This window comes from Oceanobacillus limi, assembly GCF_900111445.1.
Lineage (GTDB): Bacteria > Bacillota > Bacilli > Bacillales > Amphibacillaceae > Ornithinibacillus > Ornithinibacillus limi.
On the sequence record NZ_FOHE01000024.1, the window covers coordinates 1 to 49,205 of the forward strand.

Consider the following 49,205-nt stretch of genomic DNA (forward strand, 5'->3'; position numbering starts at 1 on the left):
GTCCGAAGACCCCGCACAGATGCGCCTACGTCTACTAGTAAATCTTCGAAGCTAATTCCTCGGCGCAAGGGAACAAAGAAGCATATTCAAGTAGTTCCCTGGCTGAGGCCATGCCCGCGGAAAGCGTAGCATTCTGCCGTAGTGGTATTCTAAAACTACATCCATTAGTAATGGGAAGTCAAAACAAAATGTTACGTCGCATTATATACGTAATACGCAATAAAGTAACATAACGCTTTACAATGAAAAATCCGAGCTAAATTAGCTCGGATCTTCTGCATGTAGAACGCTTTAGTCCCTATCTATTATCGTGAGGACTTTTTATAAAATTCGCTTGCCAATGTTGCAAATTCCTCCATTGATAAAGACTCTCCTCGTCTTATACCATCAATACCAATCGATTCTAATAGTTCCGATATTTCTTCTTTCGTATACTGTTCTTTAAAATGGCTCGACAAATTATTACGCAATGTCTTCCGACGTTGAGCAAAGCAAGCCTGTACGATTTGAAAGAAATAATCCTCATCTTCTACCTGAACAGGTGGTTCATCTCTTTTAGTTAATTTTAATATACTAGAATCAACATTAGGTTGTGGCATAAAAACGCTTTTCGGTACATTCATAACCACTTCTGCAAACGTATAATATTGAATGGCAATTGTTAAAGATCCGTAACTTTTACTATTTGGTTTGGCAGCCATACGATCAGCTACCTCTTTTTGGATCATGACCGTTATACTAGAAACTGGTAAATCTTCTCTCAATAGTTTCATCAAAATTGGTGTCGTAATATAATACGGTAAATTGGCGACAATATTTACTTCTTGCTCTCGCTGAAACTGTTCCTGAATCATTTTCTTTACATCCGCTTGTAATATATCCTCATGAATTATTTCAATATTATCGTATGTCTTCAATGTATCTTTAAGAATAGGTAGTAACCGTTGATCAATCTCGTAAGCGACAACTTTATTTGCATGAATAGCTAATTGCTCTGTGAGGGCACCAATACCTGGACCAATCTCAATAGCCCCAGAAGAGTCATTAATTCCAGCACGACGAATAATATTACGAAGTATATTCGAATCAATCAAAAAGTTTTGACCTAGACTCTTTTTAAAAGTAAAGCTATACTTGTTTAAAATTTCTTTTGTTCGGAATGGGGTTGCAATATACTTCATTGAATCCATCAGTTTTTATCCTCCTGTTGCAATGTTTCCATTGCCTCTTCAAACTGTCCTTTGGTTATTTGAAACATCGATAATCTTTTTAAAAGTTGTTTCCCATTAGTGTGCCCAATTTGAAGTAACTCACCAAGACGTTCCCTTCTAGCACTTGCACCTGTACCACCAATAAGCCTATACGTAATCAAGTCTTCCTTGGTTATTTCATTTTCTTCCAATTCAACTAACTCATGCACATCAGACAACGCTTTTTGGATCGACGCAATGGAGGCATGTTCAATTCCTAAACTTTTATTTTTAGGGTGCCTGGCACGTGCTTTCTCTTGCGTTAAAAAAGCGTGTTTGCATCCTGGAACAGCTTGGTCTACGATATGACGTATTCGTTCACCAGGATAATCTGGGTCTGTAAATATAATAACTCCACGTTTATCTTTTGCATGTTGTATTTGTTTTAGTATCCGTTGATTAATTGCTGACCCATTTGTTTCAATAGTATCCGCATTGACTGCTTGTTTAATTTTTGCTGTGTCATCTCTACCTTCTACAACAATTACTTCCTTAATCTTCAAGTTACTTTCCTCACTTTTTTTAATCACTGACTTATTTTATCTCATTTTATTTTTATATAATAGGTTGAACCGTCATATGACCTTCAATTAGTAATCTACCCAAAAAATAATGCTCTCCCCATTATACATGGGAAGAGCATACATTTCATATCTTAATCTAATATTTTCACTTTAACCTTGCGAACGCCCCATTTATAGGCTTCTGATTTGGTAGGGACATGAATATCAATTCGATTACCTTGAATATGACCACCAGTATCTCCAGCGATTGCTTCTCCGTAACCTTCGACCCATACCTTTGACCCAAGTGGAATCACATTTTTATCCACAGCAATAACCTTTTTATTAGGATTTGCTTTTAAGTTTATACCTGTAGAAGTATAGCCAGAGCAACCACTACAACTTGCTGTATAGGCACTTGCAGTCATTGTAAACTCTTTTCCATTACCTGATGGCTTAGAACCTGAGGATAATGTAGAAAGATTCTGCTTTGGCTCTTTTGTTCCTATTGCAACAATTCGGTTTTCACTTTCTTGTTTTACTTCCTCGTCTATTTGTTCACGTTCAACTTCTTCGCCATTTTCATACGTTACTTCATAGGTTTTTACAAGTTGACCGTCTTTTCCTTGTGCAAGCACTTCTTTTTTTCCTTTTTCAAGGCTCTTATCTTCTTTTGTTTCTGTTTTGAACGCAATAGACTCTTCAACTTTTTCTGTCTTGGTTTCTACACGTACAATTGTAACCGTTGTATCTTCTTTTACATCTTCCTTGATTTCGGGTTTCACTTTATCTTGATCTTCAAGCGTAATATCATTAGATGTTAATAATTCCTCTATCGTGCCGCCTGTAGACCAAATTTGTTTCTCTTCCCCGCCATCATTTACAGTTACTTGAAACGCCTGATTTACTTCTAATTGTAATCCTTCGACGATTTCTTCATCTTCGCTATGTGAAATTTCGTCACGATCTGAAAAAGAAAGATGATGATCTTTCAAGAATTCACCAATTGTATCAGCAACAGTATAAAATTCTTCTTCTTCCCCATCAATCGTAACTAGAACTTGTTTAGCAGATTTATATTCTATTTCCATACCGCTTTCGATTCCTGTGTCCATTGCGTGTGACAATGCATCATATTCTCCAACAGTAATATCTACTTCATCAAGCAGTTCTTCTACAGTATCAGCGTGTGTCTTAACTGATTCTTTTTCACCATCATTTAGTACCGTCACATTTGTCTTCGTAGCTTCATATAGTACTAATGAAGAGAATGCGACAAGAACCAGCAAACCGATACTTGAAATAACCAGCTTCATTTTCGAGGCCGGCAATAGCTTTGAAAAATTTCGCATGCTACATGCCTCCTTTAATCGAATTCGATTATATAAACAGTAATATGCAAAGTCAAAGTATATACGATTACGTTTGTTTTACAATTAGGTTACAAATGGACAATCCTATATCTCTAAGCATTGGTATGAAAGGGATTGTTCGTGTTAAAATTCCGCATAAAAAAAGACTAGCTTTTGAGCTAATCTTCTTTTTTGTATGAAATTCCCATGAAAAAATATCCAGTTTAATGTATTTATTTTGCTTGGATTCCAAATAAAGTAAATGCATTCTTTGTCGTGATTTCACTAATTTCATCGATTGGCATTTCCCTTATTTCTGCAATCTTTTCTGCTACTAATTTAACATAAGCTGGTTCATTTCTTTTTCCACGATTCGGGTGTGGTGCTAAAAACGGAGCATCCGTTTCAACTAATAAGCGATCTAAGGGAACTTGTGCAGCAACTTCCTTAGGTAATGGTGCATTTTTAAATGTAACTGGCCCACCAAGGGATATATAAAAGTTCATATCAAGACAAGCTTGCACGTAGCGAACAGAGTCATTATAACAATGCATTATTCCTCCAACTTCATTCGCATCTTCTTCCTGTAAAATTTCTATTATATCTTCTGTTGCTTCACGATTATGAATGATAATTGGCATCTTTACTTTTTTTGCTAACTGAATTTGTTTACGAAAAACTTCTTTTTGAATATCTTTTGGTGACTTATCCCAGTGATAATCAAGCCCCATTTCTCCAATTGCAACAACTTTTGGATGAGAAGATAATTCTTCAATCCACGTTAAATCCTCATCCGTCATATCAACTGCATCTACTGGGTGCCAACCAACCGCAGCATAGATTGTATCATATTTTTCTGCAATTTCTATTGCTAATGGAATGGTTTCTCGATCAAAGCCCACAACAACCATATAGTTAACGCCTGAATCAAAAGCACGTTGAATAACTTCATCTCTATCATCCATAAATTGCCTTGCATTAACATGTACATGTGTATCAATTAACATATTATTTAACCTCCAAAAGAAAAGGTCAGCCCCTACATTAGTAGAAAGCAGACCCTTTTCCGTTTTATTTTACGACAGAACCATTTGGTAGATCATTTTCAACGGATGCAAGAGAAAGTTTTCCATTTTCATCCTCGCCTGATAAGATCATACCTTCTGACATTTCACCACGTAATTTAACGGCTTTTAAATTCGTAACACAAATAACCTTCTTCCCTACTAATTCATCTGGTTGATAATGCTCTGCGATACCTGAAATTACTTGGCGTTTTTCAGATCCTAAATCCAGTTGAAGCTTTAAAAGCTTATCTGCTTTTTTCATTTTTTCTGCTTTAAGAATTTCCGCTACTCGTAAATCAAGCTTCATAAAATCATCATAAACGATCTGTTCTTTTTCCTTCGTTTCTTTAGAGGATGTATCCTTTTTTTCACTTGCTGGCTTTTGCATCATAGCTTTAATCGCTGCTACTTCTTCTTCTACGTCCAAACGAGGAAAAATAGGCTTTCCTTTTTCCACCTTTGTATCAGCTGGGATTAACCCATGCTTATAAATCGTATCCCACTCTTTTAACGACTCTTCTTTGATTCCAAGTTGTTTAAAGATTTCTGCAGGTGCGTTTGTAAGGAAAGGCTGAAGCATTACAGCTACAATGCGTAATGAGTCTGCTAAGTGAGCCATAACATTCCCTAAACGAGCTCTCTTCTGGTCATCTTTAGCAAGAATCCATGGTTCTGTTTCATCAATATATTTATTTGTTCGACTGATTAACTGCCATAAGGAAGATAATGCTACGGAAAATTGCATATCTTCTAATGCGTTCTCTACTTTTTCAATCGTTTTTGTAGCAAATGTTTCTAAAGAAGCGTCGACCTCTGTTTCGGAAGCTACATACGCTGGTATTTGACCATCAAAGTATTTCTCAATCATAGCAACTGTTCGATTTAATAAGTTACCAAGGTCATTAGCTAAATCAAAATTGGTGCGCTCCACAAAACCTTCTGGAGTAAATACACCATCCGAACCAAATGGTACTTCTCTTAATAAGTAATAACGTAATGCGTCCAATCCATATCGGTCTATTAAGCTTACAGGATCTACCACATTCCCTTTCGATTTTGACATTTTTCCGTCTTTCATTAGAATCCAACCATGTGCAAAAACTTTTTTTGGTAATGGTAAATCAAGTGCCATTAACATGATAGGCCAATAAATCGTATGAAACCGTACAATTTCTTTACTCATTAGATGTACATCTGCTGGCCAGTATTTCTGATACTTTTCTTCATTGTCTGTACCATAACCAAGTGCCGTAATATAGTTACTTAACGCATCAATCCAAACATAAATAACATGCTTCGGATCGCCTGGGACTTTAACTCCCCAGTCAAATGTAGTACGAGACACAGCTAAATCCTCTAATCCTGGTTTAATAAAGTTGCTAAGCATTTCGTTTTTTCGACTTTCTGGTTGAATAAACTCTGGATGTTCATCGTAATATTGGACAAGTCGATCAACATACTTACTCATTTTAAAGAAGTAGGATTCTTCTTTTACTTTCTCAACTGCTCCTCCACAATCAGGGCAATGTCCATACTCCAATTGACGCTCGGTAAAAAATGATTCATCAGAAGTACAATACCATCCCTCATATTCATCGAGGTATATATCTCCCTGTTTAACAAGTTGGTCAAAAATTTTAGCAACTACTTTTTTATGTCGTTCCTGTGTGGTACGGATAAAGTCATCATTAGTAATTTCAAGCTTTTTCCATAGATCTTGAATACCATCTACAATTTCATCAACGTAAGCCTGTGGAGTAACACCTTTTTCTTCTGCCTTTCGTTGAATTTTTTGACCATGTTCGTCTGTACCAGTTAAGTACATAACATCATAACCACGCATTCGCTTATAACGAGCAACAGCATCCCCAGCAACAGTGGAATAAGCATGGCCAATATGTAATTTACCACTAGGGTAATAAATAGGAGTTGTTATATAAAAAGTTTTCTTTTCCGTAGACATTATCTTTCCTCCTCAATCACCTTTCGAATTATTCATTCTTCTATTGTAGCGATTTTATCATAACATTTCCATTATGGAACAACAGAATTTCTTATCATTATAAACAAATAAATTCAAATTTATATTAAAAAAGTGGTTTAATATAAAAATAATAGGGTATATGTTAATCAATAAATAAAATTTTTCCATTATTTTTTGTTTTTTACAAAAATTTATTGACAGTAATGGGGAACGTTGGTATTATATTTGTTAGAAGTTGTCGGAAATTGACGAAAAATGTTATTCGGAAGAGGGGGAAGTAAGATGAAGTCTACTGGAATTGTAAGAAAAGTTGATGAGTTAGGTCGCGTAGTTATTCCAATTGAGTTACGCCGAACACTTGATATTAACATTAAAGATCCGTTAGAGATTTATGTTGATAATGATAGAGTAGTACTGAAAAAATACCAACCAAATATGTCTTGCCATATAACGGGAGAGACATCCGATGAAAATATCACTCTAGCAAATGGTAAACTAGTTCTTAGTCCTGAAGGTGCAAAAGCATTGGTTAAGGAAATAGAATCCAATTTCGAAGTGAAGTAGTAAAACAGCACCACTCGTTTAGAGAAGTATAAAACAGATACTTTCCTACTTCACGAAAAAGAGCTGACATTTTTTGTCAGCTCTTTTTCTATTCAATATGATACGCTTGATAAACTTCGCGCTTAGGTAGATGCCGTTCTTTTGCCACTTTCTTGATCGCATCTTTACTTGATATCGACTCTTCATTCATATAGTAATGAATATGGTCAACAATGGATATACTTTCCCACCAATTATTACTTTCTTCAGATTCAACATCAGTACTACCCTCTACAACAATAACGAATTCCCCTTTTAAATTTGTATCGTTTGCCCAGGATTCTACTTCTTCTGCCGTACCACGAATATATTCCTCAAATCTCTTTGTTAATTCTCTAGCAATACTGATCCTTCGGTTACCAAGTTGATCTTTTAATGCTTTTAGTGTTTCTTTTAATCGATATGGTGACTCATAAAAAAGTAGGGTTGCCTGCATCGATTTCAACCTGTTTAATTCCTTTTCTTTATCCTTTTTCTTTCTTGGAAGAAAACCATAAAAGTAAAATTCTGTAGATGGAAGTCCAGATCCTACTAATGCAGCTAAAGCAGCATTTGCCCCTGGTAAAACAATAACTGGAAGATCTGCTGCGATAATTGCTTGTACCAACTCATAACCTGGATCAGATATAGCCGGCATACCAGCATCACTTACAACGGCAATGGATTCCCCTCTTTTTATCTTTTCAAGAAGTTGGTTCTCTCGTTCCATTTTATTATGTTCATGATAGCTAATTAAAGGGGTGGTAATCTCAAAATGATTCAGTAGTTTCTTTGTGTTTCTCGTATCCTCCGCAGCAATTATAGATGCGGTCTTTAACACTGTTAACGCTCGATATGTAATATCCTCGAGATTTCCAATAGGGGTAGGTACTACATACAATGCACCATTTTCATCTTGATCAAAGCTCTTTTGAATGTTCATTTTTCATAACCTCTTTTAATGTATCGCGAATTAATTGGAATTTTCCCTTACGAGTAAGTTGTTTTATTTCATACTCCCGCTGCATGGCATTTTCTTTTGTTGGAAACTTTTCTACAAACACAACCTGAAAAGGCCCTCTTCCCCGCGTGTACTTAGCCCCTTTTCCACTGTCATGCATTTTAAGGCGATGTTCAAGGTCATTCGTATAGCCTGTATATAACGTATTATCGTTACATTTTAAAATATATACTGTATGTTCAAGCTCATCCATAAATAATCTCCTTTGCTTCCTTTGTATAGGTACCATCTTCTTGATAGATATAAAGTGGTGGTAATATTGTTAAATCCGCTTTTCCATCACGTATTCCTTCGATTAACAACATCGTAGCTTCTTTCCCCTCTTTCGAATAAACGAGCTGCATTCGTTTTGGTTCCAGATTATACTTTCGAAAAGTCGTTAAAATATCCACAAGCCTTCCTGGACGATGAACCATTGCCACCTTTCCTCCAGGCCGAACATGTAATTTACAAGCCCTTACGACATCATCTAATGTGCAATAAACTTCATGACGCGCTATTGTTAAATATTCATTCTTATTATATTCATTTTTGGACGGTGTTTTAAAGTATGGCGGGTTACAAGTGACTACATCAAAATTGCTATGCCCAAGCTCGGATTGCATTTCTTTTAAGTCTCCTTGAATCATTTTAATTTGATTTTCTAGGTGGTTTAATCCGACACTACGGCGAGCCATATCAATAATCCGTTCTTGGATTTCTACTCCTGTAATCAAGGCGTTCGTTCTTCTAGAAAGCAGTAATGGAATCGCACCATTTCCAGAGCATAAATCTAAAATATTTCCCTTTCTTATTGGAACATAAGTAAAATTGGATAATAAAACGGCATCCATCGAAAAGGAAAAAGCAGTAGGGCTTTGAATAATTTGTAAGCTCTCATCTGCAACTAAATAATCCAATCGTTCATCATCAAATAATTCTACCATGATAAGATCCTTTCATTACTATATAAGAAAAGCTGCCTCGTATCTTATGATACGCAGACAGCATCCATTATACTTTATTTTTTTTACTTAGAAAATCTAGACAAAACATACAATCATCATTTTGCCTTGGACTACCAAATTCTAAATTACATATATGAAAGCCCTCTTCATAAATTCTTGCTAAATTATCGTATCCCTCTCCTGGTACTTCCCTTGAAGGACTATTTTCTAAATTCGCTTTTTTTTCGTCATCTTCTTTTTCATCCGTACGTTCCATACGACTTCGCAAATGATGATTCTCCATTTCAAGGCGATGATTTTCCTCTAAGAGCTCACTCAATTTCCCTTTCAAGTCACCAAGTTGCTCATACAATTCACCTATTTGTTTTTCCATATCGGATACTTGGTCAAATATTTGTCTTTTATTCATGCTACCACTCCATTATTTTTGGCCCTGAGCTGTAACAATTCCTTCTTCGATGAGTTCATCCAAAGTATATTCAATAACACGTTCTTTTTCTGGAATTTCGATTTGAATGACGCGATCAAGAATATTTAAACCAACTACTTGACCTCGGCCATACGGTGTTTTTACCCTTTCTCCCAAATCAGGTAGATCACGTTTGGCTTCTTCATAATCATCATTCTCATACTTTAAACAGCACATTAAACGACCACATAAACCAGAAATCTTTGCTGGATTTAACGATAGATTTTGATCTTTTGCCATTTTAATAGATACTGGTTCGAAATCACCTAAAAATGTGGAGCAGCAAAGCATCCTACCACAAGGTCCAATTCCACCTAACATTTTTGCTTCATCACGGACACCAATTTGGCGGAGTTCAATTCTTGTTTTAAATAAAGCCGCTAAATCCTTAACTAGATTACGAAAATCAACGCGACCGTCAGCTGTAAAATAAAAAATAATCTTATTACGATCAAATGTATATTCCACATCAACTAAATTCATATCTAACTTATGCTCTACAACCTTTTCCGTACATGTATGAAAAGCTTTTTCTGCATACTCTTTATTTTCTACGACAGTAATCTTATCTTTATCCGTAGCTTTTCGTATTACTTTTTTAAGTGGTAGAACGACATCTTCTTCATCTACCTGCTTATTGGTTATAACTACTTTACCAAACTCAATCCCGCGAACTGTTTCCACAATAACATAACTATCTAGTTCTATTTCATGTTCATCAGGATCAAAATAATATATTTTACCCGCTTTTTTAAAGCGAACACCTATTACTTCTACCACATATATCACCTCTGAATTTGAAGTGTCAACTGTTCCATTACTAAAGTAGGATGGACATTTTGCTTCAATTTTTGCTTCGCTTGTAATAGGTAATGTAAGATCGACACAAGCTTTTCTTGTGAGAAATACATCCCTAATCGCTCAAGCCGCTCTTCCCCAGGACTAAAAACTACTAACTTGTCTTCCGTCCCAATATGAAAATATAATATATCTTTAAAAGCGAGCAATAATAAATCTAATCCTTGCTCCTGCTCTTTACGTTCTTTAAAATTAGTAACCCAATGATTATGGATAAATAGATAAGCATCGTCGGGTTGGTTAACAAATGCTTCTATCAATTGTACCATTAATTTTCTCGCTGTTGCAAACCACTCATCTTCATTCCAAGCCATTGCTTCATCAAAATTATTGGTTAATGCACTTAGTACTTTCGCACTCTTTTCTTGTACGCCAGCTTCTACTAGTTGAGACTGAAAATGGTCTGAGTTTAAAGGTTGAAGATCGATAACCTGACACCTCGAACGGATGGTTGGAATAATCGACTGACTATTTTCAGTTAGCATGATTGCAGTAGTTTTTTTACTTGGTTCTTCCAGAAACTTTAATATACGGTTGGCTGCATTTAATGTTAGCGTGTCAGCACCAGTTATAATGTATACCTTTTGATTCGATTCCAATCCAGAATATGTGAATTCTTTTTGTAAATTTCGAATCTGCTCAATTTTAATGGATTGTCCATCAGGTTCTATCCAGTGCACATCCGGATGATTCCCAGAATCTATCCTTTTACATGCATTACAAGTATGGCATGGTTCGACACCTTGTTTGTTATCACAAAATAATCCCTTTGCAAGTAATCGAGCAATACCTTGCTTTCCTGTTCCACGTTCTCCTTGTAACAAATAGGCGTGAGAAATGCGGCCTTTTTTCATACTATTTATTATAATTTTACTTGCTAGAGGTTGCACTTCTGCTACATCCGACCACGTCTTCATATCAACCATCCTATTTACATTTAATTCCTATACTAGTTAAAAAGGAAAACTTCACATCAATTCTTGCCATTGCGCACAACGTAAAAAGACGAGCTTCCCTTCCTTAGTTATTTTTATAAAAGTTTGAGTGAAAGCTTCTAACCGCCTTATCAAATATGGTATAACTACCTCATTACGTATATAAATTAATCAGTAAACCTTTTATTTCTCCGATTAGTCCTAATAGGTCTACTGTCTTTTTTTCTTGATTCATTATTTCTTCTGTTAAATCCATTAATTTTTCATCAATTACTTCTACTAAAGTTAGATTACGGCTACCGCCAGTAAAACTAAAGCTTTGAGATTTCTTTAAATCAATTCCACTAGATACTGCTTCTTTTAAAAAACCTTTTACTAATCGTTTAAATTTCACTAGATCCTTAAAGGATCGGTATCTGGCTAATTTGTTTCCTTGTAAAGTAATATCTTGCATTAACTTCTGAAGCTCGGATTGCTGTAACTTTTGAGTTTGGGACTGAACAATTGCATCAAAGGATTGCTTTCCTTCCACATTGGTCTGGATATTTTTGTTTGCAACTTGAGTCCGCATTTCTTGACTGATTTTCACTGCTCAGCCCCCTATCTATATAAATAATCATATATCTTACTGTTCATTTCGTTGGTTCAAGTGATGTGTAGTAGATGGATTATGCGTCATTACTTGTAATTATAGATTCATGCTATTACACCGCTTCGGAAACACATTTCGCTTTCCGCGGGCGGCTGGTGAGCCTCCTCGTGCTGACGCACTCCGGGGTCTCACCGATGCCTTTCCTCCCGCAGGAGTCTTCATGTGTTTCCTACGCTATTTATTGTATTCAGTTTTTTAGCTCTTTTCCCTAATTAAATATTTGGTATAAAAGAACTTCAACAGCGGAGGCGGAATGCGTAACCCTTGAAAATACAAACCAATTTTCTGCGTGCGATGTTAAGCTGCCGAAGCATTCCTCGGGACTGCGATTACTCGTCCCACCGAAACCCTTTGTCCTGCGGGAACAGCACGTGTCCGAAGACCCCGCACAGATGCGCCTACGTCTACTAGTAAATCTTCGAAGCTAATTCCTCGGCGCAAGGGAACAGGGAAGCCTATTCAAGTAGTCCCCTGGCTGAGGCTGTGCCCGCGGAAAGCGAAGCGTTCTGCCGTAGCGGCTATCTAACAATAATTCCATTAGATGAAATCAAAAGATATGACGCATTATATACATAAAACGTAACAAATGATTCAAAAAAAATCTTTATTAAAACTGAACAAATGACTCAATTGGTAGGATAAATACGGTAGCTCCACCGACTTCAACTTTAACTGGTTTTGGAATATAGGAGTCTGCATTTCCACCCATTGGTGAAATTGGTGCTACCATTTGTTCACGCTTTGAGCAATTATCACGAATAATGTCTAATGCATCATCAACATATTGATCCTCACAACCAATCATTAATGTCGTATTGCCTTCTTTCAAGAAACCACCTGTTGTTGCTAGCTTTGTAGTTTTAAAATTACCTTGTCCTAATGCGTCTGTTAACCTATTCGAATCTTTATCTTGAATAACAGCTATAATTAATTTCATCGAAACTTCCCTCCTTTACGATGGATTATTCGTTAAGTAACCAAGAATCATTTCTAAGCTTTCTTGTTCTACTTTTTCCATTGTATTCTCAGCATGGATCACTTGAATACGATCTGGAAATCGATCAACTAACTGTTTATATGCAGAATAAACGTCATAATGAAATTGCATATTCTCCAAATCTAAACGATTTCTTTCTCTATCTTTATTCGCCGAAATACGTTCTAATCCCTTTTTTGGTTCAATATCAAAAAATAATGTTAAATCAGGTATCGCATTTTGAATCGCAAATTGATTGATTGCAAACACTTCTTCCATGCCTAATCCTCTAGCATAGCCCTGATATGCCAAACTACTATCAATAAAACGATCGCATAAAATAATTTTACCCGCTTCTAATGCTGGAAAAACCTTTTCGACTAAATGCTGTCTCCGAGCTGCAGCATATAATAATGCCTCGGTTCTACCATCCATTTTTGTATGCTCTGGATTTAAAATGATATTACGAATTTTTTCGGCAATATCAATACCACCCGGTTCTCTTGTTGAAAGTACATCATAACCTAGGTCTTGTAGCTTTTTCTCTAGTGAATGAAGGATTGTTGTTTTTCCTGCTCCTTCTCCACCTTCAAATGTAATAAAATAACCACTCACGAATGTTCTTCTCCTTTAGACACACCTGTAAAAACATGGATGCCTTCTTCTATATGTCGATGCTGAATCGTTGCTCCTTGCTCCATTAGCTTTTCTATTATCCGAATATGCTTTAATTCAATCATCTCACCCTTTGCAACCAATGGAATCCCGGGCGGGTAAGGAATAATAGCCTCTGCTGCAATATGCCCCACTGTATGTGTTAATGGGATTTTTTTAGTCTGTAACGTATTCATTTCCCGGTAAGGTAGATCTAATCTCTTCATTGGTTCGGCAAAAGTTCCACTTATATCTATTGTAGCATGGTTTGGCTCAGATTTTAATTGTTCATTAATGGTTTTTATTGCTTTTTCAATTTTTGTGAAGGAACTAGGAGACCCCTGTAATCCATCTACAAATAGTACTTGGTTATGAGTTGCCAGCTCAGGATATACTCCTGTCTTTTCAAAATAACTTGCTACCTCATAGCCAGTCATTCCTTCATCTACATGTAAGGTGAATTTCAGCGGGTCATCGCTCTTAAGTACCTTCCAGTGCTTTCCCTTTTCTAAAATAGCTTTTAATCCGTTAACTCTCTGAATAATCCTTTTTATCTCATCTTTAGTTAACGTAGCCAAAAAGCTCCGACCGATATCTAAAGAGGCCATCAATGGATAGGAAGGGCTACTCGACTGCAGCATTTGTAAATAGTACGCTATTTGGTCCTTTTTCATAATGTTGGAATTTATATGCAGATAGGAAGCCATTGTCATCGCTGGAGCCATCTTGTGAGCAGACTGAACTACTATATCCGCTCCTAATTCGAGTGCAGATGTTGGAAACGGTGTACCTAAGGAAAAGTGTACTCCATGTGCCTCATCCACAAAAACTGGAATATGAAATTGATGTGCCGTGTCAATCATCTGTTCAATTTCATAAGTACCTCCAAAATAGTCTGGATACGTTAGCACAACTGCTTTTGCATCAGGATGTTCTTGAATTGCTTGTTTTACCGTTTCATAGCTAGGCGCTGTATAACGGTCAACCATTGGATCATATTGTGGATTGATCAAAATTGGGTCAGCACCACTTAGTTCTAAACCATTCATTATTGACTTATGACTATTTCGTTGCACTATTATTTTATCACCTGCTGAACATGCAGCTAAAATCATGGATAAATTTCCAACTGTACTTCCTCCCACTAAGAAGAAAGTTGCATCAGCTTGAAAATAACAAGCTGCCAATCGTTCTGCATCTGCTATTACACCTTTAGGCGCATGCAAATCATCCAGACCACTTAATTCCGTCATATCTATTGGTAAAATGCCCTCATAATAACTTTTAGCTTGACTCAGAAAAATCTCACCGTTTTTATGACCCGGTACATGGAAGGATATTGGTTTCTTATCAGCTAGTTCCGCTAATTTATCGAATAACGGCATTTGAGAATGATTTAATTTCATAGTAGTTATTCCTTTCAATTTACCTATTACCCTTATGATAACAAAATCAAAGCCACACGTTCCCGTATTTTAAAATTTTCTACGCAATAAAAAAGTCTTTGCAAGAAACTGCAAAGACCATAATCTATGAAAATAAAGTCGGTTGATTAATATTTTTTAATTTCCGAAGATAGTATTGATATTTTTCCTCTCGTGGTTCGGTATGAATCATATTATATTCACACTCCGTACAAATAAACATGTTGTATAAATGTATTCCATTTCGCTTCTTTTCTTCACAAATACCACATTGTTCCATTTCCATCACTGTTTCTTCCATTATTCCCACCTCCGTTAAACTAGTATTAGTTTCTCCTAATCTAACGGATTCTATACAGGAATCTTTGAAACTTTTTTACATAGATTTTTCATCGACTTGGTTGAATCATTTTAAGGAATAATAAATAAGTGAATAGCAGCTAGTGAAGCAACACCAAATAATCCTAAAAAACCTGAAACAACTGCTGTAAATAAATTGATCGGAATATGGAGACCAATGGATCCTGCAATAACATTAAAGAAAAACAAAAACAATACACCAATCCCTAATTTGACTGTACCTTGCGCAATAAAACGCATTGGTTTAACAGGAGCACCAACAAATAGTAAAATAACAATTAATGCGATCATGATAGAGATAACTAATGTAGAGCTCACGTACAACATCACTCCTTTTTCTTGTCCCATTACTAGTATGTATGATAGGAAACGTAGAAAAAGAACTTCATCCTAAAAATTTAAAAAGGATAAGGAGAAATTCCCCTTATCCTTTTACTTACTATACCTTATTGCACTAATATTACGTTCTCTTGCTTCTCGCAATAGAAACAAATACTTCGCTTGAGCTATTAGCTCGCTATTTTTCCCATCAATGGTAGGATCAATACTTTGATCCACGATGGATTTGATTTGTTTCCATTCCTTTTCAATTGTAAAAAGTGAATCTAAGAGTGATTCATCGACCTCTCGTTTGCGTTTCTTTCTCTTTCTTCCCACTTTTCGTCACCTTATTTCTACAAGTCTCTCCTACCCTCTAATGCTTTTGATAATGTGACTTCATCTGCATATTCCAAATCTCCGCCAACCGGCAATCCATGAGCTATTCTTGTTGTTTTTATACCAGATGGCTTAACAAGACGTGAAATATACATTGCGGTTGCTTCCCCCTCAATGTTAGGATTTGTAGCTAAAATTAATTCATTCACTTCCTCGTCTTTTAATCGATTTATTAAATCAGGAACGTTGATATCTTCTGGCCCAATACCATCCATTGGGGATATTGCTCCATGAAGGACATGGTATTTACCATTATATTCCTTCATTTTTTCCATTGCGATAACATCTTTTGGATCCTGGACAACACAAATAATTGAGCCATCCCTTGAAGAATCCTGACAGATCGAACATGGGTCTTGATCTGTTATATGTCCACAAGTAGAGCAGTGGGTCAGCTCCCGCTTTGCATTAACAAGTGAATTAGCAAACTCTAACACATCATCATCTTTCATATTTAACACAAAAAAAGCCAGACGGACAGCAGTCTTCGGCCCAATTCCTGGCAATTTTGTAAAGCTATCAATTAGCTTTGAAATCGGTTCTGGATAATACATCCGATGTTCCCCCTAATTAGAACATTCCAGGCATATTCATTCCCTTAGTAAATTGTCCCATTGTCTCATTTGTTTTTTCGTCAATTTGACCAAGTACATCATTTGTTGCAGCAAGAATTAGATCTTGAAGCATATCAATATCATCTGGATCTACAACCTCTTCTTTAATTTGTACATCTGTGATTTCTTTCTTACCATTTGCTACTACTGTTACCATTCCGCCACCAGCAGTAGCCTCAAATGTCATTTCATGTAACTCGTCTTGAGCCTTCATCATCTTTTTTTGCATTTTTTGCATTTGCTTCATCATATTTCCCATATTTCCCATACCTTTCATGGAAAACGCCTCCTTCTATTATGTGTTTTAGTCTATCCTAAATTTTACTCATGTATTTCAATTAAATCATCCCCAACAAGCTTTCTTGCTTCCTCAACTAACGGATCCTCCGCTACCTCTTCTTTTGGGGTAGATTCCTCTTGCTTCTTCACATATTCATTGCGTAGTTCCTGCCAATCTTGAACAGGAATAGGAATAATCGTCAATTGCTTCTGAATCGTACTTGCTAAAATGGATTCCACTAATTCTCTGTTATCCAAAAATAAAGCACAGTGAATCTCATATTTAAATGCAACAACAAGTGCCTTGTCCGATGCAGCAGCTGGCTTGCTATCCTGTATCGTAGCATGAGCAGGAGCATTCGTTGTCTTTAGTTTATTTAAAAAGGCTGCCCATTGTGACTGAACTTCTTTTAAGGCTGGCTTCTCTGCATCTTTAAGAACTTGACGAATTCTTTCATACGGTATTTTATAACTATTTTTCGAAGCCCTTGCTTGTGGTCTTCTTTTTGGTTCAGATGGTGCTGGTTGTTGTGGAGAAACATTTGATTGCTTTAAATTCTCCAATTGTTTTTCAAGCTGTGACAATTTATTCGTCAATTGCATTACTGCTTCAGAGTCAGATACTTGGCTTGTGTCTGTTTGGCTTTGGTATTGATTTGTAATCGTTAATAAGGCTATTTCGATAAACACTTTCGGGTTATTTGACCACTTCATCTCCTGCTGGCATTGATTTAGTTGCATTATTGCATCTTGAATCCAAGCTTCCGAAACTTGATTAGCTAAATCTTTAAACTGTTCATCGATTCGTGCTCGTTCTAAAATGTTTTCTAAGCTTGGAGCACTTTTATACAGAAGTAGGTCCCGCAAGAAATAGATCATATCATATACAAAACGACCAGGGTCTTTTCCTCGTTGAATCAATTCATCTAACAGCTGTAAAGCTTTCTGTACATCCTTTTCATACATCGCTTGCACAATACTTGTCAAAAGGTTCTGTGATACCGCTCCAGTTACAGCTAATACATCCTCTAATTCAACCCGATCCTCACTATAAGAAATGGCTTGATCTAAAATGCTTAACGCATCACGCATTCCGCCTTCAGCAGCCAATGCAACGGCATCCAACGCTTCTATGGATACTGAAATTTCTTCTGCATCCATAATCTTCTGCATTCGTTCCACAATGGAATGATTGGAAATTGGCTTAAAGTCAAACCGTTGACATCTAGAAATAATCGTTAGCGGGATTTTATGCGGTTCGGTAGTCGCTAGAATGAATACAACATGTTTTGGTGGCTCTTCCAAAGTTTTCAGCAATGCATTGAATGCATTAACCGAAATCATATGCACCTCATCAATAATGTACACTTTGTAAGGGACAACGCTTGATGCATATTTCACCTTATCACGAATTTCCCGAATATCGTCTACACTTGTATTTGAAGCTGCATCAATTTCGATGACATCGGAAATAGAACCATCTTGAATACCACGGCACGCCGCACATTCATTACACGGTTCTTTAACTGGTGCACGTTCACAGTTAATTGTTTTAGCAAAAATTTTCGCCGCACTTGTTTTCCCTGTTCCTCTTGGTCCAGAGAATAGGTAAGCGTGAGAAAACTTTTCTTGAACAATTGCATTTTGTAGTGTACGAGTAATATGGGTTTGTCCGACAACGTCTTCAAAATTTCGCGGACGCCAAACGCGATACAATGCTTGGTAGCTCATAATGCACGTTCCCCTCTATGATTTCTATCTAATTATACCGATTTTATGGTGGAATGTGAACCAAGTCGATGAAAAAATTATAAGGACGGTTCGTTGATCTTAACACAACGTAGGGATGTTAAAGGAAAAGATACTAGGTAGCAAAAAACCTCCTGCCGTTTGACAAGAGGTTTAAGATCATATGTAAGACGTGCACCCACCTTCGATGCAACGACCCCATGCGTTACTTAAGTTCATGGCTCAGCCTAGGTAACCCCGCGGCACACAGAAATGACCACTTACTGCTGCTTCCTTCCGGACCTGACAGGGTTCATGGGTTTCTGTTGCGCAGGACCTAAGCGTCAACACCAATTCCTTAAGGCAGACCATAAGGTCGTCCACCTCGAGTGGGAATTCAGCCTCGCTATAGCGGATTGCGAGTACAGGGCACCGCTACCTCCCCGCTTAGCACGTAATAATTATTATAACATCTTTAAATAAAAATGCAATGGAATTAAGCTGAGAGTATTTGGTAACAACGGATATCTATGTTAGTAGCTAAAAGTAAACTAATTCTTTTGTTTTCGTAAGGTTCGGAAAAAATCCTTAAGTAGTTGACTACACTCAGATTCCATGACACCGCTCGTTAGTTCAACCTGATGATTAAACCGAGAATCATTTAAGAGATTCATTAAAGTTCCTGCACATCCTGCCTTAGGGTCGGATGCTCCGTAAACAACTCTCTTAATCCGAGATTGAACAATTGCTCCAGCACACATCGGACAAGGTTCCAATGTGACGTATAATGTGCAATCTTCTAATCGCCAACTTCCAATTTTTCTATTCGCTTCTTGAATTGCCAATAATTCAGCATGTGACAGTGTTTCTTGTGAACGTTCTCTTTTATTAAATCCGGTTGCGATCACTTCATCGTTAAACACAATGACAGCACCGATTGGAACTTCATCAACTTCACGAGCTTTTTCCGCTTCTTTTATCGCTAATTGCATGTAATTTTCATCCATATTATCATCCCAATATCTTTTATTTACTAACTGTTATTTCCTAAGGTCGTATTATTATGAAGGTCTACTAGGAAATACGTGTTGAACTCTGTTATTGACACTTTTTTCAAGCTTTGGAATCACTTTCCACTACCCACCGTTTTCTAGTGCTTCTTCGCACAATCAAACGTGTCAATGTATTTTGTTACACTCCACAGTATGCTTTTATTCAGTTATGCCGTAGTGATCGAACACAACGAATTTCTAATATCATTACTACATTTATGTAGAAAAGAAGAATCACCATTACTAAAATACTTTTAAAATACTTTCCAATTGCCAATAATAATAGGATCTGATCTTTACTATAAAGGAGTATAACATGGATTATTCACTAAAAAATACTGCTTTGTTATTTATTGATATTATTAATGATTTTCAGTTTGATGGGGGAGATAAATTAGTAAAACATACCGAACAAATACTTCCCAATTTAATTCGCCTTAAAAAGTTTGCTTCTGAGAATCATCTTCCTATTATCTATGTTAATGATCATTATGGATTATGGAATGCAAATCCATCTAAAATCATAAATCACTGTTGGAATGATAAGAGTAAAAAAATAATTGATGAATTAAAACCGGCTGAAAGAGATTATTTTTTTATCAAACCACAACACTCTGCTTTTTTTCAAACACCATTAAAGTCATTATTAAATGACTTAGAGAAGACTCATTTAATCATTGCTGGTATAGCAGGAGATATTTGCGTATTATTCTCTGCTAAAGATGCCTACATGTATAAATTTTCAATGCATATTCCCAAAAACTGTATGGCCTCCGAAGAAAAAGAGGGGAATGACTATGCCCTCTACTTAATGCATTCGGTAATGAAGGCAAAGATTGATCGAATTTAATGACATAAAAGTTAAATTCCCTTCATATACGTGTAAGTAGGATGTAGAATGCAACAAGATTGTTCATTTTTTACATTTGAACACACTTAAAGGAGGGAATTCATTGCAAATTCACGTGGTAAGTAGTGGTGAATCGTTGTTTTCGATTGCCAATTTATATGGAACCTCTACAGATGCAATAACAGATGCCAATGAGCTAGATGCACCAGGAAATTTAGTTGTGGGTCAATCCTTGGTGATTCCGATTGTTGGGGAGTTTTATTATGTCCAACCTGGTGATAGCTTATATGCAATTGGTCAACGATTTGGTATTTCATATCAAGAGTTAGCGCAGATCAATAACATCCCTGTTGAAGGAGCATTATCTGTTGGATTACGGCTATATATTCCACCACGACCAAAACAAGAAATTATCTCGAATGCTTATGTGGAACCAACTGGAGACTCTGTCCCACAAACATTGGAAAATTCAGCACGAAAAGCAGCACCGTTTCTCTCATACCTTGCACCTTTTAGTTACGAAATTAATCGTGATGGAACCCTTAAAGCCCCACCACTAAATAACTTCGCCGAAATAGCTAGCTCCAATAATGCATCACTTATGTTAGTTGTGACAAATCTGGAAGAAGGGGAATTTAGTGCAGAGCTTGGACATATTATCCTAACTGTTCAGTCCGTACAAAACACCCTATTAGATAACATCGTTAACACAGCTCACCAAGTAGGTTTTACAGATGTCCATTTTGATTTTGAATTCTTACCACCAGAGGATCGAGAGGCATATAATACCTTTTTAAGAAAAGCAAAAGAACGCCTTTCTCAAGAGGGTCTATTAATGTCAACCGCATTAGCGCCAAAAGTAAGTGCTGAGCAAGAAGGGGAATGGTATGAAGCGCATGACTATGGTGCACATGGTGATATCGTTGATTTTGTTGTGTTAATGACCTATGAATGGGGGTATAGTGGCGGTCCGGCAATGGCCGTTTCTCCAATAGATCAAGTTAGAAGAGTCGTTGACTATGCACTTACAGAAATGCCTGCTGATAAAATTTTATTAGGACAGAATTTATATGGATACGATTGGACATTACCATACGAACCCGGTGGAGAATACGCACGTGCTATTAGTCCACAACAAGCAATTGCTTTAGCGCGGGAAAATAATGTACCAATTGAATATGACCAAACGGCACAAGCACCATTTTTCACGTATACGGATGCAGAAGGTTCGGAGCATGAAGTATGGTTTGAAGACGCACGCTCCATTCAAGCAAAGTTTGACATGATTAAAGAATTAGGTTTAAGAGGAATCAGTTATTGGAAGCTCGGATTAGCCTTTCCACAAAACTGGTTACTGTTGCGTGATAACTTCACGGTTACAAAGCCTGGTAGTTAAACGACTGCAATTGTGAAGGATAGGATTTGCTCATAAATTTGATTATGTGATCATAACCATCAATTTTTTTGCTCATATATTAAAAATTTGGCTCATAACCGACACGATTTGGCTCAAAAAATATAAGTTTCGCTCATAAGCCAAAATTATCCTTCATTTCATCACTGCACTCACATTACATTGCATATAAAAACCGTTGATCTTATTGGATCAACGGTTTTTAACTTTATTCTTCCAATGTAGATGTATCACCAGTTGGCAATCCCAATTCCCATGATTTTAACAAGCGACGCATGATTTTACCACTTCGTGTCTTTGGAATAGAGTCTTTCACTTCCAACTCCCGTGGAGCAGCATGTGCACTTAACCCCGTTTTTACAAATTGACGTATTTCCTCAAGTAATTCAGGAGATTCTGTATATCCATCATTTAGTGTGATAAATGCCTTTATAATTTCACCACGCTCTGGGTGGGGTTTTCCAATGACACCCGCTTCTGCAACAGCTTCATGCTCGATTAATTTACTTTCTACTTCAAATGGTCCAACACGCTCCCCAGATGTATTGATCACATCATCTAGACGACCTTGGAACCAGAAGTATCCATCTTCATCTCGATATGCACTATCTCCTGAGACATACCAGCCATTTACAAAATAACTTTCATATTTACTTGGGTTATTCCAAACGGCACGCATCATAGATGGCCATCCTGCTTTAATGGCAAGATTCCCCATTTGGTTTGGTGGAATTTCATTTCCTTCATTATCAACGATGGATGCCTCAATTCCTGGAATTGGTTTTCCCATCGAGCCTGGTCGTATTTCCTCAGAAGGGATATTGACAATTAGCTGTGCCCCAGTTTCTGTCATCCACCATGTATCATGAATTCGTAAATCAAATGCCTTTAATCCCCATGTAATAACTTCTGGATTCAATGGTTCCCCAACACTCATAATGTGACGAAGAGAGGATAGATCATACTTTTTCACCAGCTCTTCTCCAGCACTTACTAGCATTCTTAGCGCTGTAGGAGCAGTATACCAAACGGTCACCTTTTCTCTTTCTAATGTTTGATACCAATCTTCCGGAGTAAAACGTCCTCCTCGAATCACATTGGTAACACCGTGTAACCATGGGGCAAAAATTCCATAACTCGTTCCTGTTACCCAACCTGGATCAGCTGTGCACCAATATACATCATCTTCTTTTAGATCAAGAACCCAATCACCAGTCGCGTAATGTTGAATCATTGCATTGTGGACATGATAAACACCTTTTGGCTTACCTGTTGACCCTGATGTATAATGAAGCAACATTCCATCCTCTAGATCGACCCATTCCATATCAAATTCTGTTGAAGCTTCTTTCATTTCAGAAAGATAATTAATATACTTATTAGAATTCTCTTTTTGTTCACCAACTAAAACAATTTTTTCTAAATTAGGAAGGTCTTCTTGTGGAACTCGTCCTAATAGTTCCGGAGTAGTAATTAACATTTTAGCTTCGCTATCCTGCAAGCGATCACGAACTGCCTGCTCCATGAAAGCTTCAAATAATGGTCCAGCAATTGCACCTATTTTCAAAATACCAAAGAAGCTAGCATAAAATTCTGGACTTCTTGGCATGAACAAGAAGACACGATCCCCTTTTTCAACATTATATTTTTTTAATACATTAGCAAACTGGTTGCTTTGTTTACGGAGTTGATCAAATGTCACCTTTTCTTCACGATCTGGTGCGGAATATAACAAAGCGACTTTATCCTTTGTTGCAGCATTTTCTGCATGGCGGTCAATGGCCTCATAAGCAATGTTTACTTTTCCAGTCGTATTCCAACTAAATTTCTCTTTCACTTCATCCCAAGTAAAAGATTCACGCATCTTTTCATAGTTTTTTAGATTATGATTTCCTTCCCTTGCAGGTATACGTTGCATATCCATCCTATCACCTCATCTTGAAAATTTGGAACCGATTACATTTGGTATTTTACGAAATGTTAAAATTATTAGCTAATTTATATTTTAGAACATTCTATGACATTTTTAAAGTGTTTAAAACCAAACGAGCAAAAAATTAATAAAAGTAAAAGAAACAGCTACGTTTTTCGTAACTGTTTCTTTTACGTAAATCTATTATGCTTTTCTTGCTTCTTTTCTTTTCTCACCTTCTGAGATGATATAAGCACATGCCGCATCACCAGTTAAGTTAAGGGATGTACGTAACATATCAAGAAGACGATCAACCCCTATAATTAGTGCAATCCCTTCAACCGGTAATCCAACCTGATTTAATACCATGGCCAGCATAATTAATCCGACACCAGGAACACCCGCAGTCCCGATACTTGCTAGGGTAGCTGTTAAAATTACCATTAATAATTCATTTAACCCAAGTGGTATTCCATATACTTGAGAAATAAATACAGTAGCAACAGCCTGCATGATTGCCGTACCATCCATATTAATCGTTGCTCCTAATGGCTGGACAAAACTACTAACTGATTTTTTCACCCCAAGTTTTTCCTGGGCTACTTTCATTGCAATTGGTAATGTAGCACTTGAACTAGATGTACTAAACCCAACAGACATTGCTGGGAAAAACTGTTTATAAAAGTTTATTGGACTAGCTTTTCCTAATCCCCAAATAGCCAGGCTATATGTGATCAATCCGTGTAAAATAAGTGCTAAAATGACACCGATCATGTACATTGCCATGTCTCCAAGTCCATTTAGGCCTGCCCCGCCGATTGCAGATGCGATTAAAGCAAAGGCTCCATATGGTGCAGTTCGCATAATCAGGTTAACTAAATACATTAGAATTTCATTGGCTTGTTCAAAAAGTCGATGGATACCACTTGTTTTTTCTCCTAATGCAGCTAATGATAATCCAATAAAAATTGAAAAAGCAATAATTTGTAACATATCCCCATTAGACATTGCATCTAGTGGATTTGTTGGAATGATATTAATTAACGTTTCTGTAATTGGTGGTGCAACTTGCTCCTCATAATTTCTTTCACCTGTTTCAAATACCCCTTCTTCACCAGGGTGTAATATGTATCCGACACCAAGGCCAATTACTAGAGCAATTGCTGTAGTAACAAGATAGAAAGAAATGGTTTGTACGCCAATTTTTCCAAGTTTGGCTGGTTCACCTAACCCAGCAGTACCTAAAACAATAGACACAAACACAATTGGTACAACAATCATCATAATTAGATTTAAAAATAATTGACCAATGGGGCTCAGCACATAATTATCAATTGCGGAGAATATATTGGCCGGGGCAAAGCTTAAACCAAATCCGACAATAACACCTAGAATTAAAGCTATAATTATTTTTTTCGTTAAGTTCATATAATTGCTCCCTTCTTGTTGAATAATTCCTTAAAGAATAATTGGTTGGAAAAGCAGGATGGAAAATAAATACGCATTTCTTAAAGTGATGGGATGGCGCCCCCGGCAGGATTCGAACCTGCGGCACACGGTTTAGGAAACCGATGCTCTATCCCCTGAGCTACGGGGGCAGTTGCTATGGAAATGACATTCTCTATTATACAAAATCAAGTTGCTAAAGAAAAGTGTGACGAATTTTTCCATTTTAGTAGATCAATACTAGGATAGAATTGAACGCTCGTAGAAGATATGAATAAGGTATAGAACCTAATGTTCTTATATGGTAAAATTAATAAATATCTGTCGAGTTATATTGATAGGGGGAGAAGATATGACAGAAATCCCTTTTATTGCAATAGAAGGACCAATCGGTATTGGAAAAACATCACTTGCTAAAAAACTTTCCAATCACTTTAATTTTCACCTTTTAAAAGAAATTGTTGAAGAAAACCCGTTTCTAGGAAAGTTTTATGATGATATAGAAGAGTGGAGCTTCCAAACAGAAATGTTTTTCTTGTGCAATCGATTTAAGCAGTTAGAAGATATAGAAAAGAAGTATCTAACAAAAAAGAAAGCAGTCGTTGCTGATTACCATATATCTAAAAATATGATTTTTGCCAAACGAACGTTACAAGCAGATAAGTTTGATAAGTATGAGCAAATATATCATATCTTAACAGAAGATATGCCAGTACCAAATATGATGATTTATTTACATGCTAGTTTGGATACAATTTTGGAGCGTATTCAAATGAGAGGTCGAGAAATTGAGCAAAATATAAAATCATCCTATCTAGCACAATTAGCTGCTGATTATGAGGCATATATGAACGAATTTGAAGTATTACATCCAGATATTCCTGTTATACGAATAAATGGAGACGAAATGGATTTTGTAAAAAGACAGGATGACCTAGAGTCCATCATCAACACCGTTCATCAGCGCCTAACTAACCACATAGCTATTTCTAAATAAAAAAGGGGAATAACGTAATGAATTTAAGAGAAAAGTATCAAATCCCAAATGACAGTATTATTACGATTGCCGGTACTGTTGGAGTAGGGAAGTCAACCATGACAAATGCATTAGCTGATGCGTTAAACTTTAAAACTTCTTTCGAAAAGGTAGATACAAATCCCTATCTTGAAAAGTTTTATGCTGATTTTGAACGATGGAGCTTTCATTTGCAAGTATATTTCTTAGCTGAACGATTTAAAGAGCAGAAAAAGATTTTTGAATATGGTGGAGGATTTATTCAAGATCGTTCGATTTATGAGGATACAGGAATTTTTGCCAAAATGCATTTTGATAACGGAACGATGTCTGAAACGGATTATGAAACGTATAAAAATCTTTTCGATGCAATGGTAATGACACCTTATTTTCCGCATCCTGATTTGTTAATTTATTTAGAAGGATCCTTTGAGGAAGTACTGAAACGTATTCAAGAACGCGGGAGAGAAATGGAAAAAAGCACACCGATTAGCTATTGGGAAGAAATGTACACTCGCTATGAAAACTGGATTAATAATTTCAATGCTTGTCCGATATTACGCATTAATATATCTGATTATGATTTAATGAAAGAAGATAGTTCAATCGAGCCAATCCTTGAAAAAATAGGCCATTTCATCCAACAGTCACGTCGTTGGGAAACAAGAGAATTAATCAAGTAAAAAAAGAGTTCCAACAATTGAAGTTGGAACTCTTTTTTCTATGTGCCTAGGATTTCTATTCTTGATCCCGCAATACTCCTAGTAAATTCCTCTAACAATCCGTGGGAGTTGAAAAAGATTACTGATTTATATGAGTGAATAACCGGGCCCGAGCAAAAGTGTATTTACTTTTCTTTCTCTTAACGGAATTCCTCATAAGCCAAAAATTTAACAATAATAAATAAAGCCGCTACAAAAGTAACGGCTTTATTCTATCTCCAAAATTTTATGCGCTATTATTATAAATGGAGGAGGTAGAGGGATTCGAACCCCCGCGGGCTTTGACACCCCTGTCGGTTTTCAAGACCGATCCCTTCAGCCAGACTTGGGTATACCTCCGTAACAACAATAATTAATATACAGCATATTAAATAACATGTCAACGCATAGAAAAAATGAAATAAATTTCTGATAATAAAGAGGAACTAGAACTCTATAGGAATGAGCTCTAGTTCCATATTATTTACTGAATAACTTCTTTTCCACCCATATATGGACGTAAAACATCAGGAATAATAACTGAACCATCTTCCTGTTGATAGTTTTCCAATATAGCAGCTACAGTACGACCGATAGCAAGCCCTGATCCATTAAGAGTATGGACAAATTCTGGTTTTCCATTTGCATCTCTTCTAAAACGGATTCCTGCACGTCTAGCCTGGAAGTCCTCAAAATTAGAACAAGAAGAAATCTCACGGTACGTATTTTGACTAGGAATCCACACTTCAATATCATACTTTTTCGCTGCAGTGAAGCCTAAATCACCCGTACACATACTCATCACACGATAAGGTAATTTTAATAGCTGTAGTACTTTCTCCGCATTGCCTGTAAGTGTTTCGAGCGTTTCATAAGAATCCTCTGGTTTTGCAAAGTGAACTAACTCTACTTTATTAAATTGATGTTGACGAATTAATCCTCGTGTATCTCTACCTGCAGAACCTGCTTCTGAACGAAAGCAGCCACTGAAAGCAACATACTTTTTCGGTAAATCATCAATTGATAATATTTCTTCTCGGTGGTAATTTGTTACTGGAACTTCAGCTGTAGGTGCCATAAAATAATCCCAGCCTTCCAGTTTAAATGCATCTTCTTCAAATTTTGGAAGTTGGCCAGTACCTGTCATGCTTGTACGATTGATCATATAAGGGGGAAGCATTTCTTCATACCCGTGCTCATCTGAATGTAAATCCATCATAAAGTTCCATAAAGCACGTTCTAAACGAGCTCCTAATCCTTTATAGAAAACAAAACGGCTACCTGTTACTTTACCAGCTCGCTCAAAATCCACGATGTCTAGGTTTGTAGCAATATCCCAATGTGCTTGGGCTTCGTAGTTGAATTCTGGAAGTTCACCCCATTTACGTGCTTCAACATTATCCTCTTCATCTTCTCCTACAGGAACACTCTCATGAGGAATATTTGGAATAGAGAGCATGATTGTTTCAAGATCCTCTTCAATTCCTTTTAATTCATCATCCAATGTTTTTATCTGTTCCCCAACTTCTCGCATTTCTTTAATAGCTGGTTCCGCATCCTTTTTCTCTTTTTTCAAAACAGATATTTGTTTAGAGGCCTCATTACGTTTTGCCTTTAAGCTTTCCGTTTCATTAATTAATTCACGTCTTCTTTCATCTAATTCTCCAAAACGATCTAGCTCAGATAAATCCTCACCACGATGTTTTAACTTCTCTTTTACCTCTTCAAAATTCGTACGTAGAAATTTCATATCTAACATAACAAATTCCTCCTTATTTTTTAGTTTATTTATGACGCTAGGTTCTAGAGCTCTAGAGCGTGAATTCTAAGAACAATAAAACGCAAAAAACTCCCGCCCCAAAATAGGGACGAGAGTTATAGTTCCCGCGTTGCCACCCTTCTTGAAGAGAAAGCTCTTCCGGCTCTTCGCTTATAACGGCGCGATACCGGGTTTATTTACTATTAGAGAAGTAACTCTATGTTCCATAAACCAGTTCAAGGATGGATTCATAGTAAGCTTCCATCGATTCCCACCTACCATCGACTCTCTGCAAGAAAAGCTTACCATTACTATTTCCTATCAATACTTTTATTCGACCTGCTTCAGTTATTCAATACATTTATTATGGTATATCATAGCCAAATTATGATTAAGATGCAAGTGATTGTTTCGATTTATTTACCATTTCAACAAAATATTCAATAATCCGATTATCATCCGTTAATTCTGGATGAAAAGCGGTACAAAGATAATGTCCTTGTTGTGCTGCAACAATTCGACCATCATATGTCGCTAGTTCTTCTACGTCTGTTCCCACTTCTACAATATATGGTGCACGAATAAATACTGCGTTAAAGTCTTCTGCAACATAGTTTATTTCTAAATCAACTTCAAAGCTGGCAACCTGACGACCAAATGCATTTCTAGCTACTTTCATATCCATTAAGCCTAAATGGGCATTTTCACCGTCAATTTCATTTGCCATTAAAATTAACCCAGCGCAAGTTCCAAATACAGGCTTACCTTGTTTGCCAAACTCTTGTAAAGCAGTTAGAAAGCCATAACTATCAATTAATCGACGCATGGTTGTACTTTCGCCACCAGGTAATATAATGCCATCAATCTCTTCCAGCTGTTCGACATGCTTTATCTCAATTGCATATACCCCACAATCCTGAATAGAACGAATATGTTCACGAACAGCACCTTGTAGAGCTAGGACACCAATTGTATTCATACAAATCCCTCTTTCTACTCACTACGGTCTTGCATACGATCACTTGCTGCTAGAGTACTCATTTCAAGACCTTTCATTGCTGTGCCAAGATCTTTGGATAGCTCAGCAATTAATTTATAATCTGTATAATGAGTGGTTGCTTCTACAATCGATTTAGCAAATTTCTCTGGATTGTCTGATTTAAAGATACCAGATCCTACAAATACGCCGTCTGCCCCTAATTCCATCATTAAAGCTGCATCAGAAGGGGTTGCAATTCCACCAGCAGCAAAGTTAACTACTGGTAAGCGGCCTTCTTCACGAATTTGTAGTAATAATTCAAATGGAGCTCCAATTTCTTTAGCATATGTCATGACTTCATCTCTAGACATTCCTGTTACTTTACGAATTTCCGACTGTACCTGACGCATATGACGTACTGCTTCTACAATATTACCAGTACCCGGTTCTCCTTTAGTCCGTAACATCGAAGCTCCCTCTCCTATACGACGAGCCGCTTCTCCTAAATTACGACAACCACAAACAAATGGTACGGTGTAATCTGATTTATTTAAGTGATAGACATCATCAGCGGGTGTAAGTACTTCACTTTCATCAATATAATCTACACCCATTGCTTCTAATACTCGCGCTTCTACAATATGACCAATACGCGCTTTCGCCATTACAGGAATAGAAACTGCATTCATCACTTCTTCTGTAATTGTAGGATCTGCCATACGTGCAACACCACCTGCTGCACGGATATCAGAAGGAACGCGCTCTAATGCCATTACTGCTACTGCCCCAGCAGCTTCTGCTACTTTTGCTTGTTCCGCATTAACAACGTCCATAATAACGCCGCCTTTTTGCATTTCTGCCATTCCTCGTTTTACCCGTTCTGTACCTCTATTTGCCATAATACTCCTCCTATGTGTTTTGTTTCTATTACTGTAAAGTTCCTAGAACCAACCTTTAACCGTATCGACAATCGAAGAGAAAATACCACTAAAGAAATTACCGACCGCCCCTAAAGCAAGCATAAACCAATTAGATTTTTCAACTGTTTCATTTGTAACTAAATCAACTGTATCGCTAGCTTGTTCTTCAAGATATCCAAAATCTTCTCCACCAGTGTAAACAAGCTCTGCCGTTCCGATTTTTGTACCTTGTTCAATAGGAGCAACTAATTCCCCATCTTCATTCAACTTATCCTCATCAATGTGATAATTAATAGAATACAATTCTTCCTCCCCATTTTTAATAGGAAGTGAAATGCTATTACTAATTGAAATATCTACACTATCTTCCTTACCTTTTGCAACTGGAAGTGTTGATTCATCTTCTAGTTGATACCCCTCCGCAAAGAGCTCAACGGTTTGGAAATGGTCAAAGCCATAATCCATTAAGTCTGCTGTTTGTTCAAAGCGTTGGCTTTCAGATTGGGCTCCCATCACAACAGAAATCAATCTTTTTCCTTCTCTTTCAGCTGTTCCAGTGAACATGTATCCTCTTTCACCACCGGTATTTCCGGTTTTCAATCCATCAATACCCTCGTAATAAAACTGTCCTAAATTTGCTCCTTCATGAGGTAGCATCCAATTCCAATTTCGAATAGTTTGTCCATAAAACTCAGTCTCGGGAACACTTGAAAAATCAAGTACCTCCGACTGGTCACTTAGTAGTCGATAAGCTAATAACGCAGTCGATCTTGCTGACATTTGGTTCACACCATCTGGATCTGTTCCTTCTGGATAATTTTCACCTAGGTAATCATTGGTTAATCCAGTAGAATTAACGAAATGAGCATCTGGAAGTCCCATTTCCTCCGCTTTTTGATTCATCATTTTAACAAATTCACCTTCTGAACCAGCTAATTGCTCCAGTTCAGCTAATGCAATGGTTGCTGCATTATCTGAGTTAATAGCCATTGCTTTATATAACTCACGAAGCTGAAAATCTTTACTTTGCTGTAAACCAACACCAGAAGAAGTGTTATATTTTGATATTTCATAGGCATAATCACTTATCCATGTTGTCATTTCCCAGCTGATTTCGCCTGAATTTATTGCTTCTAAAATCAGATACTCTGTCATCATCTTAGTCATACTAGCTGGATCAAGGGCTTCATCAATATTTTTACCGTATAGAATCTTTCCTGTCTCAAAATCGACCAATATAGCAGCTTCCGCATCGATATCTATTTCCGCTGCTTTTGTCGATAATGGTTGTGTAAAAACCATTAATCCCAAAGCAATTACTGTTAATACTGTTAAGAAGAATTTGGAATTTTTCACTTTTCTTTACCTCCACCTTATCCATATCTAAACTAGTATACTTATGTATACACCTTTGTTATTTTATCACAAAACAGAATAAAAAAATAGACAGGGAAAAATCCCTATCTATGTCTCTGTCTAAGAAAGTACTCCTAATTACACGGAGTAATTTGGCGCTTCCTTCGTAATCTGTACATCATGTGGATGACTTTCTCGTAACCCTGCATTTGTAATTCGTACAAAACGAGCATCATTTCGTAATGCATCAATGGTGGCAGTACCACAATACCCCATTCCTGAACGTAAACCACCAATTAATTGATGAAATGTATCTGCTAACGGTCCTTTATAAGCAACTCTACCTTCAATTCCCTCTGGTACTAGTTTCTTTGTTTCTTCCGAGTCTTGGAAATAACGATCTTTAGAACCAGCTTTCATTGCCCCTACAGAACCCATTCCACGATAAACTTTGTAACGACGACCTTGATAGATTTCTGTTTCACCAGGGCTTTCCGATACACCTGCAAAAATACTTCCGAGCATTACAGCATGAGCACCCGCTGCAATTGCCTTAACAATATCACCTGAGTATTTAATTCCTCCATCTGCAATGACAGGGACACCATAAGCTGCAGCTGCTTTTGCACAATCATTGACAGCAGTAATTTGTGGAACTCCTACACCTGCAACCACACGCGTTGTACAAATGGATCCTGGTCCAATTCCCACTTTTATAATCGTAGCACCTGCTTCAATTAATGCTTTTGTTGCTTCTTCTGTCGCTACATTTCCAGCAATTATATCTAGTTCAGGGTATTTCGCTCGAACCCGCTTCACTTGTTCTAATACCCCTTTGGAATGACCATGAGCAGTATCAATGACAATAACATCCACACCGACTTCTACTAATTTTTCAATTCGTTTCATTGCATCGCCTGTAACACCAACGGCTGCCCCAACTAATAATCGACCATGTGCATCCTTTGCTGCATTTGGAAATTCGATCACTTTTTCAATATCTTTTATGGTAATTAGCCCTTTTAATACACCATCTTGATCAACAAGAGGTAGTTTTTCAATTTTATACTGTTGAAGTAATTTTTCCGCTTCGTCTAATGTAGTCCCAACTGGTGCAGTTACAAGGTTTTCACTTGTCATAACTTCTGAAATAGCAATGGAATAATCCTGAATAAAACGTAAATCACGATTCGTAATAATACCTACTAGCTTTTGATCATGAATAGAATTTACAATTGGCACACCCGAAATACGAAATTTCCCCATAAGATGCTCTGCATCAAAAACTTGATGCTCCGGTGTTAGAAAGAATGGATTCGTAATAACACCGCTCTCTGAACGTTTTACACGATCCACTTCTTCAGCTTGCTGTTCAATTGACATGTTTTTATGAATAACTCCTAAACCACCATGACGCGCCATAGCAATTGCCATAGAAGCTTCAGTAACAGTATCCATTCCCGCACTAATTAAAGGTGAATTCAACGTAATGTTTTGGCTCAAAGTCGTACGAACTTGAACATCCCTTGGTAAAACCTCTGATTCATCCGGCAATAATAACACATCATCAAATGTTAATCCTTCTTTGGTAAACTTGTCCTCACGCATTGTAATCCTCCTCATTTCTTAGGTATATTATTAGACTTTGATGAAAAAACTATATAGGTATATCTATTGTTATTTAGAATACGTGAACACCAATTGTTTTTCAATATGTCTTTCCTGGAAATAAGAAGTAAATAGATTCTAAATTTTTGTAATAATTTCTAAGGGGAGTTTTGATGTTACACAAGGAAATTGATTCATTATATGTGTATTTGCAATCCCAACAAACCGCACAGAAGTATTTATTTGAATGTTATAAAAATATTGATGGCATCGATGCAGAAACCAAAAGCTATCAAAACTGTAATGTATTTATGTATTATTTAGATCATGGTATTCAATTTTATGAATCAGGCAAAAAGTTAGATCCATTGATGCAGCCAATCTTATATTTTTATGGAATGGTTCATCTAATAAAAGGTCTCCTTTTAACCAAACGACCAAACTACCCAGAATCTACTACTGTCTTAGCTCATGGAGTATCTGCTCGAAAAAGAAAAAAGAAAAACTATACATTTATTGAAGATGAAGTAAAAGTACAGCATAATGGATTATTTCCGTATCTTTCTGAGCATTTATACTCCATTAAAAGAATGCCATTTGAAAAAATTACAATGAAGGGATTGTTAAGTTTAATACCTGAGCTATCCCATCTATTTCAATTTCAGCAACAACAGAAATTAGTAAAAGTTGGCCATGTTAATAGCGACTCACTAATCTTTTCTAAAAATCTTTTAGATACATACCATCTCACTGAAAGAGCTTTTATTGAGCGCATAAAGCCCTATCTTCCTAACATAGATGGAGTAAATTCGGAGTCACTACATGTACAAGTAAATCTATCTTCACCTTTTATCGACACAGTTGGACCATTTTTCATCCATCAAGACCAATCTATTTATTTTCCAACTGAACGTGAAAATTTTATATCGATAACAGAGGTGATGGTTCATTATTTACTCTTATATAACTTAAGCATGCTGAGTAGGTATGAAGCAGAATGGTGGGGGGACCTACTTCATTTAAAGTCGGAAGCGGATTATCCATTTATTTACGAGTTTCTGAAGGTTACCTCAAACAAAATACCGTACCTTATTGGAAGTGAACTATACCAATCGTATGACTTTTCATCATAAATAGTAGAGGCAATGGAAATCCCTTGCCCCCATTGTAAGAGCCGTTAAGCATAGGAATCTTCTTGAGTGTTACTAACTTTATGATATTAATTCATAAATGATGTATAATGCGACATAAATTGAAATGATGTATTGATGCTATTACACCGCTTCGGAAACACATTTCGCTTTCCGCGGGCGGCTGGTGAGCCTCCTCGTGCAAAACATGTGCGTCTGCGTCTGCAAGTAATGCTTCGAAGTATTATTCCTCGACGCAAGGGAGCAAAGAAGAATTATTCAAGTAGTACCCTCACTGTGGGGTCTCACCGATGCCTTTCCTCCCGCTGGAGTCTTCATGTGTTTCCTACGCTAGTTATTGCATTCAGTTTTTAATAGCACTTTTCTCTAATTAAATATTTGGTATAAAAGAACTTCATCAGCGGAGGCAGAATGCGTAGACTCCAGCGGGAACAGCACGTGTCCGAAGACCCCGTACAGATGCGCCTACGTCTACTAGTAACTCTTAGAAGCAAATTCCTCGGCGCAAGGGAACAAAGAAGCATATTCAAGTAGTACCCTGGCTGAGGCCGTGCCCGCGGAAAGCGTAGCATTCTGCCGTAGCGGTATTTTAAAACTACATCCATTAGTAATGGAAAGTCGAAACAAAATGTTACGTCACATAATATGTAAATACTGCAACTAGATTATGAAATAATCCAAAATAAAAATCCGATGTTGATTCAAATTCTTATTGCAATTGAATCAATATCGGATTTGTTTGGATAGACACTTATCTAATTCTCATTATGTTTTATTAGATGATTTCCTGAATATAAATATCTTTATGCTCCATTAACGGAATGACTGCATCGTTCTCTTCTATCCGAACAATTGGTCGTGTGGGATGTTTCGGGTCCATGAATACAACCTCACCTTTTTTATCATTCGATAAACGTACTTTTGTCCCAATCGTAAAATTAGAAATAGAATTAATAAATGCTTGGACAACAAATAGATCTAGTTTTGTATATTGTTCTTTTTGCAACTCCTCAATGACACGAAAAGGTGATTGCTTTTCTTTATATAAACGATCACTAGTCATTGCATGATAAATATCACAAACAGCTACAACTTTTGCATAATCATGAATTTTCCCATTGGATAACCCAAGAGGATAACCACTTCCATCGATCCGTTCATGATGTTGCAAAACTGCTAATTTTATTCCAAGTGATACAGACGGATTCTTCTCCAATAATCTGTAAGAGTATGTTGGATGTTTTATCATTTCCATTCTTTCTTCTTGGTTAAAAGCACCTTTCTTTTCTAGCAAAAATGGATGAATTCTTGACATTCCTGCATCAGCTAATAAACCAGCTAAGCCTATCTGAATCCATTCTCCCTTATCATAACCCATTTTTTTTGCTAAAAATCCAGAAAGAAGTGAAACAGAAACACTGTGGTGATAAAAATAATCCCTTTTGTTTGTGAAATGATGCAATGAATGAATTCTAGTACGTACGTTATCCATTCGATCCATTAATGGTAAGATTAAATTTCTTACTTCTACCATATCAATTGGAACATTATTACGCCATGCATTAAATAAGGTCTGATAGTATTTTACGACATAAAAGTAGTGATCCTTAAACGATAAACTAGTTACATCTACTTCTTTACCTATATTTTCTTGTGATTGATTTTCACTTACCTCTTCTGGGTTTGGTTTAAACACTTTCCCATCATGTAATTTTTCAGAGACTTCAACTGCTTCTACTAAAAATTTATGTAAAACCGTAATATGTTCTTCTGTTAATACAGTCTTCTTTGGAATAATTGGTCGGCTAACCTTTCCACTAACATCCCTTAGTAAAACACAACCTGGAATTAATTGTGAAGGATGAACTCGCATATGTATCCCCCTTTATTTGAAACCCTGATATAAGAAAGGTGACTTAGGAAGAAAACCATTATTTCTTTTACCAAGTCACCTTACATAACTTATGCTTCTGGCTCTGTATCTATTTCTTCTGAATCTGAATTGGAATCTGAATCGGGATCCGTGGAACCTTCTTCAACTTCCTCTTCATCCTTCTCTATTTTAGCAACAGTTGCAACTTCTTCTTCTTCCTGAATCCGAATTAGTCTCACACCTTGTGTATTTCTACCAGTTTGTGAAATACCTTCAACAGGAATTCGAATTAATACTCCGGCAGCTGTAATTAACATGATATCTTCCTCACCAGTAACAGCCTTTACAGCAACTACATGACCGGTATCATCATTTAATTTACATGTAAATATACCCTTACCTCCACGTTTGGTAATCCGGTATTGGTCTTCTGGCGTACGTTTTCCAATTCCTTTATTTGTCACATGTAGGATTTGTAATCCCTCATCCAATATTTCCATGGATACAACTTCATCATCGTCACGTAAAGAAATACCACGTACACCTGAAGCAGTTCTTCCCATTGATCGAACTTGTTCTTCCGGGAAGCGAATGAGATAACCAAATTTCGTAGCTATCATAATATCCTTCGTACCATCGGTTAACCGAACGGAAATAAGTTCATCTTCTTCACGTAGGCCTAATGCAATTAATCCACCTTTTCGAATATTTGCAAACTGAGATAATTGCGTTCGTTTAGATATCCCTTGTTTCGTCGTAAAGAAGAAATACCAATCATCACTAAACTCATTTACAGAAATAACGGCATTTACCCACTCGTCTTTTTCGATCTGCAATACATTGATGATAGGGATCCCCTTTGCAGTCCGGTTAAACTCTGGTATTTCATAACCTTTAACTTTATAAACTTTTCCTTTATTCGTAAAGAATAGGATCGTTTCATGTGTTGAAGTAGAAACTAAATGTTCTACGAAATCATCATCATTCGTTCCCATTCCTTGAATACCACGACCGCCACGTTTTTGGGTACGGTACGTTGAAGAAGGTAATCGTTTTATATAACCTTGGTGTGTTAATGTAATAACGATGTTTTCTTCTGGAATTAGATCTTCATCCTCGAAGAAATCAGCACCACCAATGGTAATTTCAGTACGTCTTGGATCATTGTATTTTTCTTTGATCTCCGTTAATTCTTCTCGAATAATTTCTAACACTTTTTCTTCACTTGCTAAAATTGCTTTTAACTCAGCAATCAAATCAATTAATTCTTTATATTCATTTTCGATTTTATCTCGCTCTAAGCCAGTTAAACGTTGTAAACGCATATCTAAAATAGCCTGTGCTTGTTTTTCAGATAGATTAAAACGCTCCATCAATCCATCTCTAGCAATATCAGCTGTTTTTGAATTACGGATTAACTCAATAACTTCATCCAAGTGATCCAAAGCAATTCGTAACCCTTCTAGAATATGGGCACGCGCTTCTGCTTTTCGTAATTCAAATGCAGTTCGACGTTTTATGATTACTTTTTGATGCTCTAAATAATGTTCTAAACATTGTTTAATAGATAATACTTTTGGCTGTCCATCTACTAGTGCCAATGTATTCATTCCAAATGTCGTTTGAAGAGCAGTATATTTATAAAGATTATTTAATAAGACATTGGCATTAACGTCTCGGCGAAGTTCCATAACGATACGCATTCCATTACGATCGGACTCATCACGTAAATCTGTAATTCCATCAATTCGCTTATCACGAACCAACTCAGCAATCTTCTCAATTAACTTGGCTTTGTTTACTTGATAAGGGAGTTCTGTTACTAATATGGTAGATTTCCCATTTGCCTGTTCTTCGATATTTACTTTTGCTCGGACAGTGATGGAACCTTTTCCTGTTTCATACGCCTTACGAATTCCGCTTCTGCCAAGAATAATCCCTGCAGTAGGAAAATCAGGGCCTGGAAGATGATTTTCCATAATTTCATCAATGGTAATATCTGGATTTTCACTTACAGCAAGAACCGCATCAATGGTTTCACCTAAATTATGTGGTGGAATATTGGTTGCCATACCTACTGCGATTCCAGAAGTACCGTTTACTAATAGATTTGGAAATCGAGATGGGAAAACGATTGGTTCTCTTTCCGTACCATCATAGTTATCCATATAATCAATCGTGTCTTTATTAATATCACGCAATAACTCCATGGATATTTTAGACATTTTTGCTTCCGTGTAACGCATTGCGGCTGCAGAATCCCCATCAACAGATCCAAAGTTACCATGACCATTTACGAGCATATAGCGATAGCTAAAGTCCTGAGCCATTCGAACCATTGCTTCGTAAACTGCTGAATCTCCATGAGGGTGATATTTACCAATAACTTCCCCAACAATACGCGCAGATTTCTTATATGCTTTATCTGCATGCATACCTAAGTCATTCATTGCATATAATATTCTTCGGTGTACTGGCTTTAACCCGTCCCTAACATCTGGCAATGCTCGTGATACAATAACACTCATTGCATAGTCGAGAAACGAGGTTCTTACCTCTTGGCTAATATTAATTTCTTGAACATTTGGCCGTTCTTGATCTGCCATTAAAGAAACCTCCTTAAGAAAGTCTCAGCTTTAAGCTGAGACACAAACACGTAAATTATCTAAGCTGTCATCATTTGCTTATCTATATCATTTGAAATTAAATATCTAAATTCTTCACATACTGAGCATTTTCTTCAATAAAATTACGACGTGGTTCAACCTTATCCCCCATCAACATATCAAAGATGTGGTCTGCGTCGATTGCATCTGTCAATTCTACTTGAAGTAATGTACGATTTTCTGGATCCATCGTTGTTTCCCATAATTGTTCAGCATTCATTTCTCCTAGACCTTTGTAACGTTGCATTCCTGGCTTCGGTGCTTTTGGCAATTCTTCTAAGATTCGATCAAGCTCTTTATCATTATAAGCATAATGAACAGCTTTACCTTGTTGCACTTTATATAGAGGTGGTTGAGCAACATATACATAACCATGTTCAATTAATGGACGCATAAAACGATAGAAAAATGTTAATAGTAGAATACGAATATGAGCACCATCCACATCGGCATCCGTCATGATTACAATTTTATGGTAACGGGCTTTTGAAATATCAAAGTCTTCTCCAATCCCTGTTCCTAATGCTGTGATCATTGACCTAACTTCATTATTAGATAGTATTCGATCTAATCGTGCTTTTTCTACATTGAGAATTTTACCGCGCAATGGAAGAATTGCCTGAAAGTGACGATCTCGACCTTGCTTCGCTGAACCTCCGGCAGAGTCACCCTCAACGATATATAGTTCACTAATTCCTGCATCTTTTGATGAACAATCAGCTAATTTACCTGGTAGATTGGAAACTTCTAATGTACTTTTTCTACGTGTTAAATCACGTGCTTTTTTTGCCGCTGCTCTAGCTCGAGAAGCCATTAGACCTTTATCTACAATAATCTTAGCAACATTAGGATTCTCATAAAGAAACTTCGAGAAGTTTTCGGTAAATACAGCATCCGTTATCTGACGTACTTCACTGTTCCCTAATTTCGTCTTGGTTTGTCCTTCAAATTGCGGATCTGGATGTTTTATGGAAATAATCGCTGTCATACCTTCACGTACATCATCACCGGTCAGGTTAGGATCATTTTCTTTAAATAAGTTATTTTTACGAGCGTAATCATTGATGACACGCGTTAATCCAGTTTTAAAGCCAGATTCATGGGAACCACCTTCATACGTATGAATATTATTTGCGAAGGAATAGATATTGCTAGCAAAACCATCGTTATATTGGATGGCAACATCAACAGCGATTCCTTGGTCCTCACCTTCTGCAAAGAATGGTTCATGTAAAACTTCTTTATTTCGGTTAATATATTCTACATATTCACTGATTCCGCCTTCATAATAGAAAGAGGCTGGCTCTTCTTCGGTACGCTTATCTTCTACTGTAATTTTAATCCCTTTATTTAAAAAGGCTAATTCCCGTAAACGTTGTACGAGAACTTCCAGATCATACGTCGTGCTTTCTGTGAAAATTTCAGGGTCTGGTTTAAAATGAGTTGTTGTACCAGTAACATTCGTCTCCCCAATTACTTTAATTTCATTTTGTGGAACACCGCGTTCAAACTCTAAGAAATGAATCTTTCCATCACGATGAACGTAAACTTCTAGGTTTGTGGATAAGGCATTTACAACAGATGCACCTACTCCATGCAAACCACCGGAAACTTTATAGCCCCCGCCACCAAATTTACCTCCAGCATGCAATACTGTCATAATTACTTCTACAGCTGGTTTACCTGTCTTTTTCTGAATGTCCACTGGTATTCCACGCCCATTATCTTTTACGGTGATGCTATTATCCTTTTCTACAATAACTTGAATATGATCGCAATAACCTGCTAAAGCTTCATCAATACTGTTATCTACTATCTCCCATACCAGATGATGAAGACCTTTTTCACTTGTCGATCCAATATACATTCCAGGTCTTTTCCGAACAGCTTCTAATCCTTCTAATACCTGTATTTGGTCCGCATTATATGATTGTTCATTATTTATTATCTCTTCCATTGCAATTCCACCTACATTCCTTTTTGCGAATTATTCAAGCTCTAAATCCTCTGAATAATCATCAAGTTTACTTATCGTTGAAATCATACTTGCTCGTTTCTTTAATGTTGATACCGATAATGTACTCAAATATATTATATCACTTGTAATCACAACTGATTTAACGTCATCAGTCGGGCCTTTAATATCATTTGCTTTTTCTGTCATTAGCTCTTCCATTATGGAAGAGGAAGATACAATACTTTGATCAATTATTGTAATAATATCACTTGACCGGATTACATTATCATTTCCTATATGAATGAACATCTTTACCCCTCCACATTCTCAACAACTCCATTCATAACGCTAAATAGCTCCGCCTTGTTTAATGTTTCATGGTTAATCCCATCTACACTCGTGGTGGATACAAATGTTTGAACTTTTCCTTGAATTGTATTTAATAAATGGGATTGTCGATAATCATCGAGTTCACTCAAAACATCATCAAGAAGTAAAATTGGGTATTCACCAACTTCATTATGGATTAATTCAATTTCGGCTAATTTCATAGATAATGCAGTTGTTCGTTGCTGCCCTTGAGAACCGTACGTTTGAACATCTTTATCATTTACATAGAAAATGAGATCGTCACGATGAGGGCCTAGTAGAGTTGTTCCGCGTTCCATTTCCTTTTCTTCCATCTCTTGAAATTTATGAAGGTAGATAGATTCTATTTTCTCCTTATTTGCATCTTCTAATACTTCAATAGTAGGAGAATACCTTATTTCTAGCGTTTCTAGATCACGACTGATCCCACGATGGATTGGAGTAGCCCATTTTCGAAGAAGCTCTAAAAAGGAAAATCGTCGTTCGAGAATGATTGCAGCATGTTCCACCATTTGCTCTGTCATGACGCGTAACATCGTTCGATCTTCTGTTTTCCTATATTGCATTTGCTTCAATAAATGATTTCGTTGCTTTAAAATTTTCTGGTATTGTCCAAGATGGTAAATATAAGTTGGTTGAATTTGCCCTAATTCCATATCTATAAACCTTCTACGAATTTGCGGGGACCCTTTTACTAAAGATAAATCTTCAGGAGCAAACATAACAACATTAAGTGAACCAATATAGTCACTTAATCGTTTTTGTTCGATTCGGTTTAGTTTTGCTTTTTTTCCTTTGGTTGATATGACGATTTCAAGTGGAAATGTTCGATTCCGCTTGTTTATCCTACCTTCTATTTTAGAGAAATCTTTTTCCCATTGAATTAATTCTTTTTCTCTCGGGGTTCGATGAGATTTTGTAAAAGCTAATAAGTAGATAGCTTCCATTAGATTTGTCTTTCCTTGTGCGTTTTCTCCGATAATTACATTCACTTTATCATCAAAGGAAAGCTCCAATTGATCATAGTTACGATAATTTTTTAATTTTAGTTCTTCAATATGCATGCAAATTCCTCATTTACACGGAAAGCTTCCGTTATCAAATCGACTTAACTAATTTCGTTGAAGTGAACGAGACATACTAATCTTGTTTTACAGCTATATATGAGCCAGCACCTTCAATTACTACTACATCATTTGGATAAATTTTCCTTCCGCGTCGATGCTCACGTTCTCCATTTACGAGAACTCCTTGATCTTGCAGAAAGGACTTAACCATTCCACCTGATTCTAAAATGTTAGCTAGTTTAACAAATTGACCTAATGTAATATACTCCGTGCTTATTTCAATTTTTTCATGCATTTTTATCACCAAATTTCTTTGCATAGTGTTAAATTGTCCTATATATCTATTTTACTAAAGTTTTCATGTTTATGGAAGGAAACACCTCATAAAGTTAAAAAAAGCTCTCAAAATTGCTTAATTTAATTTTTGTTGAAGAAAAATTCGTTTATTTTACTTTAAAGGAGAAAAAGAAAAAGCTCTTATCTTTCAACAAAATAAGAGCTTTCATCTTACATAATTAGTATGTTCGAACAGGTAAAATTAACTGTAAAATAGAATCGTCATTTTCTGGACGTATAATAAAAGGACGCATTGCACCAGTAAAATCAATGTTTACTTCATCAACTTCCATGGCTTTTAAGGCATCTAACATATATTTTGAACTAAACGATATTTTAAGCTCTTCTCCTTCAAAAGACTGAACAGTTATTTCTTCTGTTACTTTACCTACCTCAGGAGAATTACTGGAAATCTCAACAATATTATTTTCTAAAGTTGTTAAGCGAACAACATTATTATGTTCTTCTTTAGCTAGTAGAGAAGCACGGTCAATTGTATTTAGTAATTCTTTTGTATTTACATGAATGGTAGTTTTACTTTGTTCCGGGATTAATCTGGATGTTTCTGGATAATTCCCATCAAGAATTCGAGATAAGAAGATCAAATGTTTTGTTCGAAATAGAATTTGGTTATTGGTTACACTTATCTCTACCGTTTCTTCTGTATCATCTAATATTTTATTTAATTCATTTAAACTTTTACCAGGAATGACAACATTTAAGTCATTTATTCCATCTGCTTTAACTGTTATTTCACGTGATGCCAGGCGATGACTATCCGTAGCAGTAAAACTTAATTTATCCTGATTTAATTTAACATTTACTCCCGTTAGAATAGGGCGGGTTTCCATTGTAGAAACAGCAAATACAGTTTGTTTAATTAAACTTTTTAAAATATCAATCGGCATTTCAAAGCTATCATCCGTTTGAAGTTTAGGTAGATGGGGATATTCCTCCGCATCTTGTCCATTCAAGTTAAATTCTGCTTTTCCTGATCGAATAGTTACTTTTAAATTTTCATCTACTTCAAATTCGACTGTTTGTTCAGGAAGTTTTCTTACAATATCAGGGAAATATTTCGCTTGTAAGACAATACTTCCTTCCTCAATTTGTTCAACATTTACAATTCCATCCTCTTCGGCAGGAATGTAAGATTCAATAGATATATCAGAATTACTACCTGTTAATGTAATTCCATGGTTTTTCACTTCTATTTTCATTCCAGTTAAAATAGGAATTGCAGTTCTATTAGATATTGCTTTCATGACATCTTGAACACTTGCAATTAATTGATTGCGCTGTATGACAAATTTCATCAAAAAATCCTCCAATAGGGAAGTAATATATATTTATTATTTTTATAAAAAGATAGTAATAATAGTAATAGGGCTTGTGATTATGTGGATAACTATTATATCGCTATATTTGAAAAGGTTATCCACATGTGTATAAGTTGTATATAAATAGGTTTCTGTATCCACGCTATTCACATGTGGATGAATCTATAGCGATTTAATTTGTTCTTTAATTTCTTCAATTTCTTTTGCTAGAAGTTGATCATTATCCATCATTTTAGATACTTTTTCGTGTGCGTGAATAACGGTTGTATGATCGCGTCCCCCAAACTCTTCTCCAATCTTAGGAAGGGAAAAGTCAGTCATTTCTCTAGAGAGATACATGGCAATTTGTCTAGGAAAGGCGATGGACTTTGTTCGTTTTTTAGCAAGGAAATCTTCCATTTTCACACTGTATTTTTCTCCGACTATTTCCATAATACCTTTAATTGTTATCACTTTAGGTTTACTGCTTGGAATAATGTCTTTTAATGCATCTGCAGCAAGTGCAGCGTCTATATCTTGATTTACTAAAGAAGAATATGCTACGACACGGATTAATGCACCTTCCAGCTCACGGATGTTGGTGTCGATTTGATTTGCAATATATAGCATAACCTCATTAGGGATATCGAGTCCTTCTGCTTTCGCTTTTTTCGTTAGGATAGCGATTCTTGTTTCTAGATCAGGAGGAGTAATATCCGTTATTAGTCCCCATTCAAAGCGTGATCGTAGCCTATCCTCTAAAGTTGGGATCTCTTTTGGAGGACGATCACTAGAGATAATGATCTGTTTATTTTCCTCGTGAAGGGCATTAAATGTATGGAAAAATTCCTCTTGTGTTGATTCTTTACCTGCAATAAATTGAATATCATCAATTAGCAAAATATCAACATTTCGATATTTATTTCTAAAATTAATGGTTTTGTTATCCATGATTGCATTAATAAATTCATTGGTAAATTTCTCAGAAGATAAGTAAACGACCTTTGCATCTTTTTTGTGATCCCGCACGTAATGACCAATTGCATGCATTAAGTGTGTTTTTCCTAATCCTACTCCACCATATATAAAAAGTGGGTTATATGCCTTTGCGGGTGCCTCTGCAACAGCTAGTGATGCAGCATGAGCAAACCGGTTTCCAGACCCAATGACAAAAGTATCAAATGTATATTTCGGATTAAGCATTGTTTTACCAGTATCCTGTTGATCGTCGTTGGCCTGGGTAATTTTTTTGGGTTCAGGTTTAACATCTTCTTCATGAATTGAATCAGGTATTATAAAACGAATTGTCAAATTTGCACCTGTAATTTCCACTAATATAGTAGAAATTAATTGGGTATATTGTTCTTCTAACCAATCTCTCGCAAATTCATTAGGAGCACTAATTGTAATGGTATTTCCATCAATTGATTCTGCTTTTGTATTTTTTAACCAAGTTTCAAAACTAGGTTTACTAATCTTTTCTTCAATTTTACTTAAAGTTGCATCCCATAATTCTTCGATGTTTTCCAAGCCCTATTTCACCCCTTTCCTAAGATAATAATTAAAAAGGTAGTAATAATTTTTGATATAAAGAAATAATATAAAATATCTCGTCTATGAAAGGACGAAAAACCCTATCTTCGTTATTTCCTACATTCATGTAGTTCACGAAAGAAAAGGTATTGATCACATTTCCAAAAATACGATTGAATAGATAAAAAAAGCATGTGGATAGTTAATGCTGATGTTTCGTATTGTTCCAACTAGTTATTAGCATTATCCACATCTATGTTAATAAGCACATAAACAAGTATGTGAACAACTGTCCACATGTTATCCACATTGTGTGAATAACTTTATTTGTAGTTTTTGTTACTCACATAGTAAAACACAATTATAATACCAAAAAAAACCTCTTACTGCAATGTTTTTTCGACAGTTATCCACAAATTCCATCTGTTGTAGACAAAATCTATCCACACCACTATATTTTGTGATTAACTTGTTTACAGATGTTGTGGACAAAATTTTAGGAGAAAAAAATTAAAAACAATGTGTTGTGGATAATTTATCATGAAAGAAGAAGTTGACAGATGAGAGGTATATTCAGTATAATTACAAAGACTGTCTAATAAATAGACGTTTAAAATTGAAATTGGATTTTAAGTGTTCCTTTTGGGAGGTGCAAGATAAATGAAAAGAACGTTTCAACCAAATAACCGTAAACGTAAAAAAGTGCATGGCTTTCGTCAGCGCATGAGCACTAAAAATGGTCGTAAAGTTTTAGCTCGTCGTCGTCGTAAAGGAAGAAAAGTATTGTCTGCATAGGCCGCTGAATATATCAGTGGTCTTTTTTAACAGAATAGGAGAGATTTTTTCTTTCCTATCTTACATAACTTTAATGAATATTGTTGTAAGCAGTGGTTTAAAATGGAGAGGAATATATTTTGATCCGGCTGCTTACTTTTTTACATAATGGCTGTTCAAACAATAAGGTGATTGATAGAAATGAAAAAAGCATTCCGAGTGAAAGATAATAAAGAGTTTCAAGCTATTTTTAAATCAGGAAAATCTTTTGCAAACCGTCAGTTAGTTATTTACTATAGGGAAGTTCCAGATCAACAGCATTTCCGAGTTGGTCTATCTGTTGGTAAAAAAATTGGAAACGCCGTCACTAGAAATCGTATAAAACGATATTTACGTCAAGGGTTTCTCGAGTTAGAAGAAAATATAAAGAGTCATTATGACATTGTTATTATTGCTAGACGTCCGACAAAAGACATGGAGTTTTATGAGATTAAAAAAAGTTTGACGCATCTTTTAATGAAAGAACGGTTACTAAAAAAATAATCCAATTTCAGTTTAATATAGAATCTATTACGTGTTTCATGTAAAATGTAGATTGGATAGTTTTAAAATAAAACTTTTTCATATAGATAATAAAGAGAGAGTTGTTTTTGTATTAGTTAGGAGGAAACATAAATTGCGTAAAAAAATATTTTTGCTAGCAATGATGATCGGATTGGTAGCAATACTTTCTGGTTGTATGCAAATAGATGAACCAATTACACCGGAGAGTGAAGGAATATGGAATTCTTATTTCGTTTATCCGTTATCATGGTTAATAACGTATTTTGCTGAGTTATTTACACCAGTTAACTTCGGTCTATCTATTGTTTTGGTTACGATAATTATTCGTTTAGCACTTTTACCATTGAATGTTAAACAGTTGAAAAGCTCGAAAGCAATGCAGGATATTCAACCTGAACTAAAAGAATTACAGCAAAAATATAGTTCTAAGGATGCGAATACACAACAAAAGCTACAACAAGAAACGATGGCATTATTCCAAAAGCATGGTGTAAATCCGCTTGCAGGGTGCTTACCAATATTTGTTCAAATGCCAATATTAATTGCTATTTATCACGCGATTATGCGGACAACTGAAATTCAGACACATAACTTTTTATGGTTTGAATTAGGTGCACCAGATCCATATTTTATCTTACCACTAATTGCTGGTGGAGCTACTTGGTTACAGCAAAAGCTAATGATGGCTGGTAGTCCAGCTGCTCAAAATCCACAAATGATGGTAATGCTTTACGTTATGCCAATAATGATTGGTGTCTTTGCTATCTTCTTCCCAGCGGCATTAGCATTATACTGGGTTGTGGGGAATGTATTTATGGTCGTTCAAACGATTTTCATTCGTAAACCAATGATGAATGCAAGTAATGGAGGAGACAAAAAGTGAGACAAGTAACTGCTAGTGGACAAACGGTTGAAGAAGCGGTCCAATCAGCATTAGAGCAGTTAAACACAACAAAGGACCAAGTTGAGATTGACATTATTGATGAAGGAAAAAAAGGTCTTCTTGGTATATTTGGTTCGAAGCGAGCCTTCGTAAAAGTCACAGAAGTAAAAGATCAAGTACAAGAAGCAGAAGAGTTTTTAAAAAATGTAGTTAAAAATATGGGTGTTGAAGCTAATATTAGATCATCCATTGAGGACAATCACGTCACGATTGAACTTTCTGGTGAAAAAATTGCCTTATTAATAGGAAAGCGTGGACAAACCTTAAATGCACTTCAATATTTAGTTCACCTTGTTTTGAATAAGGAAGGGAATCACTACTATACAGTAACTCTTGATGCAGAAGGTTATCGGGACCGTAGAAAAGCCACACTGGAAACATTAGCTGAGCGAATGGCTGAAAAAGCAAAACGAATAAATAAAAAGGTTGCTCTAGAGCCGATGCCGGCATATGAACGTAAAATTATTCATAGTATGTTACAAGCTAGAGGCGATGTTACGACGTATTCAGACGGTCAAGAGCCTCATCGTCACATTGTAATCAAACCATAAAGAAAACCCTTGGAATTCGGTTCCAAGGGTTTTTTGTATGAATCCATTTTTTTATCCAATACTATTACTATAATTGTTGTGTTTTAAAGGAGTTATTATTAATATGAGTGACTTTTCAGGAGATATATTTCGTGGAGAGATTGATCAAACAACCAGTATATTTTATTTAAATCATGTAAAAAACCTTCATACGGCTTCGACATTATCGCAAAAACAAATTGTGAGTCTAATTGAATACTTAGAAAAACAATCTGATACATGTACGATAACCGTAAACGACCAAATTCCCATGCTATTGCAGCAGGAAGAGATAGAGCTCTTATTAAAGGAACTAAACGTAATACTACGCGAAATTGGATAAAAGTCTGATCACTAGTTAATGAGTATTCCGTATATAATGCGTCATAACTTTAGGTTGAGTTTATTTCAGCATCACCGACGTGATTTCCGATCCGGGCAGTCGCTTTCCGCGGGCACGGCCTCAGCTTCCTTGAAAATAAAAACCAATTTTCTTCGTGCGATGTATTGCTGACGAAGCCTTCCTTGTCCTCGGAAGCAAAAACCACTTCCTGCGGGATCTTCGGACACGTGCTGTTCCCGCAGGAGTCGACTGCCCTTCTCTCCAATCACTGTATTTGTTTTAACCATATAAACGATAAAAAAATTCATACTAGCGAAGGAAATTCACGGAGACTCCTGCGGGAAAGCGAAGACGATA

47 protein-coding genes, 2 tRNA genes, 1 other RNA gene, 1 pseudogene and 1 other annotated feature are annotated in these 49,205 nt (G+C 36.3%); of the genes and pseudogenes, 11 read left to right on the forward strand and 40 right to left on the reverse strand.

The features are described from left to right. Positions 1–305 precede the first annotated feature (305 nt). The 5 genes from rsmA to metG all read right to left on the reverse strand — a co-directional run bounded on the left by rsmA (position 306) and on the right by metG (position 6,135). On the reverse strand, positions 306–1,190 hold the full coding sequence (rsmA, locus tag BMX40_RS17615) for a 16S rRNA (adenine(1518)-N(6)/adenine(1519)-N(6))-dimethyltransferase RsmA (protein ID WP_090872420.1): 885 nt from the start codon (positions 1,188–1,190) through the stop codon (positions 306–308). Next, the gene (gene rnmV, locus BMX40_RS17620) at positions 1,190–1,753 is read right to left on the reverse strand and encodes a ribonuclease M5 (RefSeq protein ID WP_090872510.1); all 564 of its coding nucleotides are present in this window, start codon (positions 1,751–1,753) and stop codon (positions 1,190–1,192) included. The genes rsmA and rnmV overlap by 1 nt, the downstream gene beginning before the upstream one ends. Before the next feature lie 152 nt (positions 1,754–1,905). Next, positions 1,906–3,105: a resuscitation-promoting factor gene (locus tag BMX40_RS17625; protein WP_090872422.1), complete on the reverse strand. Its 1,200-nt coding sequence runs from the start codon at positions 3,103–3,105 to the stop codon at positions 1,906–1,908. Between the two features lie 233 nt (positions 3,106–3,338). Further along, complete coding sequence (locus tag BMX40_RS17630; protein WP_090872424.1) at positions 3,339–4,112, reverse strand: TatD family hydrolase; 774 nt, start codon at positions 4,110–4,112, stop codon at positions 3,339–3,341. Positions 4,113–4,176: 64 nt separating this feature from the next. Further along, positions 4,177–6,135 carry a methionine--tRNA ligase gene (metG, locus tag BMX40_RS17635; protein WP_090872426.1) on the reverse strand — a complete coding sequence of 653 codons (1,959 nt, stop codon included), beginning with the start codon at positions 6,133–6,135 and terminating at the stop codon, positions 4,177–4,179. Positions 6,136–6,438: 303 nt separating this feature from the next. Here metG and BMX40_RS17640 point away from each other — a divergent pair, with 303 nt between their 5' ends. Continuing rightward, complete coding sequence (locus tag BMX40_RS17640) at positions 6,439–6,720, forward strand: AbrB/MazE/SpoVT family DNA-binding domain-containing protein (protein WP_090872428.1); 282 nt, start codon at positions 6,439–6,441, stop codon at positions 6,718–6,720. An 88-nt stretch (positions 6,721–6,808) separates the two neighbouring features. On the opposite strand, the gene rsmI is transcribed toward BMX40_RS17640, so the two are convergent. The 18 genes and pseudogenes from rsmI to tadA all read right to left on the reverse strand — a co-directional run bounded on the left by rsmI (position 6,809) and on the right by tadA (position 19,379). Next, on the reverse strand, positions 6,809–7,681 hold the full coding sequence (gene rsmI / locus BMX40_RS17645; protein ID WP_090872430.1) for a 16S rRNA (cytidine(1402)-2'-O)-methyltransferase: 873 nt from the start codon (positions 7,679–7,681) through the stop codon (positions 6,809–6,811). Continuing rightward, entirely contained in the window at positions 7,659–7,952 is a 294-nt protein-coding gene (locus tag BMX40_RS17650) for a GIY-YIG nuclease family protein (protein ID WP_090872432.1), read from the reverse strand. The genes rsmI and BMX40_RS17650 overlap by 23 nt, the downstream gene beginning before the upstream one ends. Next, entirely contained in the window at positions 7,945–8,685 is a 741-nt protein-coding gene (locus tag BMX40_RS17655; protein ID WP_090872433.1) for a tRNA1(Val) (adenine(37)-N6)-methyltransferase, read from the reverse strand. The genes BMX40_RS17650 and BMX40_RS17655 overlap by 8 nt, the downstream gene beginning before the upstream one ends. Before the next feature lie 67 nt (positions 8,686–8,752). Beyond that, complete coding sequence (yabA, locus tag BMX40_RS17660; RefSeq protein WP_090872435.1) at positions 8,753–9,115, reverse strand: DNA replication initiation control protein YabA; 363 nt, start codon at positions 9,113–9,115, stop codon at positions 8,753–8,755. 12 nt (positions 9,116–9,127) lie between these two features. Continuing rightward, the gene (locus tag BMX40_RS17665) at positions 9,128–9,955 is read right to left on the reverse strand and encodes a PSP1 domain-containing protein (protein WP_090872437.1); all 828 of its coding nucleotides are present in this window, start codon (positions 9,953–9,955) and stop codon (positions 9,128–9,130) included. 5 nt (positions 9,956–9,960) lie between these two features. After that, a complete protein-coding gene (holB, locus tag BMX40_RS17670; protein ID WP_090872440.1) occupies positions 9,961–10,950 on the reverse strand; it encodes a DNA polymerase III subunit delta' in 990 nt (329 codons plus the stop codon). A 172-nt stretch (positions 10,951–11,122) separates the two neighbouring features. Beyond that, positions 11,123–11,557, reverse strand: coding sequence for a YaaR family protein (locus BMX40_RS17675; RefSeq protein WP_090872441.1), 435 nt, complete (start codon positions 11,555–11,557; stop codon positions 11,123–11,125). A gap of 670 nt (positions 11,558–12,227) precedes the next feature. After that, the gene (locus BMX40_RS17680; RefSeq protein WP_090872443.1) at positions 12,228–12,557 is read right to left on the reverse strand and encodes a cyclic-di-AMP receptor; all 330 of its coding nucleotides are present in this window, start codon (positions 12,555–12,557) and stop codon (positions 12,228–12,230) included. Beyond that, positions 12,526–13,211 (reverse strand): annotated as a pseudogene (gene tmk, locus BMX40_RS17685) (dTMP kinase). Before tmk ends, BMX40_RS17680 begins: the two are co-directional and overlap by 32 nt. After that, positions 13,208–14,656 (reverse strand): aminotransferase class I/II-fold pyridoxal phosphate-dependent enzyme, encoded by a 1,449-nt coding sequence (locus tag BMX40_RS17690; protein WP_090872447.1) that lies wholly within the window; start codon positions 14,654–14,656, stop codon positions 13,208–13,210. The pseudogene tmk and the gene BMX40_RS17690 overlap by 4 nt, the downstream one beginning before the upstream one ends. Positions 14,657–14,780: 124 nt before the next feature. Next, positions 14,781–14,975 (reverse strand): sigma factor G inhibitor Gin, encoded by a 195-nt coding sequence (locus tag BMX40_RS17695; protein ID WP_090872449.1) that lies wholly within the window; start codon positions 14,973–14,975, stop codon positions 14,781–14,783. A gap of 110 nt (positions 14,976–15,085) precedes the next feature. Continuing rightward, a complete protein-coding gene (locus BMX40_RS17700; protein WP_090872451.1) occupies positions 15,086–15,352 on the reverse strand; it encodes a pro-sigmaK processing inhibitor BofA family protein in 267 nt (88 codons plus the stop codon). A gap of 114 nt (positions 15,353–15,466) precedes the next feature. Then, positions 15,467–15,691, reverse strand: a complete 225-nt coding sequence (locus tag BMX40_RS17705) for a YaaL family protein (protein WP_090872453.1) — start codon at positions 15,689–15,691, stop codon at positions 15,467–15,469. 17 nt (positions 15,692–15,708) lie between these two features. Beyond that, positions 15,709–16,305, reverse strand: coding sequence for a recombination mediator RecR (gene recR, locus BMX40_RS17710; protein ID WP_090872455.1), 597 nt, complete (start codon positions 16,303–16,305; stop codon positions 15,709–15,711). Between the two features lie 16 nt (positions 16,306–16,321). Further along, positions 16,322–16,642 carry a YbaB/EbfC family nucleoid-associated protein gene (locus tag BMX40_RS17715; protein ID WP_090872457.1) on the reverse strand — a complete coding sequence of 107 codons (321 nt, stop codon included), beginning with the start codon at positions 16,640–16,642 and terminating at the stop codon, positions 16,322–16,324. Positions 16,643–16,686: 44 nt separating this feature from the next. Continuing rightward, complete coding sequence (gene dnaX / locus BMX40_RS17720; protein ID WP_090872459.1) at positions 16,687–18,375, reverse strand: DNA polymerase III subunit gamma/tau; 1,689 nt, start codon at positions 18,373–18,375, stop codon at positions 16,687–16,689. Positions 18,376–18,563: 188 nt separating this feature from the next. Next, positions 18,564–18,828: signal recognition particle sRNA large type (gene ffs / locus BMX40_RS17725), an RNA gene on the reverse strand. A 95-nt stretch (positions 18,829–18,923) separates the two neighbouring features. Next, entirely contained in the window at positions 18,924–19,379 is a 456-nt protein-coding gene (gene tadA, locus BMX40_RS17730) for a tRNA adenosine(34) deaminase TadA (protein ID WP_280139691.1), read from the reverse strand. 361 nt (positions 19,380–19,740) lie between these two features. Between tadA and BMX40_RS17735 the strand changes: the two genes are divergently transcribed. Together BMX40_RS17735 and BMX40_RS17740 are read left to right on the forward strand one after the other, a co-directional pair. Continuing rightward, on the forward strand, positions 19,741–20,274 hold the full coding sequence (locus BMX40_RS17735) for a cysteine hydrolase family protein (RefSeq protein ID WP_090872461.1): 534 nt from the start codon (positions 19,741–19,743) through the stop codon (positions 20,272–20,274). Positions 20,275–20,377: 103 nt separating this feature from the next. Then, positions 20,378–21,670: a glycoside hydrolase family 18 protein gene (locus tag BMX40_RS17740; RefSeq protein WP_090872463.1), complete on the forward strand. Its 1,293-nt coding sequence runs from the start codon at positions 20,378–20,380 to the stop codon at positions 21,668–21,670. Between the two features lie 226 nt (positions 21,671–21,896). Here BMX40_RS17740 and acsA read toward each other — a convergent pair whose 3' ends face one another. The 3 genes from acsA to BMX40_RS17755 all read right to left on the reverse strand — a co-directional run bounded on the left by acsA (position 21,897) and on the right by BMX40_RS17755 (position 25,198). Further along, a complete protein-coding gene (gene acsA / locus BMX40_RS17745; protein ID WP_090872465.1) occupies positions 21,897–23,612 on the reverse strand; it encodes an acetate--CoA ligase in 1,716 nt (571 codons plus the stop codon). 192 nt (positions 23,613–23,804) lie between these two features. Beyond that, positions 23,805–25,028 (reverse strand): dicarboxylate/amino acid:cation symporter, encoded by a 1,224-nt coding sequence (locus BMX40_RS17750; protein ID WP_090872467.1) that lies wholly within the window; start codon positions 25,026–25,028, stop codon positions 23,805–23,807. A 94-nt stretch (positions 25,029–25,122) separates the two neighbouring features. Further along, positions 25,123–25,198 (reverse strand) — tRNA-Arg (locus BMX40_RS17755). A 200-nt stretch (positions 25,199–25,398) separates the two neighbouring features. Between BMX40_RS17755 and BMX40_RS17760 the strand changes: the two genes are divergently transcribed. Next, entirely contained in the window at positions 25,399–26,043 is a 645-nt protein-coding gene (locus tag BMX40_RS17760) for a deoxynucleoside kinase (protein ID WP_090872468.1), read from the forward strand. A gap of 17 nt (positions 26,044–26,060) precedes the next feature. Beyond that, a complete protein-coding gene (locus tag BMX40_RS17765) occupies positions 26,061–26,744 on the forward strand; it encodes a deoxynucleoside kinase (protein ID WP_090872470.1) in 684 nt (227 codons plus the stop codon). A gap of 285 nt (positions 26,745–27,029) precedes the next feature. Here BMX40_RS17765 and BMX40_RS17770 read toward each other — a convergent pair. The 6 genes from BMX40_RS17770 to guaB all read right to left on the reverse strand — a co-directional run bounded on the left by BMX40_RS17770 (position 27,030) and on the right by guaB (position 33,384). After that, positions 27,030–27,122: transfer RNA gene (locus BMX40_RS17770), tRNA-Ser, on the reverse strand. A 124-nt stretch (positions 27,123–27,246) separates the two neighbouring features. Further along, the gene (serS, locus tag BMX40_RS17775; protein WP_090872472.1) at positions 27,247–28,521 is read right to left on the reverse strand and encodes a serine--tRNA ligase; all 1,275 of its coding nucleotides are present in this window, start codon (positions 28,519–28,521) and stop codon (positions 27,247–27,249) included. Between the two features lie 102 nt (positions 28,522–28,623). Beyond that, positions 28,624–28,855, reverse strand: a binding site (T-box leader). A 57-nt stretch (positions 28,856–28,912) separates the two neighbouring features. Then, a complete protein-coding gene (pdxT, locus tag BMX40_RS17780; RefSeq protein WP_090872474.1) occupies positions 28,913–29,500 on the reverse strand; it encodes a pyridoxal 5'-phosphate synthase glutaminase subunit PdxT in 588 nt (195 codons plus the stop codon). Between the two features lie 14 nt (positions 29,501–29,514). Next, positions 29,515–30,399: a pyridoxal 5'-phosphate synthase lyase subunit PdxS gene (pdxS, locus tag BMX40_RS17785; protein ID WP_170840841.1), complete on the reverse strand. Its 885-nt coding sequence runs from the start codon at positions 30,397–30,399 to the stop codon at positions 29,515–29,517. Between the two features lie 42 nt (positions 30,400–30,441). Beyond that, a complete protein-coding gene (locus BMX40_RS17790; protein WP_425287869.1) occupies positions 30,442–31,776 on the reverse strand; it encodes a D-alanyl-D-alanine carboxypeptidase family protein in 1,335 nt (444 codons plus the stop codon). Between the two features lie 138 nt (positions 31,777–31,914). Continuing rightward, complete coding sequence (guaB, locus tag BMX40_RS17795; protein ID WP_090872478.1) at positions 31,915–33,384, reverse strand: IMP dehydrogenase; 1,470 nt, start codon at positions 33,382–33,384, stop codon at positions 31,915–31,917. Between the two features lie 173 nt (positions 33,385–33,557). Between guaB and BMX40_RS17800 the strand changes: the two genes are divergently transcribed. Next, positions 33,558–34,517, forward strand: coding sequence for a YaaC family protein (locus BMX40_RS17800; RefSeq protein WP_090872480.1), 960 nt, complete (start codon positions 33,558–33,560; stop codon positions 34,515–34,517). 793 nt (positions 34,518–35,310) lie between these two features. Here the strand turns inward: BMX40_RS17800 and BMX40_RS17805 are convergent. The 8 genes from BMX40_RS17805 to dnaA all read right to left on the reverse strand — a co-directional run bounded on the left by BMX40_RS17805 (position 35,311) and on the right by dnaA (position 45,652). Continuing rightward, positions 35,311–36,408, reverse strand: coding sequence for an HD-GYP domain-containing protein (locus BMX40_RS17805; RefSeq protein WP_090872482.1), 1,098 nt, complete (start codon positions 36,406–36,408; stop codon positions 35,311–35,313). Between the two features lie 89 nt (positions 36,409–36,497). Then, positions 36,498–39,014, reverse strand: a complete 2,517-nt coding sequence (gene gyrA / locus BMX40_RS17810) for a DNA gyrase subunit A (RefSeq protein ID WP_090872484.1) — start codon at positions 39,012–39,014, stop codon at positions 36,498–36,500. 97 nt (positions 39,015–39,111) lie between these two features. After that, on the reverse strand, positions 39,112–41,031 hold the full coding sequence (gene gyrB, locus BMX40_RS17815) for a DNA topoisomerase (ATP-hydrolyzing) subunit B (RefSeq protein WP_170840842.1): 1,920 nt from the start codon (positions 41,029–41,031) through the stop codon (positions 39,112–39,114). 30 nt (positions 41,032–41,061) lie between these two features. Further along, the gene (remB, locus tag BMX40_RS17820) at positions 41,062–41,340 is read right to left on the reverse strand and encodes an extracellular matrix regulator RemB (RefSeq protein ID WP_090872488.1); all 279 of its coding nucleotides are present in this window, start codon (positions 41,338–41,340) and stop codon (positions 41,062–41,064) included. A 2-nt stretch (positions 41,341–41,342) separates the two neighbouring features. Next, complete coding sequence (gene recF, locus BMX40_RS17825; protein ID WP_090872490.1) at positions 41,343–42,464, reverse strand: DNA replication/repair protein RecF; 1,122 nt, start codon at positions 42,462–42,464, stop codon at positions 41,343–41,345. Between the two features lie 76 nt (positions 42,465–42,540). Next, positions 42,541–42,762, reverse strand: a complete 222-nt coding sequence (gene yaaA, locus BMX40_RS17830; protein WP_090872492.1) for a S4 domain-containing protein YaaA — start codon at positions 42,760–42,762, stop codon at positions 42,541–42,543. Between the two features lie 220 nt (positions 42,763–42,982). After that, positions 42,983–44,119 carry a DNA polymerase III subunit beta gene (gene dnaN / locus BMX40_RS17835; RefSeq protein ID WP_090872493.1) on the reverse strand — a complete coding sequence of 379 codons (1,137 nt, stop codon included), beginning with the start codon at positions 44,117–44,119 and terminating at the stop codon, positions 42,983–42,985. A 186-nt stretch (positions 44,120–44,305) separates the two neighbouring features. Next, positions 44,306–45,652 (reverse strand): chromosomal replication initiator protein DnaA, encoded by a 1,347-nt coding sequence (dnaA, locus tag BMX40_RS17840; RefSeq protein ID WP_090872496.1) that lies wholly within the window; start codon positions 45,650–45,652, stop codon positions 44,306–44,308. Between the two features lie 663 nt (positions 45,653–46,315). Between dnaA and rpmH the strand changes: the two genes are divergently transcribed. The 5 genes from rpmH to BMX40_RS17865 all read left to right on the forward strand — a co-directional run bounded on the left by rpmH (position 46,316) and on the right by BMX40_RS17865 (position 48,848). Continuing rightward, positions 46,316–46,450, forward strand: a complete 135-nt coding sequence (gene rpmH, locus BMX40_RS17845) for a 50S ribosomal protein L34 (protein WP_090872498.1) — start codon at positions 46,316–46,318, stop codon at positions 46,448–46,450. 180 nt (positions 46,451–46,630) lie between these two features. After that, complete coding sequence (rnpA, locus tag BMX40_RS17850) at positions 46,631–46,972, forward strand: ribonuclease P protein component (protein WP_090872500.1); 342 nt, start codon at positions 46,631–46,633, stop codon at positions 46,970–46,972. A 133-nt stretch (positions 46,973–47,105) separates the two neighbouring features. Next, complete coding sequence (spoIIIJ, locus tag BMX40_RS17855) at positions 47,106–47,876, forward strand: YidC family membrane integrase SpoIIIJ (protein WP_090872502.1); 771 nt, start codon at positions 47,106–47,108, stop codon at positions 47,874–47,876. Then, a complete protein-coding gene (gene jag / locus BMX40_RS17860; protein ID WP_090872504.1) occupies positions 47,873–48,487 on the forward strand; it encodes an RNA-binding cell elongation regulator Jag/EloR in 615 nt (204 codons plus the stop codon). Before spoIIIJ ends, jag begins: the two co-directional genes overlap by 4 nt. Positions 48,488–48,590: 103 nt before the next feature. Continuing rightward, complete coding sequence (locus tag BMX40_RS17865) at positions 48,591–48,848, forward strand: hypothetical protein (RefSeq protein WP_090872507.1); 258 nt, start codon at positions 48,591–48,593, stop codon at positions 48,846–48,848. The last annotated feature ends 357 nt before the right edge of the window (positions 48,849–49,205 follow it).

Bases quoted from the DNA above. Each gene is read 5' to 3' on its own strand.
- rsmA (WP_090872420.1), bottom strand. From the start codon at position 1,190: ATGGATTCAATGAAGTATATTGCAACCCCATTCCGAACAAAAGAAATT.
- BMX40_RS17625 (WP_090872422.1), bottom strand. From the start codon at position 3,105: ATGCGAAATTTTTCAAAGCTATTGCCGGCCTCGAAAATGAAGCTGGTT.
- BMX40_RS17630 (WP_090872424.1), bottom strand. From the start codon at position 4,112: ATGTTAATTGATACACATGTACATGTTAATGCAAGGCAATTTATGGAT.
- metG (WP_090872426.1), bottom strand. From the start codon at position 6,135: ATGTCTACGGAAAAGAAAACTTTTTATATAACAACTCCTATTTATTAC.
- BMX40_RS17640 (WP_090872428.1), top strand. From the start codon at position 6,439: ATGAAGTCTACTGGAATTGTAAGAAAAGTTGATGAGTTAGGTCGCGTA.
- rsmI (WP_090872430.1), bottom strand. From the start codon at position 7,681: ATGAACATTCAAAAGAGCTTTGATCAAGATGAAAATGGTGCATTGTAT.
- BMX40_RS17650 (WP_090872432.1), bottom strand. From the start codon at position 7,952: ATGGATGAGCTTGAACATACAGTATATATTTTAAAATGTAACGATAAT.
- BMX40_RS17655 (WP_090872433.1), bottom strand. From the start codon at position 8,685: ATGGTAGAATTATTTGATGATGAACGATTGGATTATTTAGTTGCAGAT.
- yabA (WP_090872435.1), bottom strand. From the start codon at position 9,115: ATGAATAAAAGACAAATATTTGACCAAGTATCCGATATGGAAAAACAA.
- holB (WP_090872440.1), bottom strand. From the start codon at position 10,950: ATGAAGACGTGGTCGGATGTAGCAGAAGTGCAACCTCTAGCAAGTAAA.
- BMX40_RS17680 (WP_090872443.1), bottom strand. From the start codon at position 12,557: ATGAAATTAATTATAGCTGTTATTCAAGATAAAGATTCGAATAGGTTA.
- BMX40_RS17690 (WP_090872447.1), bottom strand. From the start codon at position 14,656: ATGAAATTAAATCATTCTCAAATGCCGTTATTCGATAAATTAGCGGAA.
- BMX40_RS17695 (WP_090872449.1), bottom strand. From the start codon at position 14,975: ATGGAAGAAACAGTGATGGAAATGGAACAATGTGGTATTTGTGAAGAA.
- recR (WP_090872455.1), bottom strand. From the start codon at position 16,305: ATGTATTATCCAGAACCGATTTCAAAGCTAATTGATAGCTTTACAAAA.
- BMX40_RS17715 (WP_090872457.1), bottom strand. From the start codon at position 16,642: ATGAAAGGTATGGGAAATATGGGAAATATGATGAAGCAAATGCAAAAA.
- dnaX (WP_090872459.1), bottom strand. From the start codon at position 18,375: ATGAGCTACCAAGCATTGTATCGCGTTTGGCGTCCGCGAAATTTTGAA.
- tadA (WP_280139691.1), bottom strand. From the start codon at position 19,379: ATGGATGAAAATTACATGCAATTAGCGATAAAAGAAGCGGAAAAAGCT.
- BMX40_RS17735 (WP_090872461.1), top strand. From the start codon at position 19,741: ATGGATTATTCACTAAAAAATACTGCTTTGTTATTTATTGATATTATT.
- acsA (WP_090872465.1), bottom strand. From the start codon at position 23,612: ATGGATATGCAACGTATACCTGCAAGGGAAGGAAATCATAATCTAAAA.
- BMX40_RS17750 (WP_090872467.1), bottom strand. From the start codon at position 25,028: ATGAACTTAACGAAAAAAATAATTATAGCTTTAATTCTAGGTGTTATT.
- BMX40_RS17760 (WP_090872468.1), top strand. From the start codon at position 25,399: ATGACAGAAATCCCTTTTATTGCAATAGAAGGACCAATCGGTATTGGA.
- BMX40_RS17765 (WP_090872470.1), top strand. From the start codon at position 26,061: ATGAATTTAAGAGAAAAGTATCAAATCCCAAATGACAGTATTATTACG.
- serS (WP_090872472.1), bottom strand. From the start codon at position 28,521: ATGTTAGATATGAAATTTCTACGTACGAATTTTGAAGAGGTAAAAGAG.
- pdxT (WP_090872474.1), bottom strand. From the start codon at position 29,500: ATGAATACAATTGGTGTCCTAGCTCTACAAGGTGCTGTTCGTGAACAT.
- pdxS (WP_170840841.1), bottom strand. From the start codon at position 30,399: ATGGCAAATAGAGGTACAGAACGGGTAAAACGAGGAATGGCAGAAATG.
- guaB (WP_090872478.1), bottom strand. From the start codon at position 33,384: ATGCGTGAGGACAAGTTTACCAAAGAAGGATTAACATTTGATGATGTG.
- BMX40_RS17800 (WP_090872480.1), top strand. From the start codon at position 33,558: ATGTTACACAAGGAAATTGATTCATTATATGTGTATTTGCAATCCCAA.
- BMX40_RS17805 (WP_090872482.1), bottom strand. From the start codon at position 36,408: ATGCGAGTTCATCCTTCACAATTAATTCCAGGTTGTGTTTTACTAAGG.
- gyrA (WP_090872484.1), bottom strand. From the start codon at position 39,014: ATGGCAGATCAAGAACGGCCAAATGTTCAAGAAATTAATATTAGCCAA.
- gyrB (WP_170840842.1), bottom strand. From the start codon at position 41,031: ATGGAAGAGATAATAAATAATGAACAATCATATAATGCGGACCAAATA.
- remB (WP_090872488.1), bottom strand. From the start codon at position 41,340: ATGTTCATTCATATAGGAAATGATAATGTAATCCGGTCAAGTGATATT.
- recF (WP_090872490.1), bottom strand. From the start codon at position 42,464: ATGCATATTGAAGAACTAAAATTAAAAAATTATCGTAACTATGATCAA.
- yaaA (WP_090872492.1), bottom strand. From the start codon at position 42,762: ATGCATGAAAAAATTGAAATAAGCACGGAGTATATTACATTAGGTCAA.
- dnaN (WP_090872493.1), bottom strand. From the start codon at position 44,119: ATGAAATTTGTCATACAGCGCAATCAATTAATTGCAAGTGTTCAAGAT.
- rpmH (WP_090872498.1), top strand. From the start codon at position 46,316: ATGAAAAGAACGTTTCAACCAAATAACCGTAAACGTAAAAAAGTGCAT.
- rnpA (WP_090872500.1), top strand. From the start codon at position 46,631: ATGAAAAAAGCATTCCGAGTGAAAGATAATAAAGAGTTTCAAGCTATT.
- BMX40_RS17865 (WP_090872507.1), top strand. From the start codon at position 48,591: ATGAGTGACTTTTCAGGAGATATATTTCGTGGAGAGATTGATCAAACA.